Below are 54,302 nucleotides of genomic sequence, written 5' to 3'. Positions count from 1 at the left end.
TCGCCGCCCGCACCACGTGCGCCCGGTAGGCGGCGTCGAGCGGATCGATGCCCGCCCCCGCCAGCACGATCCCGGCGGGAACCACCGCGGCCGCGAGCACCACGGCCGCGGCCGCGATGCGCACCGGCTGCCGGCCGTCGGAGCGGAGCTTCCGGGGACGGCGACCGACGTACCAGACCACCGCGCCGATCCCGAGCCCGAGCAGCCCGAGCACACCGCTCGCGTACTGCGCCCACCGGAAGCCGGGGAAGGGCCCGAGCTCCTGTTGCAGCAGCGGGATCGCCGAGACGAAGAGGCCGCCCCGGTGGGTGAAGCCGTCCCACATCACGTGGCTGGCGGCTCCGATGGCGATGCCGGCGGCCGCGAAGACGAGCACGCGGATCCACGCGGCGGCCCCGCGGGGCGGCGAGCGCCGGGGACGCAGGCGCGAGCGGACCAGCGCGGGCGCGAGGTCGCGCCAGGCCGGAGCGACGACCGCGCTCCACAGCGCGAGGCCGAGCATCCCGAGCAGCAGGTCGACGGTGACGACGCCGAGGAGGGAGTGGGTGGACTCGCGGGCGACGGCGATCGGGAGGTACATGCCGATGTCCGGGACCATCGCGCCGATGGCCACGGCCGCGGCGGGGATCCGGCCGTTCGAGAACGCGAGCGCGACGACGGCGTGGCTCGGCGTGAAGGGCATGACACGCACGCTATCCCGGCGACGCGACCGGCGAGTGTCCGCGTCGCGAAGCGCGCGTCACCGATCGCGGTCCGGCTCCTGCGCTCCACTCCGGCGCTTCGGCCTCCCGGGGCCGGCGGTCAGTCCGAGGAACGTGATCCCCAGGACGAGGAACACCGGCCAGACCGGATTCCCGAGGACCGCGAAGACCGCTCCCGCCGCGAGGAACAGCGGACCAGTGACCGCGTTCCAGCGCCGGGACGCCTCCTCCGACGACATCCGACCCGAACCCTTCCCGTCCTGTGCGCGCACCATCCCTCCACGCTAGATCGCCTCCGCGGGGCCCGCCTCCCCCGTCCGGCGGAGCCGCGCGCTCGGGGAGCTCCGAGCGCGGCGACCGTAGAATCGTCCGGAAGTCCGGCCCTCCGGGCCCAGCGGCGACGGATCGGAGCGGGTGTGCGGAAGGCGTTCGCGATCCTCCGCCTGGCCCTCGCCGGGCTGGGCGCGGTCGGACTCGTCGGCGACTTCTTCTACACCCTGGGCTTCCGCGCGTTCCAGATCGACAACTTCTTCGCCTACTTCACGACGCAGTCGAACATGGCCGGGGTCGTGGTGCTGGGCCTGTCCGGCCTGGTCGCCCTTGCGCGCGAGCGGGAGCCGCGCTGGCTCAGCACGGTGCGGGCGCTCGTGCTCACCTACATGGTCGTGTCGGGGGTCGTCTTCGGGCTGATCGCGGTGGAGGCCAACAACCGCGGCGTGCGGGTCGACGTGCCCTGGTCGAGCGCGCTCCTGCACTTCGTGATCCCGACGCTCGCGATCCTCGACTGGATCCTCGGACCCGGCCGCCGCCCGGTCGCCTGGCGCGGGGCGCTGACCGTGCTCGGCTTCCCGATCGTCTGGGGCGTCATCACCCTGGTCCGCGGGGCCCTCATCGGCTGGTACCCGTACTTCTTCCTCGACCCCGGCCAGGTCGACGGACCCGTGATGTTCGTGCTCTACGACGTGATCGTGCTGAGCCTGATCTCCGGCATCGCCGCGTTCGTCCTCGCGCTCAGCCGGGTGCGGCCGCTCGGGGCGGCGCACGCGTCGGAGTGGCGGGGGCCGCTGGCGCGGCTCCGCGAGCTCGTCAGCCGGGGACGACGGCGAACGGCTCGAGCGCCGTCTGCGCGAGGGTGACCAGCTCGTCGTCGCTGAGGTCCTGCAGCGAGAGGGCCTGATCCGCTCCGACCAGCCCGACGAGCACCGCCTCGCCGGTCGACGGCTGAAGATTGAGCCACTCGGTGATGCCCGCCTCGGAGCCGACGAGCGACCAGCGCGCGGGGGCGCCGGCGTCCCAGAACGCCTCGTCGAAGCGCAGCCACAGCGTCTCGACGACGCCGGAGCCGAGGGCCGCGACGGCCGCGCGCTGCGCGAACGGGAGCGGCGGGTCGAAGGCGATCGCGTCCGTCTGGAGCACCCCGATCGGCACGGTGACCAGCACCCGGTCGGCTGTGAACGACTCGCCGGTGCCCAGGCGGATGCTGACGCCGGTCTCCGTGTAGCCGATGCCGCTCACCACGGCGCGCAGCGAGACCTCGACGTCGGCGAGCAAGGTGTCGACCAGGGGCGCGAGCCCGTCGGTCAGCAGCGCGTCGCCGGAGTCGTCGCTCAGCTCCTCCGCGGTCGTGGCGGCGGAGGCGTCTCCCAGTCCGTACCAGGAGGAGAGCTCCTCGGGAGCGGCGCCGGTGCGCAGTGCGGTCGTCCCGGCGAGGTGCGCCGCCACGCGGGCGGCGTCGCCGTCGCCGGAGCCCGGCTCGGCCTCGGCGGGGTCGGGCGCTCCGGAGCCGGCGAACGACTCGGCGAGCGCCAGGTCCTCCGGCTGCTCCGCTCCCCACTCGAGAGCACGGGTCAGGGCGTCGGCGCCCGTGGTGCCGGTGTCGAGGGCCGCGCCGCCGGCGTCGCTCGAGCGGACGTCGGCGAGGTCGACCGCGGTCGTGACGACGCCCGCGTCCGCGATGCTCTCGCGCAGGGCGGCTCCCGCGCCGGTGAGGGCCCAGGCTCCGGTCTCGATGGCGATCGGCCAGCCGTCCGGAGTCGCGGTGGCGATGCGGCCGCCGGTGCGCTCGCGCGCCTCGACCACGGTGACGTCGAAGCCCGCGTCGGACAGGCGCCGCGCGGCGACCGCTCCGGCGAGACCGGCCCCGACGATCGCGATCCGCTCGCCCTCGTCGGCGACGGCGCTGATCTCGGCGGCCGCGCGGACCCCGGAGCTCCAGGCGCCCTGGAGCGTGCCGGGCGCCTCCGTGTCGGTGGCCTCGCCCGCGAGGAAGACGCGGTCGAGGACCGCGGTGCCCAGGTCGGTGCGGTGCTGCGGCGTCGCGCCGACGGGCAGGTAGGAGACGGAGCCGAGCGCGTACGGATCCTCGGCCCAGGCGGAGCGCACGAAGGCGGCCGGCGCGGGGACGGCGGTGGTGCTCGGCGTGGGCACGGGGGCCTTCGTGACCGAGCGGGTCGGCGTCGGACGCGACGGCGTGCAGCCCGCGAGGGCCAGGAGCCCGACTCCCGTGGCGGCTCCCGAGAGGAAGAGGCGGCGTCCGATCGTCATCCCGGACATCCTACGTTCTCGGCGTTCGGCCGGGGCGGCGCGGGCGGCGTGGTGCTGACGCCACCCTGGCACGCGGCCCGCTTCGAGGTGCGGGGTGACGGCGGAACGGCGAGCGGATAGCGTCGGGGCAGCGCGGACCGGGCCGCGGCGACGGGGGACGCGGCATGGACACGATACGGACGCGGACCGCGACGACGACGACCGGGGCCCCTCCCCGCAGTCACCTCCATGCGGTGCTGCTCGGCGCACTGGGGATGATCGTGGCCCCGCTGCTCATCGTCCTCGCGACCACGGCCTGGTCCTCCCCCGGACCGGAGGAGTACGTCCGCATGGCGCTCGGCTCGGTGGTCGCGGCGTGCGTCTCGGTGGTCGGCGCCTGGTGGCTCGCCTTCGAGCGGCGCAGCGCCGGGGCACCCGGTCGCACCTGGTTCTGGGGAATCGCCTGCCTCGTCACGGTCAATGCGGTCTCGACCGTCGGAGCCGCCGCCGACCGCCTCACCGGCCTGATCACGGGCTGAGCGGGTGGACGTCCAGGCGCGGTCACCGCGCTCGCCTCACTCCTCGGCGACCGCCCCGATGGCCCCGAGTCCCGCCTCGAGCGAGCGGCAGCAGCATCGGCGCCGGTGATCGCCCCGACGAGACGACCGAGCGGCTCCGGCTGTTCCGTCCCGCCGAGAGCGATCTGGACGAGCTGTGGCGGCTGTACTCCGACGAGCGGATCGCGGCGGGCGACCCCCTCCTCCGACACGGCTCCGTCGAGCAGACCCGGGCGGTGCTCGCCCGCCGGACGGCGCAGTGGGAACGGGACGACCTCAGCAGCTGAGCCGTCCGGCTGCGGAGTCCCGAGGGCGGCGCGGACGGTGCGATCGGGATCGGCGGATGCACCCTCCTCACCGACACGGCCTGGAACGTCGCGTTCACCGTCCATCCGGACCACTGGGGCAGGGGGTACGCCCAGGAGGTCGCCTCCGCAGGGATCGCTCGGGCGCGGCGGCTCCGGCCGGAGCTCCCCGTGACCGCGGTCGTCGCGGAACGGAACGAGCGATCGCACCGCACGGTCGCTCGACTCGGTCTCGAACGGAGGTGGGCGGGCCCCGACGCGCACAGCCCTGACCCCGCGGCTCGCATCGTGCTCTACTCCGACCGCCTCCTCTCCGAGGACGAGATCGGCCGCCTCACGAGCTGAAGGCGCCGCGTGGCGCTGATCGCCGCAGGCAGCAGCGGAGCCGAGACGCCTGCGCGAGACCGGGACGTCACGTTCCGGTGCGCCTCCTGGCCCCATCTTTCTTCCCGGCGGGCGGCGCTGCGCACGAGTGGGTGGGTGGGCGGCGCGGCACTCGCGCCGACCCCTCTCGCGATCGCGCTCGGCTGGCGAGTCGGGGCAGGAAGGGCGCGGAGGTACTCGCCGGACCGGGCATCCGAAGCCGGTCGCCGCGAGGGGCATTAGCGTCGTCGGATGGCGAGCATCACGTACCCCGCACCCCTCCGCGTCGGAGGCCGGGTGGAGGTGCCCGCGCCCTCGATGGGAGTCCCCGCGCACCTGCACGACCGGCTGCAGGACGCCGCGCGCCGACTCGGCTCGGCGGGATACGACGTCCGGGTCCGGCCGCACGCCCTCCTCGGCGGACTCGCTCCGGCGTCCGCCGCGGATCGGGCGGCCGACCTGCACGACGCCTTCCGGAGCGGGGACGCGGTCCTTCCTCCGTGGGGCGGCGAGCTCGCCGTCGAGCTGCTGGAGAGGCTCGACTGGCACGCCCTCGCGGAGGCCCGGCCCTGGTTCGTCGGCTGGTCGGACGTCTCGACGCTGCTCCTGCCCCTGACGACGACGACCGGGCTCGCGACGATCCACGGCGCCAACCTGATGGACGAGCCGTGGGAGCTGCCGGTCGGGTTCCACCGCTGGACGGAGGTCGCCGGTCTCGAGCCCGGAGCCGCGTTCACGCAGCACGCCGCGCCGCGACGCCGGAGCCGTCCGTGGGGTGCGTGGGCGGACGAGCCGCTCGACCGCGATCGGGCCTACGAGGAGCCGACCCGCTGGCGCTCGCTCGACGGGGCAGCGGACGCGGCGATGTCCGGCCGCTTGATCGGCGGATGCCTCGAGACGGTGTCCCTGCTCGCGGGCACGCCCTACGGCGACGTGCCGGGCTTCGCTCGCCGGCACGCGCCGGAGGGGACTGTCGTCTACCTGGAGGCGGCCGGGTCCGACTCCGTCTCGGTGCTCCGGATGCTCACCTCCCTCCGCCTCGCGGGCTGGTTCGAGCAGGCGACCGGCGTCCTGATCGGCCGGACCGAGGGCGCGTCCCTGCCCGAGCTGAGCCAGGAGGACGCGGTGCAGCGCGCTCTCGGCGATCTCGGCGTGCCGGTGATCCTCGACGTCGACACCGGGCACCAGCCGCCGCAGATGCCCCTGGTCAACGGCGCGCTCGCCGAGATCGCGCTGAGCGGGCCGACGGCCTCGATCACGCAGCGGCTCGTGCCCTGACGGCGCGTGCGGAGAGATCCCGTCGAGCAGTGCCACCGCCTCGCGGCCCGGTCGTTGCCGCTCCCGGCCCTCCTCCGCCCGCCGAGCGCAAGGCCGAGCGGCGGGGAGGCGCCGAGTGGTAGACCTGGGGGCATGAGCAACGACATCCGCGCACTCGCCGAGGGCGAGAGCTACCTCGCCTTCTTCCAGGGTGGGCCGTTCGACGGCCAGACCGAGAACCGCGTCAGCACCGAGGGGGGCTACGAGAAGGAGGTCGACGTCTACGCCGCCGTCGACGGCCAGGAGACGCACCTCGTCTACAACGCCGTCTCCGCCAAGGAGGTCGGCGAGGCGGTCCACGTGACCTACTCGATCGACACGCCCGACTCCGACCCGATCGAGGACCCGGAGGACCGCGGCGGCGGATTCCAGTAGTCCGCACCACTCTTCGGATGCCGCTCCGGCGTCGCGCTCAGCGCGGCCGGGGCGGCATCCGCATGTGAGGACGCGCCACTCCGGGGACGACGCCTCCCGCCGCTCCTAGGATGATGGTTCCTCACTGTCTCGGCCGATTCAGGTCCGCGTTCCTCGGGAGCCGCCGTGTCCGATCCGCTGATCCGCCCGATGCCCCTCCGCGGCGACTCCGCCCGGTACTGGCTGCGGGCCCGCCACGCCGAGGCCGGGCCCGACCCCGCCTTCGCCGTCACCGGTCAGGAGGCCGCCGCCGAGGGCGTGCTCCTCCGGCGGATCTGGCACACGGCCGGCACGATCGACTTCCGCCCGAGCCCCCGCGCCGACCCGGGGTCGGTGGTGCTCCTGCTCCCGCTCGAGGGCGCGTTCACCGTCACCAGTCGGGAGGAGCGCGAGTTCGTCGGCCGCGGCACCCTCGCGGTGCTGCCCGCCCGATCGGGAGCGACGATCAGCACGAGCGCTCCCAGCTCCCGGCTCGTCCTGGTCGTGCGGCCCCCGGGCGACGCGGATCCGCCCGCCGGCCTCACCGTGGTCTCCTCCCCCGCGGCACCGGTGCTGGTCGCCGCCGCGAACGCGGTGCTCGACGCCGGGCTGCCCATGAGCCCCGGGCTGCACACCGCGCTGCGGGGCCTCGCCGCGGCCGTCGTCGCGGAGTGACAGGAGCTGTCAACCCTCCCCGCCCCGGCCATCCGCTCGCAGGGACGTCCTCGAACATCAAGTGACGCCGATCGTCGGCGCCGGAAGGAGCACTCGCCATGGCCGAGATCACCGCCCACCACGGACTCTTCAAGGACACGGACCTGCACGTCGACGACACCGGCGGATCGGGCCGCCCCGTGGTCCTCATCCACGGCTGGCCCCTCTCGGGCGAGTCGTGGAAGGAGCAGGTCCCCGCGTTCGCCGAGGCCGGCTACCGCGTCGTCACCTACGACCGCCGCGGCTTCGGGCGCAGCGACAAGCCGCTCACCGGCTACAGCTACGACACGCTCACCGAGGACCTGCACACCCTCCTCACCGAGCTCGACCTGCAGGACGTCACCCTGGTCGGCTTCTCGATGGGCGGCGGCGAGGTCGCCCGCTACTTCACGAAGTACGGCGCCGATCGCCTGCACAGCGTCGTCTTCGCCTCGGCCGTCCCGCCGTACCTGATGAAGACGGACGACAACCCGGACGGCCCGCTCGAGAAGGCGCAGGCCGCGCAGATGACCGCGGGCCTCACGAAGAGCGAGGACGACTTCTACGACCAGTTCACCACCGACTTCTTCTCGGTCGACGGCGTGCTGAAGGTGACGGAGGAGCAGCGCCAGGAGGCGATCGCTCTGGCGAAGCAGTCGGCCAAGCACGCGGCCCTCGCCTGCATGACGGCGTTCGCGACCACCGACTTCCGCGAGGACCTGCCCAACGTGTCGGTGCCCGCGCTCGTCATCCACGGCGACGGCGACGGCACGGTTCCGTTCGAGGGCTCCGGCGCCCGCACCCACGCGGCGATCCCCGGCTCCGAGCTGCACGTCGTCCACGGCGCCCCGCACGGAGTGACCGTGAGCCACCCGGAGGAGTGGAACCGCGTCGTCCTGGAGTTCCTCGCGAAGTAGCGGCGGCACTCCCGCACGCTGGTCGAGCAGCCCCGCAGGCGCGTATCGAGATCCGCTGCACACAAGCGGATCTCGATACGCGCCCTGTGCGCTGCTCGATCAGCAGGAACCGGTCACCCACGCGCGATGCTCGCTCAGCAGGAGCCGGAGCCTCCGCGTCAGCCCTTCTCCGCGCCCTCGGTCGTGTTCATGATCCGCCGCTGGAAGACGAAGAACAGGACGGCCACCGGGATCGACATCAGCACCGCGGCCGCGAGCTGCAGCGGGTACTGGTTGCCGGTGCCCAGCTGCTGCCCGCTCTGGAGGCGGCGCTGCGCTGGCTCCGCGACGACGGCGACTCCGACGGCGACGGGTTCCTCGAGTACGTCGACACCACGGGGCACGGCCTCGCCAACCAGGGCTGGAAGGACTCGGGCGACTCGATCCAGTGGCGCGACGGCACGCTCGCGGAGGGTCCGATCGCGCTCTGCGAGGTGCAGGCCTACGCCCACGAGGCCATGGCAGGCGGAGCGGCGCTGCTCGAGCATCTCGGCCGTGACGGCTCGGAGTGGCGCGAGGCGGCGTCGACGCTGAAGGCGCGCTTCGCGGAGGCGTTCTGGATCGACGACGCCGACGGCGGCTACCCGGCGATCGCGCTCGACGCGGCCGGGCGCCCGGTCGACACGATCACCAGCAACCTCGGCCACCTCCTCGGCACCGGCATCCTCTCCCCCGAGCACGCCGCCCGGGTCGCCGAGCTGCTGGTCTCCCCCGGGCTCGACTCGGGCTTCGGCCTGCGCACCCTGGACACCGGCTCGGGCGGCTACTGGCCGCTGTCGTACCACGGCGGCTCCGTCTGGGCCCACGACACCGCGATCGCCGTTACCGGGCTCGCCCGGGAGGGCTTCGGGGCGGAGGCGACGACCCTCTCGCGCGGACTGATCGCCGCGGCCGAGGGCTTCGGCTACCGGATGCCCGAGCTGCACTCGGGCGACCCCGCCGCCGAGGTGCACGCGCCGGTGCCGTACCCGGCGGCCTGCCGACCGCAGGCCTGGTCGGCGGCCGCCTCCGTCGCCGTGCTGTCGGCGGCGCTGGGGCTCGCTCCCGGAGGCGACACCCTGGTCGTCGCGCCGCTCTCGCCCGCGCTCGCCGGGCCGATCCGCGTGGACGGGATCCGCTACCGCGGCTCCGTGGTGCCGGTGGACTGGGACGGCAGGATCTGAGGCGCCGCGCCGCTCAGGGCGGACCGGCTCAGATCAGGCCGGCTCAGGGCAGGCGCGCTCAGGGCAGGCGCGCCACGACCGCGCGCGCGATGCGCCGGCCCGAGCGGTTCGCCCCGATGGTCGAGGCCGTCGGGCCGTAGCCGGCGAAGAAGACGCGCGGATCCGTCAGCGAGGCTCCGTCGGCGACCGCGATGCCGCCCTCGCGCTCGCGCAGCCCGAGCGGAGCGAGGTGGCGCAGCTCCGGCCGGAAGCCCGTCGCCCAGATGATCGCGTCGGCGCGCGTGAAGGAGCCGTCGGGCCAGCGCACGCCCTCCTCCTCGATCGACGAGAACATCCCCCGCTCGTGCAGGAGCCCGCGCTCGATCCCGGCGACCACCCGGCGGGTGCGCTGCACGCCCGTGCCGCCGACGATGCTCGGGAGGGGCAGCCCGGCGCGGGCGGCGCGGTCCTGCTCGGCCACCGCCTCCACCGCCGACTCCATCGCCAGCTGCTCGCCGTCGTGGTAGACCACCGGTCGCCGCGTCGCCCACGTCAGTGAGCGCGCCACCCGCTCGAGCTCCAGCAGGAAGCCGATCGCCGAGGTGCCGCCGCCGACCACGAGCACCTGCTTCCCGGCGAAGTCCTCGGCGCGGACGTACTCGGTCGGGTCGATCTGCACGCCGCGGAAGCGGTCGCGCCCGGGGTAGTGCGGTACGAAGGGCGATCCCCAGGTGCCGGTCGCGTTGACGAGCAGGCTCGCGCGCTCGACCGCGCGGTCGGACTCGACGACGAGCGGCGACCCCGTGTCGTGCGGCGTCGCACTCGTGACGCGCCGCACCGACTCCGGACGGCGGATCTCGAGACCGAGCTCCTCCTCGTAGCGCCCGTAGTACTCGCGGACCACGTCCCGTGCCGGTCGCCGGTGATCGGCCGTGCGGAACGAGAGCCCCATCCGCTCCATGCCCGGGAGATCGTGCACGCGGTGCGCGGAGCCGAGCCGCAGGGCCTCCCAGCGGAACTGCCAGGCCCCGCCGGGCTCCGGACCGCGGTCGAGGACGATCAGGTCGCGCCCGGGGACGAGGCCGAGACGGCGCAGGTAGTAGGCCACGGACAGACCCGCCTGGCCCGCGCCGATCACCACGACGGGACGCGGTGGGGCGACGCTGTCCACGGTGCTCCTGACGCGGTCGAGGATGGGCGGCCGTCCGGCAGATCGAGGCCCGGGGTGGCGTGTCCCCCGTCTGCTAAACTACCGCGTAGATTTCAACTTTCCCTGTCTGCTCTTTTCCCCAGCCGGCTCACTGCCCGTCTGGCCTGTCATCGTGAGGGGGTCACCCATGGGGCGCGGCCGTCAGAAGGCGAAGAACACCAAGATCGCCCGTGAGCTGAAGTCGTTCAGCCCGGCGGTCGATTACAGCGCGCTCGAGCGCGAGCTCAGCCACCCGGACGAGCCGGACTACTCGAAGTGGATCGACGCCGAGGACGACGGCGACGACACGGACCTCGTCGAGGAGCCGCACCAGAAGCGTGCGTGACTCCTCCCGTGAATCGGGGCCGCTCCCTCGGGGCGGCCCCGTTTCGCGTGCGGGCGACGATCCGGCGGGCGAGGAACCCGACCTGGAGCGCGGGTCGCTCGGCTGAGCACGTTCTCCCGCTTTCCGCCACTGAGTGCAGAATGTCGGTGCCCCCTGGGACACTGACCGGATGAGCACTTCCCCGCCCGCACGGCTGCCCGTGTGGCAGTCGGAGCGTCGCGGGAACGACCTCGACGAGGCGCGCGACTTCTACGCCGGCTCGTACAACGGCTCCGGCTTCCGGGCCGAGCGCTCGGTCGTGCCGTTCGCGTTCCGCTACACGACGACCGGGCCCGGGCCCGTGAGCCTCCACTCCGCCTCCTTCCTCGGCCGGGTGCGCGGCACGGTGGCCCCGAGCGACGTCTACGTCGCCCTCTGGCTGACCGCGGGGCGCGCCTCCCTCGACCTGGGGCGCGACGAGCACCGCCTCGTCGTCGGACGCCCGGCCATGTTCCCGAGCGGCCGGCCCTTCGGCTTCGAGGCCCTCGAGTACCGCGACGCGCTCGTGCACTTCGAGGCCGCCCACCTCGAGGCGATCGCCGCCGAGCTGCACGGCACCGAGCCCGGCCCGCTGCGGTTCGCCCCCGTGGCGCGCGACACGACCGCCTGGTGGGCCGCGATCCGGCTCCTGCGCGACACCCTCGCCTCCCCGCACACGCCCACCGTGCTGCAGCGCGACGGCGTCGCCCGCGTCGCCGCGCTCGCCGCCCTGCAGACCTTCGCGCACCGCATCGCCCCGCTGCCGGCCGTGCCGCCCTCGGTCAGCGCGCGGCGCCTCCGCAGGGCCGTGGAGTTCGTGCAGGCCAATGCCGACCTGCCCCTCGGAGTGGCCGACATCGCCGACGCGGCCGGGCTCACGGTCCGCGGCGTGCAGCTGGCGTTCCAGCGCGCCTTCGGCGAGACCCCGCGGCACTACCTGCGCGACGTCCGCCTCGAGCGCGCGCACGAGGAGCTCTCGGCCGGATCGATCGGCTCGCTGGTGGTCGGCGACGTCGCCGCACGCTGGGGGTTCATCAGCGGCGGCCGCTTCGCCCAGCACTACGCGACGCGGTTCGGCGAGCTCCCGAGCGAGACCCTCCGGCGCTAGTCCCGCCGATCCCCGACGGCGGTTCCGCCGAGGGGCGTTCGGGCGTACTGTCCGAGGACCGCCCGCTGCCCCGCGGGCCGCGTCGATGGAGCCGCGAATGTTCGAACCCGGAGGATCCGCGCGGCCTGTCGCGCGGGTCGGCTACGTCACCGCCGCCCTGCTGGTCGGCGCGATCCTGGTGGGCGGCGCGGTCGGCGCCGCCGTCGCCCTGGTCCTCTACCTGCCCGGCGTCCTCGCCGCCGACGGCCCGCCCGGGCTGGTGAGCTTCGGCCTGCTCATGGGAGCGGCCTCCGGCGCGGGCATCGGAGTCGTCGGAGGCGCGGGAGCGGTCGCCGGCATGGTCGCGGTGCGCGTCGCGAGCCGCCGCGACGGCCCGTTCGTGCTCGGCACCAGCGCGGGCGCCGGCCTCGGCGTGCTGGTCGCCTGTGCGAACCTGCTCGTCAGCCGCGACGCCCCGACCTGGGCGACCGCCCTGCTCGCCACCGCGGCCGCCTGCGCGCTCTGCGCTGCGGGCTCGTGGCTGCTGACCCGGCACGAGCACTCCTGGGAGCGCGCGCACGCCGCACCGCGCTGATCCGCGGCACCTCCGGGGATCAGCCCGCGTAGGACCCGACCAGGCGGACCGCTCCGCCGTCGACGCCCTTCGCGCCCTGCTCGAAGCCCTCGAAACCGCGCGCGGCCGTCGAGACGCGGCCCGCGACCCACGACGGGACGCCCGAGCGCTCGAGGCGCGCGATCACGCCGTCGGCCGCCTCCGCCGCGACCACGGCGAACATGCCGATGCCGAGGTTCCAGGTGCCCTCGGTGCTCTCGAGCGTCGCGCCGGACATCCCGGCGAGCGCGCGGAACACGTCGGACGGGCTCCAGCTCGCCCGCTCGACCTCGACCCAGGAGCCGCGCGGCAGCACCCGCGCGAGGTTCGCCGCGATCCCGCCGCCGGTGACGTGGCTGATGGAGTGGACGGCCGGGCCGAGCTCGGCGTCGTCGAGCAGGTCGAGGAGGGGCCGGGTGTAGAGGCGGGTCGGCTCCAGCAGCACCTCGCCGACCACTCCGCCCAGTTCCTCGGAGCGGTCGGTGAAGCCGATGCCGCGCTCGGCGAGGATGTGGCGCACGAGCGAGTAGCCGTTCGAGTGCAGTCCGGAGGAGGCCATCGCCACCACGACGTCGCCGTCGCGCACGCGGTCGGCGCCGCGCACCTGGTCGGCCTCGATCGCGCCGACCGCCGCGCCCGCCACATCGTAGTCGTCGGGTCCGAGCAGGCCCGGGTGCTCGGCCGTCTCGCCGCCGACGAGCGCGGTGCCCGTCTCGGAACAGGCGCGCGCGATGCCGGCGACGATGTCGGCGATGCGGGCCGGGACGACCTTGCCGCACGCGATGTAGTCGGTCATGAAGAAGGGGCGGGCGCCGACCACGACGATGTCGTCGACGACCATGCCGACGAGGTCCTGCCCGATGGTGTCGTGCTTGTCGATCGCCTGGGCGAGCGCGACCTTGGTGCCGACGCCGTCGGTCGAGGTCGCGAGGAGGGGGGCGCGGAAGTCGCGGAGGAAGGAGACGTCGTACAGGCCCGCGAAGCCGCCGACCCCGCCGAGGACCCGGCTGTCGTGCGTCGCCGACACCGCCGACTTCATCAGCTCGACGGCGAGGTCCCCCGCCGCCGTGTCGACTCCTGCGCGGGCGTAGCTGCTCGTCTCATCACTCACGCGACGACCCTACCGACTGCCCTCTCCCGCCGCGGCGCGGATCCGGGTCCGCCGCACCGGCGGCTCCCGCTCCGCGCCCGCGGTCACGCGTCCCAGGCCACGTAGTGCAGCTCGGCGCGGTCGCGGCTGCGGTGGAGGTCGAGGTAGGACCGGGCGATGACCTCGGCCGCCGCGTCCGGGTGGCCGCCGTCGATGAGCGCGGTGATCGCCACGTGGGCGGCGTAGACGCCCCGGGGCTCGAGCGCGGAATGGAGGTTGAGGACCCAGTTCCGCAGGCCCGCGGCGGCGATGTTGATGTTCGCCAGCGCCGCGTGCGGGGAGACGGAGCCGCCGCCGGTGGTGACGAGGATCGTCCCGCTGCCGGCGGCGATCATGTCCGGAACCACCTCGCCGACGGCGCGGAGCGCGCCGCCGAGGTAGAAGTCGATCTGCGGCTGCAGGTTCTCGGGCGTGACGTCCAGGACGCCGACCGGGGTGAGAGCGGAGTCGGCGGGGGAGAACTCGAGGACGTCGATCGGACCGAGGTCGGCACGGATCGCCCGCAGCGCGGCGGTCAGGGTCTCGGGCTGCGCGATGTCGGCGGCGAACCCCGTCGCCTCGATGCCCTCCTCGGCGAGGCGGGCGGCCAGGCCGTCCAGCTTCTCCTGGTTCCGCGAGACGAGGGCGACGGTGAAGCCGGCCCGGCCGAAGACGCGGGCGATCTCGAGGCCGAGGCCGGGGCCCGCGCCGATGACGGTGAGAAGGGGCATGGGAGGTCCTGTCGTCGTGCGCCCCGGGGCGCGATGAGCGGGGCTGCTAAGTTGAGGTCAGCCTCAACACTCATTGGACCATAACTTGAGTGGCACCTCAAGATCATCGGGAGGATCGCATGGACGAGCAGAAGGTCCTGCGCCGGGACGCGCAGCGGAACGTCGAGAAGCTGCACGCCGCCGCCCTCGAGGTCTTCGGCTCCCGTGGCCTCGCCGCCCCCCTCGAGGACATCGCCCGTCACGCCGGCGTGAGCATCGGCACCCTCTACAACCGCGTCGGCTCCCGTGAGGAGCTCATCGACGCCGTTATCCCGGCCGTCGCCGGCGAGAAGCTGAAGGGCCTGACCGAGCGCGCTCTCGCCGAGCGGTCCTCCCGCGGACGCCTGGAGCGCTTCGTCTCCGGGATGATCGACCTCCAGCTGGAGGACCCCGCCCTCAACGACGCGATGCTGCGCCGCTTCCCCGACGCAGTCGCCCTCATCGAGGCCTGCGACCGCTCGATCGAGCTCGGCCGGGATCTCGTCGAGGCCGCCCACCGCGACGGATCCCTCTCCCCCGACTTCACCCACGACGACCTAATGGCCCTGCTCTGGATGGCGGGCACGACCAGCCGCGAGTCCGCGGCTCCGCAGGGCTGGCGCCGCGTCCTGGACCGCAGCCTCGCCGGAGCCTGGACGGCTCCGAGCAGCTGAGCGGCCGCGCGGCTCCCCGACCGACCGCCCGGCCGATCCGCCGGTCGACGCCGCCCTGAGTACCCCCACGACCACGGATCCGCCCACGGCGAACCATTAGGGGATGAGTCCCCCGCGTGCCAGGATGGACCGTCAAACCCCCCTGCTATCCCCTTGGGAGCCCCTCCGGCATGTGCGGAATCGTTGGGATCGTGTCCTCCGGACCGGTCAACCAGTCCATCTACGACAGCCTCTCCCTCCTGCAGCACCGCGGCCAGGACTCGACCGGCATCGCGACCGCCGACGGCAGCACCCTGCACATCAAGAAGGCCGCGGGACAGGTCCGCGAGGCGTTCCGCACCCGCGACATGCGCTCGCTGCTCGGATCCATGGGCCTCGGCCACGTGCGCTACGCGACGAAGGGCAACGCCGAGCGCGAGGAGGAGGCCCAGCCGTTCTACGTGAACGCGCCGTACGGCATCATCCTCGTCCACAACGGCAACCTCACGAACACGCGCGAGCTCACCGAGGAGCTCTTCCGCATCGACCGCCGCCACCTCAACACCACCTCCGACACGGAGCTGCTGGTCAACGTGCTGGCGAACGAGCTGCAGGCCTCGATGTCGGGCCGCGACCTCGACGCCGACGAGGTGTTCGACGCCGTCGCCCGCGTGCACGAGCGCGTCGAGGGCTCCTACGCCACCATCGCGCTGATCGCCGGCGTCGGGCTGCTGGCGTTCCGCGACCCCTTCGGGATCCGCCCGCTCATCGTCGGCCGCCGCAGCAACACCGGGGCGCCGGACGACTGGGTCGTCGCCTCCGAGTCGCTCGTGCTCGAGGCGCAGGGCTTCGAGATCGTCCGCGACGTCGCTCCCGGCGAGGCGGTCTTCATCACCCCCGACGGCCGGATGGCCAGCCGCCAGTGCGCGAAGGATCCGCGACTCATCCCGTGCTCGTTCGAGTACGTCTACCTCGCCCGCCCCGACTCCGTGATGTCCGGCATCTCGGTCTACGAGGCGCGCCTGCGCCTGGGCGACCGGCTCGCCGGCACCATCGCGCAGTACACCCCGGGCGGAGCGATCGACGTCGTCATGCCGATCCCCGACTCCTCCCGCCCCGCCGCGATGCAGGTCGCGCAGAAGCTCGGGATCGAGTACCGCGAGGGCTTCTACAAGAACCGCTACGTCGGCCGGACGTTCATCATGCCCGGGCAGGCGGTCCGCAAGAAGTCGGTGCGTCAGAAGCTCAACGCGATGTCGAGCGAGTTCAAGGGCAAGAACGTCCTGATCGTCGACGACTCGATCGTCCGCGGCACCACCTCCAAGGAGATCGTCGACATGGCCCGCGCGGCCGGCGCGAACACGGTCACCTTCGCGTCCGCCGCGCCTCCCGTGCGCTACCCGCACGTGTACGGGATCAACATGCCCTCGCGCCAGGAGCTCGTGGCCCACAACCGCCGCATCCCCGAGATCTCGGAGGCGATCGGCGCCGACCAGCTGATCTACCAGGAGGTCGCCGACATGAAGGCGGCGATCCTCGAGGGCTCGGACGTCACCGACCTCGAGACCAGCTGCTTCACCGGCGAGTACGTCACGGGCACCGTCACCCCGGAGTACCTCGACTGGGTGGAGCGCACGCAGCTGAGCTGAGCTCTGCACAGCGCCGGGCGCGGCGCAACGGGTGCCGCGGATCCGTGCGCCGCTCCATGATCGGAGGGTGCGCGGCCCCGCGCGCATGCACCCGAGGAGTCCCCGTGATCTACCGAATCCTGCCGTTCCTGCTCACCTTCGTGGCCAAGAAGATCTCGAAGTCGCAGAAGGCCAAGCGCGCCGCCGCCAAGCGCCCGACGTCCACCCCGAGCAGCAGCCGCCGCTCCTCGTCGCGCCGGGGACGCTGACGCCCCGGTCCCGTCCGCGAGCGCGAGCCGCGGGCGGGACCTTCAGCGCAGGCGGAGTGCAGCGGCCGCAGGGCGGCTCGCCTCCGCCGGCTAGACCCGGTCGGACCCCGTCTGCGCGTCGTCCTCGTCGGACGTCGTCCGCGCGTCGGGCAGGGCCTCCTCGGCCACGGGCTCCTCGGCCGCGTCCTCGCGCTCGACGATCCGCTCGGCGGTGGTCCGGACGACCTTCCGGCCGACGACCCGGTCGAGCAGCACCACGACGAGCCCCGCGAGAGCGCCGAACAGCGTCACGAAGAGCAGCAGGCTGAAGCCGAAGACCTGCCCGCGGGAGAAGCCCTGAGTCTCGGGCAGCGCGAAGGTCAGCACGAAGGCCGCGATCGCTCCGAGCCCGACGCCGAGGGTCAGGATGCGCCAGACGCGCGGGGAGCGGCGGACGTCGACCTCTTCGCGGGTGACCTCGGGGCGGGCGGGATCGCTCATGCCTCCATTCTCCCCCGCGCGGGCGAGGGCACGGCACCGTGATCGCTCAGAGCGCGTGCACGAGCCGGCCCGCCTGCGCGCGCAGCTCGCGGACGACGGTGCGGACCGAGAGCCGCTCCGCCCGGTCCGGCCGCATCAGCGCGACGATGTGCCGCACGGAGTTCACCCCGCGGAGCGGCTTCACCACCACTCCCGCGCCGCCCGCCGTGTAGCGCGGGAGCACCGCGATGCCCAGGCCCGCCGCGACGAACGCCTCCGTCACGCGGGTCGACGCGAAGCGCTGCTCCACCCGCACCGCCTCGCCGGACGCGGTCTCGATGTCCTGCATCACGCGCTCGAACGGGAACCCGTCCGGGACGCCGATCCAGGTCTCGCCGACCAGATCCGCCGCCGACACCGTCGCCCGGTCCGCGAGGCGGTGCCCGGCCGGCAGGCCGATGTCGAGGGGCTCGATCATCAGCTCCGCCATCGCGAGGCCGCGACCGGCCCAGGCGCTTCTGCCGGTGGGCGAGTGGGCGAGCACGATGTCGAAGTCGGCGGTCAGGTCGGCGAACTCGTCGGTGCCGGGGTCCGCGTCCTCGCACTGCACGACGAGTCCCTCGACGCTGCGGAGCGCGACCAGCGCGTTCGGGAGGAGCATCTGGCCCGCGGTGGGGAAGGTCGCGATGGTGACCTCGCCGATCGGGTTGTTCTTGAACGTCTGCCAGACGGCGTCGGCCCGCTCGAGCGCGATCGCGATCTCGGTAGCGCTCCGGGCGAGCTCGCGTCCCGCCGCCGTGAGCACCACGCCGCGGCCGGAGCGCTCGATCAGCGGCACGCCGGCCTCGCGCTCGAGCACCTTGAGCTGCTGCGAGACCGCGGAGGGCGTGCGGTGCGTCGCCTCCGCCACGGCCGTGATCGAGCGGCGCATCGAGAGCTCGCGGAGCAGTTCCAGCCGTCGCACGTCCATGTAGAGAAACTACACGTCAGGGCAAGAACAGTTCGATTGTCCTACGGAACACAGGGCCGGACACTGGACGTTGTACACAGCATCCCGGCGGATGGATCAGAAGCCGCCGCAACGAAAGGCAGAACACTCATGAGCATCGCAATCCTCGTCGTCCTCAGTGGCCTCGCCGCATGGGGCACGGTGTCGACGGTGCTCGTCGCCAGCCGCGACGGCTACCGTCAGGTCCCCGCGCAGCACTGAGCCCCGCCGCTCCGCGACAGCACCTCATCGCGTTCCGACGCCGTCTCCCGACCGGGAGGCGGCGTTCTCGCGTCTCCGGGGGCTGGTGCCGCTCCTCGGGGAGCGCCTCCCCGCCGCGGCTCCCGGGGGTCGACCATCGGCTCGCCCCGCACACGACGACGGGCCCCCGACCGGAGTCGAGGGCCCGTCGTCGTGTGCGGTGCGGCTACTTCGCGGCGGTGCGGCGGCGCAGGCGCGCGACCGTCATGCCCAGACCGAGCAGCAGAGCGGCGATCCCGGCGGCGAACGCGGGGGTCGCGTCCACTCCGGTCTCGGCGAGGTGGTGCGAGCCGGCGACCGGAGCAGTGGTCGGCGTCGGCGCGGGGCCCGTGGTGGGCGGCGTGGTCGGCGCGGGCGTCGGCTCCGTGGTCGGTCCGGGAGTCGGGGTGCCCGCTCCGGCACCGGCCGCGACGGCGAAGCCGACGCTGATCTCGGTGCCGGTGGTGTCGAGCGCGAACGTCGCGGTGTGCGCGCCGCCCGCCAGACTCTCGTCGATCGGGACCGAGAACGAGGCGCGACCGGTCGAGTCGTCGGTGACGGCCCGGGTCGGATCGATCGTCGCGGTGCCGACGACGGTGCCGTCGACGCTCGCGGTCACGGTGGTGTCGGCCGCGGCTCCGGTGCTGAACAGGAGCGAGGAGAGGTCGACGGTCATGGTGTCGCCGACCGCGTACTCGCCCGAGTCCGGGACGTTGTCGGTCAGGCCGATCGTGCGCTGCACGGGGTCGGGGCTGACGGTGCCGAGGTCCTGGATGTAGCCGACGAAGGCGTCCAGGTCGATGCGGCCGGAGTCGGCCGTGCCGGTGCCCTCGGTGAAGGTGCTGAAGCCGTCGCCGCCGCTCGCGAGGAAGCTGCTGGTCACGACGGTGAAGGTCGCGGCCGGGTCGATCGGCTCGTTCTGGAAGAACACCTGCGAGATGCGCGAGCCCTCGGGCGCCGTCGCGTCGAAGACGTAGGTGAGGTCCTTCGAGGTGGAGAGGTTCAGCTGCGGGTGGCTGGAGCTGCCCACCCACTGCTCCTCGAGCAGGTCGGAGATCTGCTCGCCGGTCAGCTGCAGGGTCACCAGGGTGTTCGCGAAGGGCTGGGCGTCGGAGGCCTCGGCGTAGGTGACCACGCCGTCCGCGTCGCCGGGCTGGTCCGGAGTCGCGGTGTAGGACAGGTCGTCGCGCAGGCCGCCCGCGTTCGAGAAGGCGATCTGCGTGCCGAGCTCACGGGTGGCCCACAGCTGGGCGTCCGAGACGAGGTTGCCGAGGGTCGACTCCGAGCCGCGGTTGGTCGTGGTGCCGTCCGGGCGGTAGGCGCGCGAGATGTCCTCGGTGATGGTGCCGACCTTCACGCTGCCCTCGCGGACGGCGACGGCCTGGGCGTCGGCGACGATGGTCTCGACCTCGGGGTCGGGCTCGAAGGCGCCGACGACGATCGTCTTGGCCGGGTCGTCGGAGGTCGGGTCGTCGACGACCTTCGTCAGCGGCACGACCTCGCTGGTGAGCGAGGTGAGCTGCTTGGTCGCCGGGTCGACGGTCAGGGACATGCGGCCGATGTTCTCGGCGTAGCTGCCGGTCTGCGACACGACGGTCGGGAAGGCCCGGCCCGCGTCGATGCCCGCGTCGTACTCCTGGTGGCTGTGGCCCGAGACGATCGCGTCGACGTTCGGGGCGACCGCGTTGACGATCGCGCCGAACTTGGGGTCCGCCTCCGGAGTGTTCAGCTCGGCCGCGTCGGCGTCGGCTCCCTCGTGCAGGAGCAGGACGACCACGTCGGCCTCGTCGTTGGCGGCGTCGCCGTCCTGGAGCTGCGCGGCGACCTCGTTGACGTTCTCGGCGATCGGCTCGATGGAGAGCGTCGAGATCGTGGCGGGGCTGACGAGCTTGCCGAGGTCCTCGGTGATCGCGCCGATGAAGGCGACGGAGACGCCGTCCTGCTCGGTGATCACGTACGGGGAGTAGGCGCGCTCGCCGGTCGCGGTGTCGTAGAGGTTCGCGTTCACGTACGGGAACGCCGAGGCGTCCACGACGCGGCCGTCGACGTCGGCGCGGCCCTGGTCGAACTCGTGGTTGCCCAGGGTGCTGACGTCGAGGCCCATCGCGTTCAGCGAGTCGAGCGTGGGGATGTCGCCCTGCACCTTCGACACGAAGGTCGAGGCGCCGATGTTGTCGCCGGCCGAGACGAACAGCGTGTTCGGGTTGGCGGCGCGGTAGGAGTCGACGGCACCGGCGAGCACGGCGGCTCCGGCGACGGCGCGGTCGGCGGCGAGCCGCCCGTGGAAGTCGTTGATCGAGAGGATGTCGATGGCGACATCGCCCTCGGCCGCCGCGGCGGGCGTGGCGCCGAGGAGGGCCGCTCCGGCGACGGCGCCGACGGCGGTCGCGGAGAGGAGTCGGGTGAGGCCGCGTCGGCCCGGGGAAGTACTGCGCATCGTGAAGGGGACTCCAAGCATCGAGCGGTGGATCCGGAGAGGATTCGTGCCGCGTGAGGGGGTTATTCCCAGACAACCCGACGGCGGAGCCCAGGTCAAACGTTCTGGAGACGGCTCGCCGCCGCGTTTACGAGAAGTTAACTCGCCGACGCTCAGCCGACGCGCAGGATGGGAAGGAACGGCGTGAGGTCCGCGCGCACTCCGGAGGCGTGAATCCGCCCGCTCGCGAGACCCTCGCTCCACGGCAGCGAGCCGGTCGCGAGCGGCAGCCAGGTCGCCGCGTCCATCTCGATCACGTTCGGCGGAGTCCCGCGGGTGTGGCCCGGGCCCTCGACGCACTGGGCCGCGCCGAACGGCGGAACGCGCACCTCGACGCTGCGCCCGGGGACGTTCGTCTCGATGATCTGCAGGAGGAACCGCACCGCCGTCGCCGTCGTGTTCCGGTCCGCTCCTCCAACGAGCGCCGCCCGCACCGCGGACTGCCCGCTCGCCTCGTCGATCCTGCCCTTGGCCATCCACCCATCCTGCCGCCGCCGCTCGCTCCCGGAGGCCTCCGCGGGGCTCCGCCCGGCGTGTCGGCGTCCGCAGCGCCGCCCTGCGGAGGAGGACGTCACAGGGACCAGCCCCGGCGCGGGGCGCCCTATCCTGTCAGGGTGAAGATCCTCGTCCTCGGTTCGGGTGCCCGTGAGCACGCCATCATCACGGCTCTCCTCGCGGAGGAGGAGCACCACGAGATCATCGCGGCGCCCGGCAACGCCGGCATCGCGCGCGACGTCGAGGTCATCCACTTCGACACGAACAGCCCCCGGCTGGTCAGCGACTTCGCGGTGGAGCAGGGCATCGAGCTCGTCGTCATCGGCCCCGAGGCGCCCCTGGTCGCCGGAGTCGCCGACGCGCTCCGCAAGCGCCGCATCCCCACCTTCGGCCCCGACCGGGCCGCCGCCGCACTCGAGGGCTCGAAGACCTTCGCGAAGCGCGTGATGGACATGGCCCGCGTGCCCACCGGCCGCGCGACCCGCGTCTCCACCCTGGTCGACGCCACCCGCGCCATCGACGAGTACGGACTCCCCTCGGTCGTCAAGGCCGACGGCCTCGCCGCGGGCAAGGGCGTCCTGGTGACGGAGTCGCGCAGCGCCGCGATCGCGCACGCCGAGTTCTGGCTGCAGTCCGGCGACGTCCTCATCGAGGAGTTCCTCGCCGGCCAGGAGGTCTCCCTCTTCCTCCTCTCCGACGGCCACGACGTCGTCCCCCTCTCCCCCGCGCAGGACTTCAAGCGCCTGAGCGACGGCGACGAGGGGCCGAACACCGGCGGCATGGGCGCCTACTCCCCGCTCCCCTGGCTCGCCGACCGCTGGGAGAGCGAGCGCGCCTTCGTCGACGAGGTGATCGACACGGTCGCCATCCCGACCATCCGCCAGCTCGAGCGCGAGCGCACCCCCTTCGTCGGACTCCTCTACTGCGGCCTCATCGTGACCGACGCGGGCCTGCGCGTGATCGAGTTCAACGCCCGCTTCGGAGACCCCGAGACCCAGGTCGTCCTCCCCCGCCTCGCCTCCCCGCTCTCCGCGCTGCTGCACGCGGCGGCCACCGGCGCGCTCGCCTCCGTCCCGTGGCCCGCGTTCACGGACGAGGTCGCCGTCACCGTCGTCCTCGCGAGCGAGGGCTACCCCGAGAACGCCGTCACCGGACGGACCATCACCGGACTCGACGCGGCGGCGGACGTCCCCGGCGTCACCATCGCCCACGCGGCGACCCAGCTGGTCGACGGGAGCTTCGTCGCCACCGGCGGCCGCGTGCTCAACGTCGTCGCGCGCGGCGCCGACTTCGCCGAGGCGCGGGAGCGGGCGTACCGCGCGCTCGACCTGATCCACCTCGACGGCGGGCTGTATCGGAGCGACATCGCGGCGAAGGTCGCGCAGTAGCGCGACCTCAGCGTGATGTCGGCCACGCCGCTCCCCGCGCGGCGTGGCGCAGTCAGCTGGGAGAGTGGCCGGGTCTCGGGGAGCGATCGGCGCGTACGACACGCTCGGCACGCGTTCCGGTCGACGCCTCGAGGGTGGCCGGGGGTGGAGTGGACCCGCGCTCGGACTCGGACCTCCGCGACACGGGCTCGCGGCGGAGGTCGGTCGCCTCGCGGGGGGGCGGGTCAGGCCAGGGTGCGGAGAGCCTCGGCGAGGTGGGGGTGCGCGAAGGTGAAGCCGGCGTCCTCGAGGCGGGCGGGCACGACCCAGCGGGACTTGAGCAGGAGCTCGGACTCGGTGCGGAGCAGGAGCGTCGCGGGCTCGAGGACGAAGCGCGGAGCCGGCACGCCGATCCGGCGGCCGACGGCGGCGCGGAGCAGCCGGGAGAGCTCGGTGTTGTCGCTCGGATTCGGCGACGCGAGGTTCACCGGCCCGTCGAGGGTCGACTCCTCGAGGAAGCGGATCGACCGGTGGACGTCCTCCACGTGGATCCAGCTGAAGTGCTGACGGCCGCGGGTGCGCCGGTGCTCGTGGTGCACACCGGCCTCGCGGCGCGCGCGCGTCGAGGGCCACGGCCCGTCGAACTGCGGACCGCCGAGGCCGAGCCGCGCCAGCCGCAGCAGGATCGCCGTCGCCGGACCGTCTCCGAGCACGATGGACATCCGCAGCGCCACGCGCCGCACGCCGGGCGTCTCCCCGGCGAAGAACTCCGACTCCCACGCCCGCGCCACGTCGACCGAGAAGCCCTCGCCGAGCACGCCCTCGTCCTCGGTGTTCGCCCGCTCCTCCTCGTGCCGGTAGATCGTGGCCGTGCTCGCGTTCATCCAGACCGGCGGAGGAGTCGCGGCCGCCGCGACCGCCCGGTGCAGCTCCCCGGTGGTCGCCACGCGCGAGCGGAGGATCTCGCCGCGGTTCGCCGCGGTGTACCGGCAGTCGACGCTCTTGCCGGCCAGGTTCACCAGGAGGCGCGCACCGTCGAGCACCCGGGTGATGCCGGCGGTGTCGCCCCAGCGCGCGTCCGGCCCGGAGCGGCCGATCCTCCGCACCGTCCAGCCGTCGGCCGTGAAGCGGCGGGCGAGGTCCGTCCCGAGGAATCCGCTCGCACCGGCGAGGACGACGACGGGGTCAGCGGTGCTGCTCATCGCCCCATCGTGCCGCACGGCGCCGGAGTCACGGGGAGGACTCGTCGCAGGCGCGCTGCCGGGACGCGGAGTGGGTGGAGGCGGGCCTCGGTCAGCCGCCGAGCGACCCCGCATCGCGGAGGAGACGCGCCGCGGCGAGCGCCCCGGCCAGCCGCTCGGCGAACCCCGGCGGCACCTCGGCGGGCAGCGCGTCGACCGGCCACCAGGCCACGTCGTCGCTCTCGTCGCTGACGCTCACCGGAGCGTCAGGATCGGCGATCGCACCGTAGCCCACGTCCCAGTGGCGGGAGCAGCGGCCGAAGCCGTCGCCGAGCGCGTGCCGGTCGAGGTCGAGGGGCAGGACGCCGAGCGGCTGCAGCCGTGCCGCTCCGCTCTCCTCCCGCGCCTCGCGGAGGGCCGCGTCGGCCGTGGAGTCGTCGCCGGGCTCGACATGACCGCCGAGCTGCACCCAGAACCGGCCCTTGCGGTGGAAGCAGAGCAGCACCTGCGCCAGATTCGGCGAGAGCACGAAGCAGCTCGCCGTGACGTGCTCGGGGCCGCCGTCGCGCTCGAGCGCCGACTCGCCGCGCTGCTCGAGGAACGCCAGGTACTCGTCCCGCAGGTCCGCGAGCGCGCCCGCGTCCCACTCCCGCAGCTCGCCCGCCAGCCGCGTCCCTCGCTCCCCCGTCACGCGAAGGACCCTACCTCCCCTCCGGGAGCTGCCCCTCCGGTGCGCTGCACGGCGTGCGTGGCGTACCGGAGCGGCGTCTCGCGGAGAGAGGAGGGACGGGAGCGTCAGACGGAGAGGCCGGAGAGGCCCTCGCGGTCGACGCGGCGGTGGAAGCGCATGCCGGCGAGACCGCCGAGCACGGCGCCGACCAGCGCGACGACCAGGGCGGCGAGCGCCGTCACGACCGCCGCGGCCGTGGCGTCGCCGGCGTCCAGGGGGATCGTCGGGAAGCCGCTCACCGCGGAGAGCGCCTGGCTGCCGCCGGTGATCGCCGAGACGATGCCCACGACGATCGCGACGACGACCGCCCAGGCCCACACTCCGACGCCCTGCTTCGCTCCGCTGAAGCGGGCCATGCGGCCTGCCACGTAGCCGCCGCAGTAGTAGGCGACGAGGAGGATGACCAGCAGTGCGATCGCGCCCGCCCAGCCGAACGCGGCGGGGTCGGCCGCGAGGTCGCCGGTGACGTCCTGGGTGCCGATGACGGCGGCCCCGATCGCGGTGACGAGGGCGGTCAGGAGGACGGCGAGTCCGGTGGCGGCGAGCCAGCCGAAGAAGGCGCAGCCGATCTTGAAGCCGCCGAAGCGGTCGCGCTCGCGCTGGTGGATGTCCTTGCGCGCGGCCGCACGGGCCTGCTTCGCCTCGGCGGAGTCGGGGTCGACGGGCGCGCGGTGCTCGGGGACCGAGTGCGCGGAGTCAGAGCGGTCCGTCGAGGCGGAGCGGTCCGTCGAAGCGGAGCGGTCCGAGGAGGCGGAGCGGTCAGGAGTCGCGGAGCGGTCCGTCGCCGCAGCCGCTCCCGTGTCCCCCGCGGAGTCGATGCGCGCCGTGCCGCCCGCCGCCGAGCCCTCTGCCCGTCGCGGCAGTCCGCCGTCAGCCGGATCCCTGTCTGTCGTGCTCATGTCGAACCTCCTGGCCGAGCGCCCCGAAGAAGGGCGACACGCTCAGTCAAGACCCAGGGAGCCCTCGGTGTCGCGGGCTTGACGACACGACGGAGCGGTCCGGTCGTCAACCCCCTGCGCCCCCTCCCTCCCACCCGCTTGCATGGAGGCACCGACCGACGACACGAGAGGGAGAGTCATGACTCCGGAATCCCCCGAGCAGACACCGCCCGGCACCGAGGCCGAGCTGACGCCGAAGGCCGACCACGGCGAGACCAGCTACCGCGGCACCGGCCGCCTCAGCGGCAAGGTCGCCCTCATCACGGGCGGCGACAGCGGCATCGGCAAGGCCGTCGCGATCGCGTTCGCGCGCGAGGGCGCCGACGTGGCGATCTCGTACCTCGACGAGCACGACGACGCCGAGGACACCGCGACGTGGGTCCGGGAGGCCGGCCGCGAGGCGCTGCTCCTCCCCGGCGACCTGCAGGACCCGGCGCACTGCCGCGCCGTCGTCACCGAGACCGTCGAGCGCTTCGGCCACCTCGAGGTGCTCGTCAGCAACGCCGCCTTCCAGATGAGCCGCGAGAGCGTCACCGACATCCCGGACGAGGAGTGGGACCGCACGATCGCGACGAACATCAGCGCCTACTTCCATCTCGTGAAGTCGGCGCTGCCCCACCTGAAGGAGGGCGCGTCGATCATCGCGACGAGCTCGGTGCAGTCCGACCAGCCGTCGTACCAGCTGCTCCCCTACGCCGCCACGAAGTCGGCGATCCTCAGCCTCACCGCCTCGTTCGCGCAGGCGCTCGGCGAGAAGGGCATCCGCGCCAACTCGGTCGCGCCCGGCCCGATCTGGACGCCGCTGATCCCCTCGACCATGCCGGAGGAGGCCGTCGCCGAGTTCGGCGAGCAGGTCCCGCTGGGCCGCCCCGGGCAGCCGGCCGAGGTGGCCCCCGCCTACGTCCTCCTCGCCTCCGACGAGGCGAGCTACATCAGCGGGTCGACGATCGCCGTCACCGGCGGGAAGCCGATCCTCTGATCACGCTCCAGGGCACCGCTCACCCGCAGGATTCCGCGATAGGTTCCTGCGGGTGAGCGTCCACATCCGCAGCATCGAGACGGCGGTGCCGACCACGGTCCTGCGCCAGTCCGAGGTGCGCGACCTCTTCGCGTCCCAGCCCGCGATGACCCGTCTGGGGTCCCGCCTGATCGGCGCGGCCTTCGACGCGTCCGGGATCGACACCCGCAGCACGGTGGTCGACGAGCTCGACCGGGTCGAGCGGGAGGGTGCGAGCGTCTTCTACGACGCGGGGAGCGGCCTGGTGCTCGACCCGGGGACCGCCGCGCGCAACGCCGTCTACACCGAGCGCGCTCCCGAGCTCTTCACGGAGGCGGCCCGCCGCGCCCTCGCGTCCGCGTCGATGACCCCCGAGGACGTCACCCACGTGGTGACGGTCTCCTGCACCGGCTTCTACGCCCCGGGGCCCGACTACCAGCTGATCCGCCGCCTCGGCCTCGCGCCCTCGACGCAGCGCTTCCACCTCGGCTTCATGGGCTGCTACGGCGCCTTCCCCGGTCTGCGCGCCGCCCGCCAGTTCTGCGAGGCCGACCCGGAGGCGGTCGTCCTCGTCGTCGCGGTCGAGCTGTGCACCATCCACCTCACGAGCTCCAACGACCCGGAGCAGATCGTCGCGACCTCCGTCTTCGCCGACGGCGGTGCGGCGGCCGTCGTCACCGCCCGCGAGGCCGCGCCCGGCACCCCGGTGCTCGAGCTCGACGCGCTCGCCACGACGCTCACCGACGAGGGCGAGACCGAGATGGCGTGGACGATCGGCGACCACGGCTTCTCGATGCGGCTGAGCACCTACGTGCCCTCGATCATCGGAGCGAACATCGAGGCGGCCGTCGCCCCGCTGCTGGCCGGCGCCGAGGTCGAGCGGAGCGACGTGCAGCGCTGGGCGATCCACCCCGGCGGCCGCAGCATCCTCGACAAGGTGCAGGCCTCGCTCGCCCTCAGCGACGAGCAGCTGGCCCCGTCGCGCGAGGTGCTGCGAACCAACGGCAACATGTCGAGCGCGACCGTCCTCTTCATCCTGCGGCGCCTGCTGCACGGCGAGGCGGCCGACGGCGAGCGGATCGGCGCGATGGCGTTCGGGCCCGGACTCACCGTCGAGCTCGCGCTGCTCACCAAGCGGGGCGGGGAGTGACTCCGCGCGCCCCTCTCGCGCCGGATCTGCGCCACCGCGAGGTCTCCGAGCAGGAGCTGATGGACGACCCGGACTGCGACCGGACCCTGCTCGATGCCACCTACGCCCGCTTCGGCACCGTGAACCGGCTGGTCTCGGGGTGGCGCGGCCTCTACCGCTCGCGCCTGCGTCCGCTGCTGCGGCCCGACGAGCCGTTCCGCCTGCTCGACATCGGATCGGGAGGCGGCGACGTCGCCCGGTCCCTCGCCGGCTGGGCCCACGAGGACGGCCTCCGCCTGGCGATCACCGCCGTCGATCCGGACGAGCGCGCCTCCGCGTTCGCCACGTCCACGCCCGCGCCGCCCGGAGTCGAGTTCCGCCGCGCGAGCAGCGCCGACCTGGTCGCCGAGGGCGAGCACTTCGACCTGGTGACCTCCAACCACGTGCTGCACCACCTGTCGCCGGAGTCGCTCGCCGACCTGCTCGCCGACAGTGAGCGCCTGGCCCCGCGCGCCCTCCACAACGACATCGAGCGCTCGCGGCTGGCCTACACGGCCTACCTGCTGGCCACACGACCGATCGCGGCCGGCTCGTTCCTCCACTACGACGGGTCGCTGTCGGTGCGGCGCAGCTTCACCGCCGCCGAGCTGCGGGCTGTGGCGCCCGAGGGGTGGCGGGTCGAGCGCGCGGCGCCCTACCGGCTGCTGCTCGCGCGGGGCGAGGTGTGAGGACGCGGCGGAGGGTGAGCGCTTCCGGTCCGCTCTGGCTGCGCGCCGCCGCTGTCAGCTACTCCGCCAACTGCGCCCTCGGCACCGCCGTCGCCACCGGCGCTCTCCGCACGGGCCGCTGGCACTGGATCCATCACGCGCTCTACATCTGCACGTCGACGCTCACCGCTCTGGCCTGGGCGACGCTGCGACGGTCGGACACCCGCGCCGCGTCCGCGCTGGCTCCCGCCGCCGTCCCGCTGGCGGTGATCCCCTTCGCGGGGACGCACGGACGTCAGCACCCGGCGATCGCGCTGGCGGCGGCTCCGTTCGTGCTCGCCGCTCTCGGGCGGACGCGGCGGCCGGCGCGGCGCCGAGGAGTGCTCCAGCGTCTCAGAGCCGGGTCAGCCCTGCGCTGACGCGCCCCGGCTTCTAGCGCGGGGGCTCGACGTCGCGGTCGGGGTCGGAGCGGTACGAGCGCAGCGCCTGCCAGCCGGCGATCGCGAGGATCAGCGCGCCGCAGAGCATCGTCAGCAGGTTCGGCACCGAGAAGCCGCTGCCCACGACCGAGTTGATGCCCGCGCCGAGCACGAACACACCTCCGAGAAGGTAGAAGATGACCCTCGTCTTCACCGTTCCACCGCTTCCCTCGAGCCTGCACAGGACCCTCGATGCTACCGCGCGCGCCCCGGGCCGCCGCCGCTCCCCCCTCTGCGCGATCGATCGGGGCAGGATCGAGGCATGGAGTTCCTCGATGTCGTCCGGCGCCGGAAGACCACCAACGGCGCGTTCCTGCCCGACCCCGTCTCCGAGGAGCACCAGCGGCTCCTGATGGAGGTGGCCGGCCGGGCGCCCTCGCAGCTCAACAGCCAGCCGTGGCGGTTCGTGCTCGTCGAGGAGCGCGAGACGATCGACCGGATCGCCGCGATCAGCGGCGAGAGCATGACCACCGCGATGTCGAACGGCACGTTCTTCGAGCGCTACAAGCCCTACTTCCGCTTCAGCAGCGAGGAGATGGAGCAGCGGCGCGACGGGATGCTGTTCGACAAGCTGCCGGCTCCGCTCCGCCCCTTCACGAAGCAGGTCTTCACGAAGCGCGGGCAGTTCCTGATGAACTCCCTCCGCGTCCCGCAGACGCTCGGCGAGGAGAACCGCCGGCTCGTCGCGGGATCGCCGCTGCTGCTCGGGGTGATGCTCGACCGCTCCGAGTACCGGCCGGGCGAGCTCTCCTCCTTCTACTCGGTGTTCAGCATGGGCGCCGCGATGGAGAACGTCTGGCTGAGCACGGTCGAGCTGGGGATGGGGATCCAGTTCGTGTCGTTCCCGATGGAGGTGCCGGGAGCGTGGGCGCGGATCGAGTCGCTGCTCGCCGTGCCCGACGAGCTGGAGCTGATGGCGGTGTACCGGCTCGGCTACCTGCCTCCGGAGCAGCGGCGGCCGGCGATCGACTGGTCCTCGCACCAGCGGAAGCTTCCGTCGCAGTACGTCTTCCGCGGCACCTGCGCGACTCCGCAGGAGGGGTGGGACGCGCCGGCCGGGCCGTGACGGGATCCTGAGCGGCGCGGCCGGCACCCGGAGGTGCCCGCGCTCGCTCCCGGGCCGGCCCCGGCCGACGGGAGATCCGCGACGGAGCATCGACTCTCGCTACATGCGTCGGCTAACGTGGCGCCCAGCACGCCCGGCAGTGCTACGTCCCGTCCGCGGGACTGTCAATGGGGGTCCGGCGTGTCTCCCGCCCGATTCCCCGCACCGGGGTCCGAGCGGATACCGTCCCCCGAGGAGCCGTCCGCCAGGGCCGGCCCGATGAACGAAGGGGGCCCGTGGCCACGCTCATCTACGGACCGCAGAACCTCGAGATCGAATTCGAGGAGCGCGTCCTCGCGCACCTGAAGGTCGCCGTCCTCTCGAAGCTGCGCCGCAACGAAGCCTTCTCGCTCTCGTGGATGGAGGACGCCTCCACCGGACACGGCCGGAGCTCCGTCTGGCTGCACCCGTCGGTGCCGCTGCACTTCCGCTTCACCGAGGCGCACCAGCCCAAGCTCAACCGCGCGTGGATCGAGCAGATGCTCAGCGTCGCCAGCATGCACGGCGAGCTCTCGGTCCTGCCGGAGCCCGAGGAGCAGCGCCAGGGCTCCTGAGCTCCGCCGCTCCTGGGCCCCGCTGCCCCCTGATCGCACGGCCGTCAACCCCGTCCCCTCTGCGGGGGACGCGAAGTACCGTCGAGAAGACGTCCCCGGAACCATCGGCGGACGTCGACGGACGGAGACGACCATGACGGACACCGCGCGAGCGACCGGCCTGCCCACCCTCACCCCGGTGCGGACGCTCCGCAAGGAGCAGCCGATCGAGCCGCGCCGCGTGCCGGACTCCGTCTCCGTCGGCTCCCAGCCGGTCATCGGCTGCCGGATCGACGTGAGCGGCCGCTCCTTCGTCGTCGAACTCGACATGGCCGGCATCTTCCTGCGCCAGGTGCGCCGGAGCCTGCGCGAGGGTGAGGGCGGCCTCGTGCTGCTGCGCCACGTCGACGGGATCGAGATGATCCCGTTCTCGCGCGCAACGCCGTTCGACGTCTCGGACATCGTCTGCCCCGAGGGCGTCGAGCCCGCGGACGCCCGCTCGGCCCTGGGGCTCCGCGACCGCTGATCCGCGACGGGTGGCGTGCTCCGCCCCGCGCCCGCCCTTGAGCGGGATCAGTTGGGGAGCGACGCCTCGATCAGGTCGACGATCCGCGGGTCGTCGGGCTCGACCGTCGGGCGGAACCGGTGGACCGTGCCGTCGGCCGTGATCAGGAACTTCTCGAAGTTCCACTTCACCCGGCCGGCCTTGCCGTTCTCGTCCTCCGCCTTGGTGAGCTCCGCGTAGAGCGGATGCGCCGAGCGGCCGTTGACGCGGACCTTCTCGAACATCGGGAAGGTGACCCCCCAGGTCGTCGAGCAGTACGCCTTGATCTTGTCCTCGTCGCTCAGCTCCTGGAGGAACTGGTTGCTCGGGAAGCCGAGGACCGTGAATCCGCGCTCCCCGTAGCTCTTCTGCAGGGCCTCGAGCTTCTCGTACTGCGGGGCGAGGCCGCAGCGGGAGGCGACGTTGACGATCAGCCGCACGGGCGGGTAGTCGGCGAGGGTCGACGTGGTGCCGTCGATCGTGGTGAGGGGGATGTCGGCGATCGTGTCGGGCACGGAGGGCTCCTTCGGACGTGGTGCGTCGACGCTACTCCCCGCCGCCGAGGGAACCCCGAGTCGTGGAGGCGGCTCGCTGCGGGTTCCCGCGACGGTCCGGGGTTCCCTCGGCGCGCACCTGCCTCCACCATGGGGGGATGGCCGCCTCGCAGCAGATCGTCTCGGTCGGCGGGCGGAGGCTGCGGCTGACGAACCTCGACAAGGTCGTCTACCCGGAGACGGGCTTCACCAAGGCCGACGTGCTCTCCTACTACGCCTCCGTCGCCTCCGCGATGCTTCCCCATCTCGCGCGCCGCCCGGTCACCCGGAAGCGCTGGGTCGACGGAGTGGGCACCGCCGAGCATCCGGGCGAGGTCTTCTTCGAGAAGAACCTCCCCTCCTCCGCCCCCTACTGGCTGAGCCGGACCCGGCTCGCGCACTCGTCGCGCGACGTCGAGTACCCGCTGGTCGACGACGTCGCCGGGCTCACCTGGCTGGCGCAGCAGGCGGCGCTCGAGCTGCACGTCCCGCAGTGGCGGGTGGGCTCCGACGGCGAGCGCCGTCCGCCCGACCGCCTCGTGCTCGACCTCGACCCGGGCGAGGGTGCCGGACTCGCCGAGTGCGCCGAGGTCGCGTTCCTCGCCCGCGACCTCCTGGAGGGGATGGGGCTGGCTCCGCTGCCGGTGACCAGTGGGAGCAAGGGGATCCACCTCTACTGCCCACTGGACGCCTCCGCCTCCAGCGACCAGATCTCGGCGGTCGCGCACGAGCTGGCGCGCGTGCTCGAGTCGGACCACCGCGACCTCGTCGTCTCGGACATGAAGAAGACCCTGCGCGAGGGCAAGGTCCTCGTCGACTGGAGCCAGAACAGCGCGGCGAAGACCACCATCGCCCCCTACTCCCTCCGGGGGCGCCTCCGGCCGGCCGCCGCCGCGCCCCGCACGTGGGAGGAGCTGGGTGCCGACAACCTGCGCCACCTGTCGCCCGACGAGGTGGTGGAGCGGCTGCGGAGCGACGGCGACCTCCTCCGCCCGCTGCTCGCCGCCCGGGGTGCCGGGCTCGAGCCGACCCCGGAGCGGATGGCGGGCTTCGCCGCGACGGACGCCTCCTCCGACCGCCTGGCGACCTACCGCAGCATGCGCGACGCGTCGAGGACGCCGGAGCCGGTGCCCGAGGCGGGGTCCGCGGGCTCCTCCTCGGGCGACTCCTTCGTCATCCAGGAGCACCACGCGCGGCGCCTGCACTACGACTTCCGGCTCGAGCACGACGGCGTCCTGGTCAGCTGGGCGGTGCCGAAGGGCCCGCCGCTGGAGGGCGACCCGAACCGGCTCGCGGTGCAGACCGAGGACCACCCCCTCGAGTACGCGACCTTCGAGGGCACGATCCCGGCCGGCGAGTACGGCGGCGGCGAGGTGCGCATCTGGGACGAGGGCACCTACGCGCTCGAGAAGTGGCGCGAGGGGAAGGAGGTGATCGCGGTGCTGACCGGCCGCCCCGACGGCGGGCTCGGCGGCGAGCCCCGTCGCTACGCCCTGCTGCACACGGGCTCGAGGGAGGGCGCCGAGAAGAACTGGCTCCTGCACCTGATGGCGCCGGGTCCCGCTCACGGGCACGGGACGCAGCGACGGGGCCGGGCGGCCGCGTCCGCCGCGTCGCCCGCTCCCCGCCCCGCACCCTCCGCCGACCGCCCGGCCGAGGACTCCGCTCCGCGCCGCCACCGCCCCATGCTCGCCACGGCCGGACGCCGCGGCGACGTGGACCCCGGGGCCGCGATCGAGATGAAGTGGGACGGCTACCGCGCTCTCGTGCGGGTGCAGGGCGGCACCGCGACCCTCACGAGCCGCAACGGCAACGACCTGACCGCGGCGTTCCCCGACCTGCTCGCCCCGCTCGCCGAGGCCGCCGCCGACGCCGTGCTCGACGGCGAGATCGTCGCCCTCGACGCTCGCGGGCGCCCCGACTTCGGCGCCCTGCAGACCCGCGGCGGGCTGACGAAGCCGCGCGAGATCGAGGCGGCCGCCCGGTCCACTCCGGTGCACCTGATGGTCTTCGACCTGCTCGAGCGCGCAGGAGAGGACCTGACCGGGTGCGATTACGACACCCGTCGCTCGGCACTGGTCGAGCTCGTCGCCGAGAACGAGCGCGTGCACGTCCCGTCCGTGTTCGACGGCGACCTGGAGGAGGCGATGGCCACCAGCCGCACCCTCGGCCTCGAGGGCGTGGTCGCCAAGCGCCGCGACTCGCGCTACCAGGAGGGCAGCCGCTCGCGCGACTGGATCAAGCTCACCCACCACCGGCTGCAGGAGGTCGTGATCGTGGGCTGGCGCGAGGGCGAGGGCGGCCTCCAGGGGTCGGTCGGGGCGCTGCTGACCGCGATCCCCGGCGAGGACGGGCTCGCGTACTCGGGCCGTGTGGGCACCGGCTTCAGCGACCGCGAGCGCCGCGGACTGGTCGACCGCCTGGCCGAGCACGCCACCGAGGAGCCCGCCGTCTCCGTCCCTCCGCTCGAGTCGCGCGGCGTGCACTGGGTGTCGCCCGTCCTGGTCGGCGAGGTCCGCTACCGCGAGCGCACCGCCTCCGGCACCCTCCGCCAGCCGGTCTGGCGCGGCTGGCGCGCCGACAAGGCCGCCGAGGACGTCCGCGTGGTGGAGCCGGGCAGCTGACCCTCCGGTCTTCCGACTGCGAGGCCCGGCATCGCCGCTCGCGCCGCCGATCCGCTGCGGCCCCGGGCACCTCAGTCCAGGCGCACCCCGCGCAGCAGGAGGAGGGTCGCGCCGACCGCGGCACCGGTGCCGATGAGGACGCCGCCCGCTCCAGCCGCCGCCGCGAGGACGCCGAGGAGACTGGGCAGGGCGATCAGCCCGAGGCGGTTCCCGGCCAGGCGCAGCGCGAGGGCGCGGCCGTGGCGGTCGGCGGGGGTGCGCTCGATCAGCCAGGACATCGTGATGGGCTGGCCGATCCCGAGGCCCAGGCCGAGGGCGGCGACCGCGACGAAGAGGAGCACGGTCGGCGCGGGCAGGGCGACCAGCACCAGGCAGAGCGCCGAGATCAGGATGCCGCCCACCATCACCCGGGTGCGCCCGAGCCGGGCGGTGGCCGCGCCGAGGAGGAGCCGCGAGGCCATCGACGCGAGCGCGCGCACGGTGAGCAGGGCTCCGACGACGCCGGCCGGGAGCCCGCGCTCGGCGCCGAGGGCGGGGAGGTAGACGACGGTCAGGTCGACGGCGGCGACGACGGTCGCGCTGGTCAGCAGGGCGCGCGCGAGGCCCGGCACCCGGAGGAGACCGAGCGTCGAGCCCGGAGCCGCCGCCCCTTCCGCCGCGGGTCCGCGCGGGGACGGGCTGCGGATCCCCGCCGTCGAGACGAGCAGCAGCACCGCGAGGATCCCGCCCACGAGGAACAGCGGCGCCGGGTCGGGCCGCACCGAGCCGCCCGCGAGCACCGGGATGAACGCGGGCCCGATCGCCTGCCCGAGCGACGCGGCGAACGTGTAGTAGCCGAAGCGGCTGTCGAGCCGCGTCCCTCCGGTGCCGCCCGCGACGACGGTCTGCTGCCCGACCACGCAGCCCAGGTGCCCCGCGCCGAGCAGGGCGATGCCGAGGAGCAGCCCCGCGACGCTCCCGCCCGCCAGGAGCAGCACCGCGGCCGCTCCCACCGCGACGAGCGAGCCGACGGCCATCACCGCCCGGGCGCCGACCCGGTCGACCAGCCCGCCCACCGGCAGCGCGATCAGCAGCGGCACCAGCGCGAACGAGGCGCCGAGCGCCCCGAGCGCCCAGGCCGGCACGTCGAGCCGGATCGCCTGGTAGACGGCGGCCGGCCGGAGCAGGAACGCGACGGCCTGGATGAGCACGGCGTGCGCGAGCAGGGACGGAGTCGCCAGGCGGTTCCGCACGCACGCTCCTTCCCGCGGCGCTCGGCCGAGCACCCGCTCCCCCATCCTCCTCCCGGTGCCGCCGCCGAGTCGCCCGGGAAGGATCGTCCTGCCCCCTCGAGAACGGGCCTTCTCGTGCGACTCAGCCCTGCGGCGGCGGCGAGGGGAGCGCGTGCGCGGGCAGGGTGCCGAGGCGGTGCCGGCCGCGGAGGAGGAACCAGGCCAGGCCGATCCCGACGACCGCGGCGATCACGACGACCGCGCTCCAGCGCAGCTCCTCCCCGTAGACCTCGACGCGCGGCCACGCGAGGTCGACCGTCATCGCCGCGCCCCAGAGCACCGCGACGATGTTCACCGGCAGGCCCGCGCGGCCGAGCGAGAAGCGCCCGGGCGCGGCTGCGGGCCACCGGCCGCGGAGCCGGGCGATCAGCAGCGGCACCGTCACCAGCAGGTAGGCGAGGTAGATCAGGATGACCGCCACGCTCGTCACGGCCGTGAAGATCGCCGGCGTCCCGATGTTCACGACCAGGATCAGCACCGCGAGCACCCCCACGACCAGCGCCGGCGCCACCGGTGTCCCGCGCCGCGGGTCGACGCGGGCGAGCACGCGGCTGCCGGGCAGGGCGTTGTCGCGGGCCATCGCGAAGATCAGTCGGATGGCCGCCGTGTGCACCGCCAGCGCGCACACCGTGATCGCGACGACAACGCAGAGCAGGAGGACCGATCCGAGGGGGCCGCCGAGCACCTGCAGCACGATCCGCTGCAGCCCGCCCGACGCCTGCCCGAGCGCCGGGTCGGCGAGGTCGGGCGCCGAGAGGATGCCCAGCAGCAGGATGAGGCCGCCGAGGACGAAGGAGGCGGTCACCGCCCGCAGGATCGCCGTCGGCGCGGTCCGGCGCGGATCGACCGTCTCCTCGCCGAGCGAGCCCGCGGTGTCGAACCCGTACATCACGTACGCCGACGCGATCGCGGCGATGAGGAACGCGCCGGCGTACCCGCCCGGCGTGCTCCCGCCGTAGCCGCTGGTGTCGAGCAGCACGGTCGGCGGATGCACCACGTTCACCGCGAGCACCGCCACCAGCAGCACCGCCGCGACGAGCTCGATCAGCACGCCGACGCTGTTGATCCGGGCCATCAGCTGCACGCCGCGCGCGTTGACCGCGGTGGTGAACGCGATCAGCAGTCCTCCCCAGACCACCGCGCTCACCCCCGCGGAGCCGCCGAGCTGGAACCCGCTCCAGATCTGCGGGAGCGTCGCCTGGTACGCCAGCACGACGGCCGCGAGCGTGACCACGGACGCGGTGGCCATCAGCCAGCCCGCCATCCAGCTCACCGTCGGCCCGGCGAGGCGCTTGCTCCAGTTGTAGACGGAGCCGGCGACCGGGTAGCGGGCGGCGAGCTCGGCGAAGCACAGCGCGACCATGAGCTGCCCGGTGAACACGATCGGCCAGGACCACCAGTAGGCGGGACCGCCGAGCGCGAAGCCGAAGGAGAAGAGCTGGAACGTGCCGGTCAGGATCGAGATGTAGCTCACGCCCGCGGCGAAGCTGCCGAAGCGGCCGATGCCGCGGGTGAGCGAAGGGCGGTACCCGAACTCGGCGGTCCCGTCGTCAACGTCCTCGGCGGTGCTCATCGGGCTCCCCCTCGCGGGCACGCTCGTCGCACCGAGGTCAGGATGCCAGCCGCCGCCCGGCCGCACGACTCCCCCGTCCCGGGCGTCCGTCAGCGGGTGCTCAGCGCTCGCCCCGCTCCCGGTGCACAGGACTCGGGCGGCCCCCGCGGACGGGAGCGGCGTCAGCCGTGCGCCGCGAGCCGGGTGCGCTGGGGCACCAGGAGCTCGAGCAGCTCCTCGACCCCGTCGACCCGCTGCGGCTCGACCGGGTGCCCGGGTCCGCACGGCTTGTAGGCGGGCGGATCCACGTTCAGGACGTGCCCGACGGGCCGCCCCTTCTCCCAGACCGTGAGGAGGAAGGCGCCGTCCCGCTCGTCGGGGGCGCCGATCTCGAAGACCCGGCCGCGCACGATGGCGCACTGCGGCTCCTTGCGCGCGAGGCGCACCCAGAAGGGATGGTCTCCGGTCATCGTGCCCGTCCTCCCCGGCCGACCCGCGGCCGTGCCCGTAGCGGTCGACCGGTGATCGTGTCGTCGGCGACCCGCAGGGCCACGGTACGTCCGCCTCCCCTCAGCCGATCAGGGGGTTCACTGCGGAGCCTCGCAGTGGTAGCGGACGCCGGTCGCGCCCGGACGCGCACGACGGGGAACCACTCACTGCTCGTAGGAGTCCTCGTAGTCGGCACCACTGGTCAGCTCGCCGTCGCCGGGTTGCACGGGATGCTCGCCGGTGAGCGCGTCGATCCGCGCGCGCAGCCGTGCCACCTCCGCCGCGTTGTCCGGTTCGGGCAGGTCGCTCGGCGTGGTCTCGACGATGAGGGCGGCCGCGGCGTTCACGAGGAAGGTGGCGTCGACCGTCCCGCCGTCGGCGCCGATCCCCGTGTACTCGACGGTGTCGGCCGCGCCCTTCGAGGCGAGGGCGACGGCGTATTCGACGAGTGCGTCGGCCGCCTCGTCCCCCACCAGGATCGTCTTGTCGGCGAAGAGGATGTGCTTCATGCCGCCCATGCTCGGCAACGCCGGCTGCGTGGAGGGAGGAGGTTGACAGAGGACCGCCGCTGACGGAAGACCTGGACAGATCGAGCAGAGAATGGCAGACCCGGGTTGTCGGATCCGTCCGGTCTGCGGAAGGGTGGAGGCAACGGCGGGCGTCTGCCTGCCGGAGATCAGGGGCTGGAGACGCCGATGGGGAAGCTGCACTACGACGGGACCGTCGAGATCGACTTCGAGGACCGCGTGCTCGCGCACCTGCAGATCGTCATCACCGCGAAGCTGCGCCGCAACGAGTCGTTCCTGCTCAGCTGGCGCGACGACCACAGCATGGGCGACGGCCGCAGCGCGATCTGGATCCACCCCTCCCACGCGCTCCGCTACAAGTACTTCGGCGGCCGGATGCCCCGCATCAACCCCGCCTGGATCTCCGCGCTCACCGACCTCGCGAACTCCGCGGGCGGGCTGTACGTGATCTCGGAGCCCGCCGAACCGGTGCGTCCTCCGGCGAAGGGCGACCAGCTGTGAAGCGCATCGACCTGATCTACAACGGCACCGCCTACACGGTCAACAACAGGAGCCTCGAGGAGTTCCGCGCCGAGGTCGAGGCCGCCCTCGCCTCCCCGACCCCGCAGTGGCTGACCGTCAACTACGGCGAGGGACGCGCGAACCCGGCGCTCCTCCTCATCACGCCGTACACCCCGCTGTCGATCATCACGAACGACTTCGACGAGCTCAACGCAGAGCACGAGTAGCGGCGGACCTCGGGGAGGTCAACCACGTCGTCCGGTCGATCCGCGCCCCGTACCGTCGGGCAGGACCTCGTCGACGTCGTGCGCGGACCCCGCACGGCGACACCCGATCGACACCGCCCGCGCCCCGGCGCGCAGAACAACGGCCGCGGACACCCGGCCAGGAGCCGTGATGACAGATCCCGCCTTCGCCGTCCTCGACGACCTCATCGCCGCCCTCGAGCGTCCCGGCTCGATCGACTCCGGCCTGAGCCGCTCCGTCGCCGTGCAGGCCGCCGTCCTCCGGCTCCCGTCGCCCCGCACCGCGCACCGTCCGCGCCCGACGAGCCGCTTCACGGGCCGTCGCCTCGTGCGCCCGGGCAGCGCAGCCAGGCGGGCTCCCGCGCGTCACCGCGTCGTGGTCCCCGCCGGTCCGGCGGAGCGTCGCTCCGAGCGGAGCCGACGGCTAAAATGGGCGCGGTGACCGACTCCGACGCTCTCTGCGACCCGTATCTGCGCGGGTATCCGATCGACGGCGTCGCGATCTCCACGCTCGGCAGCCCCTTCGGCGGCGAGACCGTCGCCGCGAGCGACAGCACCGCGAGCCGGCTGGACGAGATCCAGATCGACCTCGGCGAGGGCCCGTGCTGGGAGGCGATCCGCGCTGCCGGCCCCGTCTCGGTGCCGGACACCGGCGCGGAGGAGCGCTGGCCGCTCTTCACCGAGGCGATCGGCCCCACGGCGGTGCGCGCGGTCTTCGCCTTCCCGCTCTCGATCGCGGGGCTCTCGATCGGCGCGGTCGACCTCTACTCCCGCCGCCCCACGTCGCTCAGCGACTCCCTCCTCGGCCGGATCAGCGCCTCGACCACCGCGACGGCGCTGCTGGTGCTTGCCGCGGTGCTGCGCGACAACGAGGTCGAGGAGAGCACGAATCCGCGCTCGCGACGCGTGGTGCACCAGGCGACCGGCATGATCATCGCGCGCTACGGCAGCACGGCCGAGGAGGCGCAGCTGCTGCTGCGCGCCCACGCCTTCGCCCAGCAGCGCTCCGTCGTCGATGTCGCCTCCGGCATCGTGGCCCGGCACGACGGGTTCCCCGACCGCCCTCTCACCGCCCAGGACGACACATGGTGACGAACTCCCGCGAGCGCAGCGTCATCCAGACGTTCGTCGCCCTCTCCGACACACTGGTCGACGACTACGACGTCGTCGACTTCACCCAGACCCTCGTGGAGAGCAGCGCGACCCTCTTCGACGCCGTCTCGGCGGGGCTCGTCCTCGCCGACTCCACCGGCTCCCTCGAGGTGCTCGCCTCCACGGACGAGGACACCCGGCTGATCGAGCTGCTCCAGCTCGACAGCGGGTCGGGCCCGTGCATCCAGTGCTTCGAGACCGGGCGGCCGGTGATCGTCGAGGACGCCCGCGCCGTGGGCGAGGAGTGGGCGGAGTTCCGGACGCTGGCGGTCGAGCTCGACGTGCTCTCGGCGCACTGCGTGCCGATGCGCTCGGCGGGGACGACGATCGGCTCCCTCAACCTCTTCCAGGCCCGGCCGGGGCGGCTCGATCCTGACGACATCGCGGTCGTGCAGGCGTTCGCCGACGTCGCGACGATCGGGATCCTGCACCAGCGCGCGCTCCAGCAGAGCACGGTCACTCAGGAGCAGCTGCAGCACGCCCTCGACAGCCGGGTGCTGATCGAGCAGGCGAAGGGGATCCTCGCCTACGCCCACCGCACCACGGTCGAGCAGGCCTTCGAGGTGCTGCGGGTCCGCGCGCGAGCGACGTCGACCCCGATCACGACGCTCGCCCAGGAGATCATCCGCGACTACCGGCGCTGACGCTCCGCGCCCGCGGAGCAGGAGCGGGGCGCATCCGCGCCGGCGGCGCCGCGGCTCGGAGCTCAGTACTCGTTCTCGAGCTCCCACGTCGCGCGGGGGTCGACGTCCGAGGCGGGCACCGGACCGCCCGCGCCGTCGAGCGCGTCGAGGCGCTCGAGGATCTCGGCGCTCGACTCCGCCGCTGCGCTACCGGTCCCTGCGACCACCAGGGGGACGCCGAGCCCGACGGTGAGCGTCACGACGGAGGAGGGGGCCGAGTCGTCGGCGACGCTGACCGTGCTCATCCGGTGCTGCTGCGCGAGCGCGAGCGAGTAGCGGACGACGGCGTCGGCGGTCGCGTCGTCGAGGGAGAGGGAGCCTCCGGTGTGGAAGAGCGTCGTCATGGTCAAGTCCTCGCAGGGCAGGCGGATGGGCATGGTTCCGTCACCGGGGGCCAGGATGCGGTGCGTTCACGCTACGCCCCGGGCGCTCGCGGGTGCAGGTCTTGCGCCGAGGCGTGCCCCTGGCGCATGGTTCGCTCCCGACGCCCGAGCAATTCCCCCATGGCTCTGAGGCGGCCCACATGTTAACGTGAACAGACGCGTCGGTCCCCTCGGCTCGACGCATCCCTCCCCTGAAGGAAAGGTCTCGACGATGAGACGACGCTCCCCGGAGCCCCCTGCCGCCGCGCCTCGGCGCCGCGTGCGATCCCTCTTCCTCTCCGCTCTCGCCTGCACGAGCGTCGCCCTCACCGGCGCTCTCGTCCCCGTCTCGGCGCAGGCCGTCGACGTCCCGGCGCCCACCGCGCACTACGACATGTCCCACGCCGGCTCGGCCCTGCTCGACATCTCGGGCAACGGACGCAACGCCACCCTGACCGGCCTCACCGACGCGTCCTTCGCGAACGCCGGCGGCGACCAGGTCGCCCGGTTCAAGAACGACGGCTACGCGAGCCTCCCCCAGGGCCTGGTCACCGGAGCCGACAACGCGTTCGCCGTCGAGTACACGGTGAAGACGCAGACCACCGCCAACCAGTTCGGCTGGGTCATCGGCGACGGCGTCGGCCCGTGGAACACCACGCAGCTCGGCAACCACGTCTTCGTGAACCCGCGCAACCCGGACGGCTCGCCCAGCGGACAGGTCCTCGCGGGCATCCGCGTCAAGGAGCCCACCAGCAACGGCGAGACCCGCATGCCGTTCGGCGGCACGCTGAACCCCGGGTTCACGACCCTCACGCTCGTCGGCACCGGCACGGGGTCGAGCACCGTGCTGACCCTCTACCGCGACGGCACGCAGATCTCGACCGCGAACACCACGAAGTCGATGGCGAGCATCGTCCCGTCCGGGTCCACGCTCGGCTACCTCGGCCGCTCGCTCTACTCCGGCGACGCGCTCGTGACCGCCGACGTCACCGACGTGAAGTTCTGGGACACCTCCCTCACCGCCGAGCAGGTCGCCTCGAGCATGCCGACCGCCGCGGCGAAGGCGTCCGCGACCTCCGCCCTGCTGCGCTCGGACATCCAGCCCGTCCTGCTGGCCGGCAACCCGTCGCTGGCCCAGGTCTCCTCGAACCTGACGCTGCCCGCCTCCAGCAGCGGCGTCCCGCTCACCTGGACCTCCTCGAACAGCGCGGTCGTCTCGACCACCGGCGTCGTCTCGCGCTCGATCGCGCAGAACACCCCGGTCACCCTGACGGCGACCACCGCCCAGGGCGCGACGATCGCCTTCGAGGTGGTCGTGCTCGCCCCGAGCATCAACGACGACCTCGACGCGCTGAAGCTCGCCACGCGCACCACCGAGAACCTCCCCCTCGCGGTGAAGGGCGCCCGGAACGGCACCGACATCACCTGGACCTCCTCGGACCCGGCCCTCGTCACGCCGACGAACACCTCCTACGCGGCTCCGGCGGTCGGCGCGGCCGACCCCTACCGCGGCGGCGGCGTCGTCACCCGGCCGGCCTACGGCTCCGGAGACAGGACCGTCACCCTCACCGCGACGGCCACCCTCAACGGCGTCACCGAGACGCGCGCCTTCACGCTGACGGTCGCCGAGCTCGGCCGCACCGCTCCCGACGCGGGCTACGCCTCGGCGTACTTCAAGTCGGACGGCGACGAGAAGATCTACCAGGCCGCGACCTCGGGCAACGACTTCTTCACCTTCTCGCCGGTCAACGGCGGGAAGGCGGTCATCACCTCGACGACCGACACGAAGGGCCTGCGCGACCCGTTCATCCTCCGCTCGCACAACGGCGACAAGTACTACATGGTCGCCACCGACCTCTGCATCTCCTGCGGCACCGGCTGGGGCGACGCCCAGTCCAAGGGCAGCCTGAAGATCGAGGTCTGGGAGTCGACCGACCTGGTGCAGTGGACCCGCACCAACGGCGCCGACACCGGCATCACGGTGAACCAGCCGGCCGCCGGAATGACCTGGGCGCCCGAGGCGTACTGGGACGACGCCCTGCAGTCCTACGTCGTGTTCTTCTCCTCGCGCCTCTACTCCGACGCGACGAAGACCAACAGCGACAAGCTCTACGCCCGCGTCTTCTCCGTGATCACCCGCGACTTCCGCACCTTCACCGCTCCTCCCGCCACCTGGCAGGACACCGGCTACGCGCGGATCGACTCGACGATCACGAAGATCGGCGACTACTACTACCGCTTCACCAAGAACGAGGAGGGCGGCGCCGCCGGCACCCTCGAGGCCGGAAAGGACATCTTCCTCGAGAAGTCGAAGGTCCTGACCGCCGGGACGACCTCCTCGAACTGGAGTGCCGACCCGAACACCACCTGGCAGCTCACCGACACCCGGATGACCTCGCTCGAGACCGGCCAGGCCGGTGAGGGACCCGAGATCATCAAGCTGAACGCGGGCGACCCGAACGACACCACCGGCACGGGCGACGGCTACGCGTTCCTCGTCGACAACTACGGCGACGGCGGCTACAAGGCCTTCCTCACCTCCGGAGCGGCCATCGCCGGCAGCTCGCAGACGAACCGCCTCTCGCAGTCGGCCGACTGGAACGTCTCGCCCAAGAGCCGCGCCGGCCTCCCGGCCAGCCCGCGGCACGGTGCGTTCGTGAGCGTCCCGCAGACGGTCCTCACCGCCATGAAGAACTGGACCGGCGTCACCGCCGTCGACTCCACCACGACCCTCACCGCCGACGGCCGCACGGTCACGGCGACGGTCGCGGCGGCCGACAAGGGCGACGTCGTCGGCTCGGTCACCTTCACCGGCGGCTCGTGGACCTCGACCGTCCCGCTCTCCGGCGGCTCGGCGAGCGTCTCGGTCCCGGCGGACGTGACCGGCGTCACGGCCTCCTACACCGGGTACGCGGACAAGCTGGTGCGCACGTCGGTCTCGGCCGTCGTCCCGCTGGACACCCTCGAGCTCGTCCCCGCGGTCGCCACGCGCTGCGTCGCCGGCAAGATCGTGCTCACCGCGACCGTGAAGAACACCGATACCGCTGCCGCGGACGTCACGATCACCTCGGCCTACGGCTCGAAGTCGGTCACCGCGGTCGCTCCCGGCTCGTCCGCCTCCGCCGCCTTCACCACCCGCCTGGCCTCGATGCCGGCCGGCACGGTGACGGTGACCGGATCGGCGACCGGCCAGCCCGCGTTCACCGCGACGGTCCCCGTGGCCGCCGCGCGCTGCTGACGCACTGACGACGAAGGGCCCCCTCCTGCGCTCGCGCGGAAGGGGGCCCTTCGTCGTTCCCGGGTCAGACGGTGGGAGCGAGCAGGTCCGCGTGGTGGGCGGCCGCCACGTTCGGGTGGGCCCGGAGCCGGTAGCGCAGCGCGTTCTCGCCGTAGGTCTCGAGGATCGGCGCGTTCGTCGGGTCGACCGAGAGGCCGGACTTGAGCTCCTCGGGCAGCGGGAGCGAGGGCATGGTGGCCGAGAGCGCGGGATTGAAAAAGAACGGGATCGAGATCCGGTCCGTTCCGATCAGCGGCGAGATCACGCGGTGCAGCGTGGCCTTGAGGTAGCCGCCCGTGGCGAGCTCCAGCATCTCGCCGATGTTGACGACGAACGCGCCCTCCATCGCGGGTGCCTCGATCCACGAGCCGTCGTGCTCGACCTGCAGGCCGCCCTTGCCGGGCTCGACCAGCAGCAGCGTCAGCACGCCGCCGTCGCGGTGCGCGCCCACGCCCTGCTTGGGCTCCGGGTCGGAGGTGCCCGGGTAGCGGACGACCTTCACCAGCGAGAACGGCCGCTCGGCGAACGCCTCGTCGAACACGTCCTCCGGGGCGTCGAGTGCGACGGCCCAGGTGCGCAGCAGCCGGATCGCGACCGCCGCGAGCTCCGCGTGCCAGCGCTCGAAGACCTCGCGGAACTCCGGCAGCGCCTCGGGCCAGAGGTTCGGCCCCTCGAGGCGCTCGTAGTCGGCGACGCCGGGCCCGGCGGGAACGGCCGGTCGGTCGATGCCGATGTCGACCTGCTCGCGGTAGTCGACGTCGCCGTTGGTGAGCTCGGCGCCGAAGCGAGTGTAGCCGCGGAACTGCGGGCTGAGGGTGTTCTCGATCGCGAGCTTCTCCTCCTCCGGCAGGTCGAAGAAGCGGCGGGAGACGGCGACGACGTCATCGAGGAGGTCCTGGGGCACGCCGTGGCCGACGAGGTAGAAGAATCCCACGTCGTGCGTGGTCTCCCGGAGGTCGCGGCGGAAGGCGGCGGCCTCCGCCTCCCCCCGGTCGAGGCGGGACAGGTCGAGGATCGGCAGGGAATCGGTCATGCACTGACTCTCGCGCACGAACCTGCACAGCAGTCGATTGTTACGACAACCAAAACGGCGGGCCCAGCCACGGCGCGGAAGAGGTTCCTCCGCTCCGCGACCGGGCCCGCCGTGAGCGCCGAGTGTTACGGCGTGGGCATGCCGCCGTTGACGTGCAGCGTCTCGCCGACGACGTAGCTCGACTCCGGGGAGGCGAGGAACACATAGGCGGGAGCGAGCTCGGCCGGCTGACCCCAGCGTCCGAGCGGCGTCTGCGAGCCGACCTCGGGCAGCTTGTCGGACGGCTGGCCGCCCGCGGTCTGCAGCGGCGTCCAGATCGGGCCCGGGGCGACGACGTTCACGCGGATCCCCTTGGGCGCGAGCTGCTGCGCGAGCGCCTTCGAGAACGTGTTGATCGTGGCCTTCGTGCTGGCGTAGTCGACCAGCATCGGCGACGGCTGGTAGGCCTGGATCGACGAGGTGCTGATGATCGCGGAGCCCGGGGCGAGGTGCGGCACGGCCGCCTTCGTCATCCAGAACATCGCGTAGACGTTGGTCTTGAAGGTCTCGTCGAACTGCTCGTCCGAGAGCTCGAGGAAGTCCTCGACGTGCTGCTGCTTGCCCGCGTTGTTGACGAGGATGTCGAGTCCGCCCAGGCCCTCGACGGCCTTCGCGACGGCGCCCACCGCGAAGTCGTGGTCGGTGATGTCACCGGGGATGGCGACGGCGGTGCGTCCGGCCTCCTCGATCAGCGCGACGACCTTCTTCGCGTCCGACTCCTCCTCGGGGAGGTAGACGATCGCGACGTCGGCGCCCTCGCGGGCGTAGGCGATGGCGACGGCCGCGCCGATGCCCGAGTCGCCTCCGGTGACGAGCGCCTTGCGCCCGGTCAGGCGGCCGGAGCCGCGGTAGGTCGACTCGCCGCGGTCGGCGGGGTCGTCCATCTTCGAGTCGAGGCCGGAGCCCTCCTGGTACTGGGCCTCCGTGTCGATGTCGGCGAACATCGCGGTCGGGTCTTGGAACGTGTACTGGTCGTTCTGCGGAGTCTGGTCGTTCTGCGAAGTCATGTCTCGACGCTAGGCGCGCGGGATCGGCGACCGCGCGTGCTTGACAGCCCCGATCCGCCAGGACACAGGAGGTCTTCAGGAGCCGCGGAGCCCCCCGGATCGGGGAGAATGGTGCGGTGACCCGCGACGACTCCCTGTCCTTCGACACCACGGCGCCGCTGCCCGGCTGGCAGCACGCCTACTCCGGCAAGGTGCGCGACCTCTACACCCCCGACGACGCCGACCCCGTGCTCGGCGCCGACCGCATGCTCGTCGTCGCCAGCGACCGGGTCAGCGCGTACGACGCGGTCCTCGAGCCAGGGATCCCCGGCAAGGGCGAGCTGCTGACCACGCTCTCCCTCTGGTGGTTCGCGCAGCTCTCCGACGTCCCCAACCACCTGATCCCGGGCGCGATCCCCGAGGCGGTCCGCGGCCGGTCGATGCTGGTGAAGACGCTCGACATGTTCCCGATCGAGTGCGTCGTGCGCGGCTACCTCTCCGGCAGCGGCTGGAAGGAGTACCGGGAGACGGGCTCCGTCTGCGGCGTCCCGCTCCCCGAGGGCCTCCAGGACGGCGACGCGCTCCCCGAGCCGATCTACACCCCGGCCTGGAAGGCCCCGCAGGGCGAGCACGACGAGAACATCACCTTCGAGCGCACGGTCGAGATCGTCGGGGAGGAGGCCGCGGAGGCGCTGCGCACCCTCTCGCTCGCCGTCTTCCGCGAGGCGTCCACCATCGCCCTGGCCCGCGGCGTGCTGCTGGCCGACACGAAGTTCGAGTTCGGGGTCGACCGCGGGACCGGAGTCGTCACCCTCGGCGACGAGGTCCTCACGAGCGACTCCTCCCGCTACTGGGACGCCGACGACTACGACGCCGGCATCCGCGGCCGCTCGTTCGACAAGCAGATCGTGCGCGACTGGCTCTCCGACAACTGGGACGGCCAGGGCCTCCCGCCGACCCTCCCGTCCGAGATCGTCGAGCGCACGGCCGCGCGCTACCGCGAGCTCATCGAGCGCCTCACGCGCTGAGGCACCGGAACGACCTGTGGACGATCACCACCCTCGCGTCCGGCTGGAGGCCCGCGGCGAGGATCCGGACGAGGCGCGGCACAGCCTCGCGCGGCTCTACAACGGCGACGAGTGGCGCGCCGCCACCACCGCGGCCGACTTCAGCTACCGCTACGCCGCCATCGGCGACGGCGGGATGACCCTCCGCACCTCGCAGATGTCCGGGCGCCTCGCGGGCGGCGTGGGCGACTCGGACGACGTCGTCGTGCAGTGGATCGTGGGCGGCTCCGGCCGGATCGACGTCGGCCGCGCCTCGATCGCGATGGAGGAGAACCGTCCCGTCCTCTTCCCCGTCGGCCGGCCGTTCGCCTTCGACTACGTCGACTTCGACCAGCGCCTGGTGCACCTCGACCGGGGAGTGGTCGACCGGATCGCCGCCGAGCGCGGCCTCGTCGGCTCCCTCGTCTTCGACTCCGAGCACCGCCCTGACGCCGCGGCGATCCGCCGCTGGCGCACGGCCGTCGCCGACTCCGCCCGCGCGCTGCGCAGCGAGCGCGTCGAGCCGCTGCTCTGGGACGAGCTCACCCGCGCCACGGCCTCCGCGCTGCTCGACCTCTACCCTCCGGAGTCCGCTCCGGTCCCGCCCGAGCTCCTCGCCCCCCGGAACGCACGGATCCGCACGGCCGTCGAGTACGTGCACGCCCACTGCAGCGAGCCGATCGGCCCCGCCGAGATGGCGGCGGCGTCGGGCCTGACCGTCCGGGGCCTGCAGTCCGCGTTCCAGCGGGTGCTCGGGATGCGCCCGATCGCCTACCTGCGCCTGGTGCGGCTCGACCGCGCCCGGGTGGAGCTCGCCGTGAGTCCGCCCCTCGGGACGACGGTCGCCGCCGTCGCCCGGCACTGGGGCTTCGGGAACGCGGGCCGCTTCAGCGCGGCCTACGCGGAGCGATTCGGCGAGTCGCCGAGCGCCACGCTGCAGCGCTGATCAGTCGACGAGCTCGGGCGGCGGCTGCCCCTCAAGGATGCGGCTGAGGCCGTCGAGCAGCACCGCGACGGTCGCGGCCTCCGACTCGGGCACCTTCGCGACCATCGCGCGGATCTGCTCGTAGGTCGGGTCGTCGGTGCCGACGATGGCCTTCTGCGCGCGCTCCGTCAAGCAGAGGATGCGGCCGCGGCCGTCGGACGGGTCGGGAGTGCGGTCCACGTAACCGGCGCGGGCGAGGCGGTCGACGAGGAGGGAGACGGCCGCCGTCGTGATCGACAGGGCCGCGGACAGGTCGACGGCGCGGACGATCTCGTCGCGCCGCTCCCCGACCCCGATCAGCCGCAGGGCCGCGAGATCCGTGGCGCCGATGCCCAGGCGCCGCTCCACACGGCCGTCGTAGTCGCGCTCCGCCGTGCGCAATCGCGCGAGCAGAGCGAACAGGTCTGGCCGAGCGTCCATCGAGGTGCACCTTCCGAGCGGCAGGCGCCCCGGACGGGAACTCGCTGCCCCCATCGAACCACTTCTCCGGCGATCGGACGGCGTGTGTCCCGAAAGCGCAGTCGGCGCCGAGACTGTTAGTCAACCGACTTAGCAATACCTAGTGTCGACGGTGCGGCACGCCTTCCGTGCGCCGCCGACGGTGAGGAGGTGCGCGCGATGGGACGACTGCTCTACGGCGCACCCGCCAGCTCGCACTCCTTCGAGGACCGCGCCCTGGCCCACCTCCAGACCGTGATCACCTCGCGGTTCCGCCGCGGCGAGGGCTTCCTCCTGACGATCGAGGACGCCGAGGGCCGCCGGTCCGAACTGTGGCTCCACCCCGGCATCCCCACCCGCTACGAGTACGACGGCACCGCCGCGATCGAGCTGAACCCGCACTGGCTGCGCGAGCTCTCGAACGCCTCGAACGGCCGCCTCGGCCTCCACCTCCTCCCCGAAACCTCGTCGCCCGACGACCTCTCCGTGAAGAAGATCCCCGCATGAGCGACCACAACGGCACACTGTTCCGGCGCGGAGGCACCGTCCGCTTCGTCCGCTGGATCTCCTCCCGCGACGGCGGCTGGGCCCCCGAGATCGTGCAGGGGCGCTACCTCGAGCGCGACGACCGCGGCTGGCTGGTCGAGATCGAGGGCACCCCGACGGTGCTCGCGAAGGACGACTGGGCCGTCTACCGCTGACCGGCCGTGCGCTCGGCGTACTGTTGAGCAGGTGCGTTCTCGTGATCGCCGCGGCATCACCTCGGCTCCCCTCCTCCTGACGACCATCGGAACGACGAGCCTCGTCTTCCTCTGCGCGTTCGAGTCGCTCGCCGTGACGACGATCATGCCGATCGTCAGCGCCGATCTCGACGGCCGCGCCCTCTACCCTCTGGCCTTCGCGGCGACGCTCGCCGCCGCCGTGGTCGGGATGGTCGCGGCCGGATCCTCCGCCGACCGCCGCGGCCCGACGCCGTCGCTCGTGGTCGCGATCCTGCTCTTCACCTTGGGCCTCGTGGCCGCGGGCGCCGCGCAGGCGATGCCGGTCTTCGTGGCGGCCCGCCTGCTGCAGGGGCTGGGCAGCGGAGGGATCACCGTCACCCTCTACGTGCTCGTCGCGCGGGTCTACCCGAGCGAGCTGCATCCGAGGATCTTCGGCGCCTTCGCCGCGGCCTGGGTCGTACCGTCGCTGGTGGGGCCGCTGGTGGCCGGAGTCGTCGCCGAGCTCGCGAGCTGGCACTGGGTCTTCTTCGGAGTCGTCGCCCTGGTGGCCCTCGCGAGCGCCGCGATCGCGCCGACGCTCCGCTCGCTCGAGCCGCGCGAGCGCCTCCCCTTCGATCGCCGGGCAGTGGGCCGCATCGCCCGCGCCGTGGTCGTCTCGGCCGGAGTCGTCGTGCTGAGCACGAGCGCCGAGCTCGCGCCCGATCTCGCCGGGCTCCTGGCCGCGGCCGCCGTGGTGGTCGTGGTCGTGGCGGTTCGCGCGCTCCTGCCCGCGGGCACGCTTCGCGCCCGGGGCGTCCTGCCGTCGGTGATCCTCCTCCGCGCCCTCGTCGCCGCCGCGTTCTTCGGCACCGAGGTCTACCTGCCGCTGCTGCTCTCGGAGCAGTACGGCCTGCCGCCCTGGCTCTCGGGCGCCATGCTCACCGCGGGCGCCGTCTCCTGGGCTCTCGGCTCGAACATCCAGGGACGCCCGGGTACCCGCCTCAGCCACGGCGGAGCGATGCGGCTCGGCACGTCGCTCGTGCTCGCCGGCATCGGAGTCGTGCTGCTCGTCACGGTGCTCGCCCTCAGCCCGATCGTCGCGGGCGTGGGCTGGTTCCTGGCCGGCGGCGGCATGGGCACGATGTTCCCGCGGATGGGGACGATGACGCTCGCGCTCTCCGCTCCGGGCCGGGAGGGCTTCAACAGCTCGGCCCTGCAGATCGCCGACTCGACCGGCGCCTCGGTCTCCCTCGCGCTGACGGGCCTCCTCGCGGCGGCGGTCACCGGCCTGATCGGGGCCGGGACCGGGGTCTTCGCCGCGACCTTCTCGTACGCCGCGCTGATCGCGGTCGTCGCGGTCGGTCTGGCCGGCCGGCTCGACGGGCTCCTGCGCCGCGAGGGACGCCGGGAGCCCGCCGAGCAGGCTCAGCTGTAGAGCGACTCCGGCACGTCGAGGCCGTAGATCGCGCGGCCGGACGACCAGATCACCGAGCAGGCGGCCCGGAGCAGATCGGTCGCGTCGTCGCCGGCGTCCAGGATCACCACGGAGTCGCCGTCGAGGCGGACCTTGGCGCCGCGGACGGCGTGCGTGCCGTTCCGCGAGACCGTCGTCGCCGGGTAGGGCAGGTGCAGCTCGCGCAGGTCGCCGAGGATGTACGTCGGCCGGAGCTTGGGCTCCGCGGCGAGGAGCTGCTTGGCCCGGTCGATCCCGGTGAGCACATGGGCGCTCTCCATGTCGGCGCCGTTCGCGCCGGCGATGTCGGTGTCGAGCCGGTCGCCGAGGAACAGCGGGTTCGTCGAGCCGAAGCGCGCGGTCGCCGCGTCGAAGATGGCCCGCTCGGGCTTGCCCGCGACGACCGGGAGCCGACCGACCGCGGTGTGCACGGCCGAGACGAGGGTCCCGTTGCCCGGGGCGATGCCGCGGGCGACGGGGATCGTCCAGTCGGTGTTCGTCGCGACCCACGGGATCCCCGTGTGGAGCGCGAACGAGGCCTCGGCCAGCTGCTCCCAGCCGACCGTGGGCGCGAAGCCCTGGATGACCGCCGCCGGCGAGTCCTCCGCGCTGCGCGACACGGTGAACCCGGCGCGCTCGACCTCGGAGGTGAGGCCCTCCGCCCCGACGACGAGGATCGTCGAGCCGGCCGGCACCAGGTCGGCGAGCAGCACGACCGCCGCCTGCGGGGAGGTGACGACGTCCTCGGGCCGGACGCTCAGCCCCAGCTCGGAGAGGTGCCCGGCGACGGAGGCGTCCGTGCGGGAGGCGTTGTTGGTGATGTAGCCGACCCGCAGCGTCTCGGCCGCTCGGTTGAGGCTCTCCACCGCGAAGGGGATCGCGTCGGCACCCTTGTAGACGACCCCGTCGAGGTCGGCCAGGACGGAGTCGCGGCCGTCGAGCGGAGTGGGCTCAGTCCTGCTGCTGCGGAACATCGCCGTCCTCCTCGGTGGTGCCGGCGGATTCGACCGACTCGTCGGCGGTCGGCTCCGCCGAGTCGAGAGCCTCATCCGGGTCCGTCTCGGCGAGATCGTCGGACTCGAGGGACTCGTCCGCGAAGGTCGGCTCGTCCGTGTCGACGAGGTCGGCCTCGGCGCCAGCGGTCGCATCGGCGTCGTCCGCGTCCGCGTCGTCACCGTCGGCGATCTCCTCGGAGACGGTCCGCCGGGCGTCGTCCTCGTCCGCGTCGTCGACGGCGGTCGGGTCGTCCTCGTCCTCGTCGTCCAGGTAGTCGTCCGCGTCGTCGACCGCGGTCCCTTCCTCGGTTCGATCGGGAGCGGACGCGGCGCCGGCCGCCTCGTGCTCCTCCTCGATCACCTCGATCGTCTCGTCGTCACCGCCGCCCTCGGCCGCGAAGACGGCCTGCGCCGCGATGTCGGCGCGACGCTGCCACTCGGCCGCCTCCTCGGAGCGGCCGACCTCCTCGAGGACGAGCGAGTAGGCGGCGAAGAGATCCGGGCTGTACGAGAACGCGCGGTCCGGGTCCAGCTGCGGGATCTCGAGCTCCATGAGAGCGAGCTCCGCCTGCCCGAGGTCGAGGCGGGCGCCGGACATGGCGATGGCCAGCGACACCTGCGCGCCGGGGCTCAGCGTGGTGCGGTCGATCGACCGTCCCAGCTCGAGCGCCTTGTCGGGCCGGCCCACGCCGCGCTCGGAGTCGACCATCAGCGGCACCTGCTCGTCCGAGCCGGAGATCCTGCGGAACGTGCGCAGCTCGCGCAGCGCCAGAGCGAAGTCGCCCGTCGCGTACGCCGAGATGGCGAGCGACTCGCGGACCACGGCGATGCGTCCCGCGCGACGGGCCGCCGAGAGCACATGGCGGTGCGCGAGCTCGGGATCCTCCTCGAGGAGGCGGCCGGCCATCACCAGGTGACGGGCGACCCATTCGGCGTTGTCCTTCGAGAGCGTGCGCAGCTCGTTGCGGGCGACCTTGTCGAGGTCCTTGGCCTGCACGTCGTCCGGAAGGTCCGGGTCGTCGTGGCGCGGGCGCACCGACTGGAGGGAGCGCCGCTCGCGCTCCTCCTCGGTGAGCTCCGGCTCCTCGCGGGGGCCGCCGCGTCCGCCGCCGAAGCCCTCGCGTCCGCGTCCGCCGCCCTGGCGGTCTCCGCCGCCCCGACGATCGTCCGACCACGGCCGGCTTCCCCCGTCGCGCGATCCACCGCGGAACGGAGGGCGCGAGTCACCGTCACGCTGCGGACGGGAGTCGCCGCCACCACGGTACGAAGGGCGGGAGTCACCATCCCGCTGCGGACGCGAGTCGCCACCGCGATAGGGAGGACGCGAGTCACCGTCCCGCTGCGGACGGGAGTCCCCACCTCCACGGAAAGGAGGACGGGAGTCACCATCACGCTGCGGACGAGAGTCGCCACCGCGATAAGGAGGACGAGAGTCCCCATCGCGCTGCGGACGGGAATCCCCACCGCCACGGTAAGGAGGACGGGAGTCCCCATCACGCTGCGGACGCGAATCCCCACCGCCACGGTAAGGAGGACGGGAGTCCCCGTCGCGCTGCGGACGGGAATCGCCACCACCACGGTACGGAGGACGCGAGTCCCCATCACGCTGCGGACGGGAATCGCCACCACCGCGGTACGGAGGACGCGAGTCACCATCACGCTGCGGACGCGAATCCCCACCGCCACGGTAAGGAGGACGGGAGTCCCCATCACGCTGCGGACGAGAGTCCCCACCACCACGGTATGGAGGACGAGAGTCCCCGTCGCGCTGCGGACGGGAATCGCCACCACCGCGGTACGGAGGACGCGAGTCACCATCACGCTGCGGACGGGAGTCGCCACCGCCACGATAGGGAGGACGAGCATCACCGTCGCGGCGGGGGCGGGAGTCGCCCGAGCCGCCGCGATCGTTCGAGGAGCGGCCGGGGCCGCCGGCGCGAGGCGGCCGCTCGTCACGACGTCCGGAGTCCCGGTCGTTGCGGTCGGATCCTGAGTCGTCCATGCGTTCCTCGCCTGTCGTGGTGATGCTCTGTGGAGTTGACCCGCCCGAGGGCGGGGAGGACGGCCGTAACCGTCGCACCACCCTAACCCGCACCGCGCTCCAGTGAGCAGCGGGGATCCGAGGTGGTGGTTAAACAGCGATGGCCACCCATTTCTGGGTGGCCATCGTGAATGGTGTCCGGCGGTGTCCTACTCTCCCACAGGGTCCCCCCTGCAGTACCATCGGCGCTGAGAGTCTTAGCTTCCGGGTTCGGAATGTGACCGGGCGTTTCCCTCTCGCTATGGCCGCCGTAACCCTGGCGACACACGCGCCCGAGGGCACATGGTCAAATCTGGGTTACACGCCGTGCGTGTATTCAATTGTTCCGCTCCTCCCGAAGGAGGATGCGGGGTGCCCGTCTTCTGGGAAC

58 protein-coding genes, 1 rRNA gene and 2 pseudogenes (1 of these 61 running past the window's edge) are annotated in these 54,302 nt (G+C 73.1%); 34 read left to right on the top strand and 27 right to left on the bottom strand.

What is annotated here, in order from left to right:
* On the bottom strand, nt 1–682 hold the 5' portion of the coding sequence (locus C5C50_RS07660; RefSeq protein WP_104223752.1) for a DUF4184 family protein. It extends 92 nt beyond the left edge of the window; 682 of the gene's 774 nt are visible here — the first part of the coding sequence; its start codon is at nt 680–682; its stop codon lies beyond the left edge, outside the window.
* 57 nt (nt 683–739) lie between these two features.
* Entirely contained in the window at nt 740–976 is a 237-nt protein-coding gene (locus tag C5C50_RS07655) for a hypothetical protein (RefSeq protein ID WP_146085875.1), read from the bottom strand.
* Nucleotides 977–1,117: 141 nt separating this feature from the next.
* Between C5C50_RS07655 and C5C50_RS07650 the strand changes: the two genes are divergently transcribed.
* Nucleotides 1,118–1,837 (top strand): Pr6Pr family membrane protein, encoded by a 720-nt coding sequence (locus C5C50_RS07650; protein ID WP_104273206.1) that lies wholly within the window; start codon nt 1,118–1,120, stop codon nt 1,835–1,837.
* Here the strand turns inward: C5C50_RS07650 and C5C50_RS07645 are convergent.
* Nucleotides 1,788–3,245: an NAD(P)/FAD-dependent oxidoreductase gene (locus tag C5C50_RS07645; protein ID WP_181133900.1), complete on the bottom strand. Its 1,458-nt coding sequence runs from the start codon at nt 3,243–3,245 to the stop codon at nt 1,788–1,790. The two genes, C5C50_RS07650 and C5C50_RS07645, sit on opposite strands and share 50 nt — an antisense overlap.
* A 164-nt stretch (nt 3,246–3,409) precedes the next feature.
* Here C5C50_RS07645 and C5C50_RS07640 point away from each other — a divergent pair, with 164 nt between their 5' ends.
* The 6 genes from C5C50_RS07640 to C5C50_RS07615 all read left to right on the top strand — a co-directional run bounded on the left by C5C50_RS07640 (nt 3,410) and on the right by C5C50_RS07615 (nt 7,769).
* Complete coding sequence (locus tag C5C50_RS07640) at nt 3,410–3,763, top strand: hypothetical protein (RefSeq protein WP_146085874.1); 354 nt, start codon at nt 3,410–3,412, stop codon at nt 3,761–3,763.
* Between the two features lie 314 nt (nt 3,764–4,077).
* Nucleotides 4,078–4,431 (top strand): GNAT family N-acetyltransferase, encoded by a 354-nt coding sequence (locus tag C5C50_RS17470; protein WP_104273204.1) that lies wholly within the window; start codon nt 4,078–4,080, stop codon nt 4,429–4,431.
* A gap of 270 nt (nt 4,432–4,701) precedes the next feature.
* Nucleotides 4,702–5,727, top strand: coding sequence for a S66 peptidase family protein (locus tag C5C50_RS07630; protein WP_104273203.1), 1,026 nt, complete (start codon nt 4,702–4,704; stop codon nt 5,725–5,727).
* 132 nt (nt 5,728–5,859) lie between these two features.
* Complete coding sequence (locus C5C50_RS07625; RefSeq protein ID WP_104223758.1) at nt 5,860–6,141, top strand: oligoribonuclease; 282 nt, start codon at nt 5,860–5,862, stop codon at nt 6,139–6,141.
* A 165-nt stretch (nt 6,142–6,306) separates the two neighbouring features.
* Entirely contained in the window at nt 6,307–6,834 is a 528-nt protein-coding gene (locus C5C50_RS07620) for a hypothetical protein (protein ID WP_104269326.1), read from the top strand.
* A gap of 98 nt (nt 6,835–6,932) precedes the next feature.
* Nucleotides 6,933–7,769: an alpha/beta fold hydrolase gene (locus C5C50_RS07615; RefSeq protein ID WP_104223760.1), complete on the top strand. Its 837-nt coding sequence runs from the start codon at nt 6,933–6,935 to the stop codon at nt 7,767–7,769.
* 158 nt (nt 7,770–7,927) lie between these two features.
* Here C5C50_RS07615 and C5C50_RS07610 read toward each other — a convergent pair.
* Nucleotides 7,928–8,074, bottom strand: a pseudogene (locus C5C50_RS07610) (carbohydrate ABC transporter permease); the annotation flags it as partial.
* Here C5C50_RS07610 and C5C50_RS07605 point away from each other — a divergent pair.
* Nucleotides 8,057–8,821: pseudogene (locus C5C50_RS07605) on the top strand (amylo-alpha-1,6-glucosidase); the annotation flags it as partial. The pseudogenes C5C50_RS07610 and C5C50_RS07605 sit on opposite strands and share 18 nt — an antisense overlap.
* A gap of 208 nt (nt 8,822–9,029) precedes the next feature.
* Here C5C50_RS07605 and C5C50_RS07600 read toward each other — a convergent pair.
* The gene (locus C5C50_RS07600; RefSeq protein ID WP_104226818.1) at nt 9,030–10,121 is read right to left on the bottom strand and encodes an FAD-dependent oxidoreductase; all 1,092 of its coding nucleotides are present in this window, start codon (nt 10,119–10,121) and stop codon (nt 9,030–9,032) included.
* Between the two features lie 166 nt (nt 10,122–10,287).
* Between C5C50_RS07600 and C5C50_RS07595 the strand changes: the two genes are divergently transcribed.
* The 3 genes from C5C50_RS07595 (at nt 10,288) to C5C50_RS07585 (ending at nt 12,185) form a co-directional block, all read left to right on the top strand.
* On the top strand, nt 10,288–10,485 hold the full coding sequence (locus C5C50_RS07595) for a DUF3073 domain-containing protein (protein WP_097167615.1): 198 nt from the start codon (nt 10,288–10,290) through the stop codon (nt 10,483–10,485).
* Nucleotides 10,486–10,654: 169 nt separating this feature from the next.
* Nucleotides 10,655–11,611, top strand: coding sequence for a helix-turn-helix transcriptional regulator (locus C5C50_RS07590; RefSeq protein WP_146085873.1), 957 nt, complete (start codon nt 10,655–10,657; stop codon nt 11,609–11,611).
* A 97-nt stretch (nt 11,612–11,708) separates the two neighbouring features.
* Nucleotides 11,709–12,185: a hypothetical protein gene (locus C5C50_RS07585; RefSeq protein WP_104256048.1), complete on the top strand. Its 477-nt coding sequence runs from the start codon at nt 11,709–11,711 to the stop codon at nt 12,183–12,185.
* Between the two features lie 19 nt (nt 12,186–12,204).
* On the opposite strand, the gene purM is transcribed toward C5C50_RS07585, so the two are convergent.
* Both purM and C5C50_RS07575 read right to left on the bottom strand, forming a co-directional pair.
* On the bottom strand, nt 12,205–13,314 hold the full coding sequence (gene purM / locus C5C50_RS07580) for a phosphoribosylformylglycinamidine cyclo-ligase (protein WP_104223764.1): 1,110 nt from the start codon (nt 13,312–13,314) through the stop codon (nt 12,205–12,207).
* Nucleotides 13,315–13,397: 83 nt separating this feature from the next.
* Nucleotides 13,398–14,063 carry an SDR family NAD(P)-dependent oxidoreductase gene (locus C5C50_RS07575; protein ID WP_104256047.1) on the bottom strand — a complete coding sequence of 222 codons (666 nt, stop codon included), beginning with the start codon at nt 14,061–14,063 and terminating at the stop codon, nt 13,398–13,400.
* Nucleotides 14,064–14,182: 119 nt separating this feature from the next.
* Between C5C50_RS07575 and C5C50_RS07570 the strand changes: the two genes are divergently transcribed.
* The 3 genes from C5C50_RS07570 to C5C50_RS16920 all read left to right on the top strand — a co-directional run bounded on the left by C5C50_RS07570 (nt 14,183) and on the right by C5C50_RS16920 (nt 16,631).
* Nucleotides 14,183–14,755, top strand: a complete 573-nt coding sequence (locus C5C50_RS07570) for a TetR/AcrR family transcriptional regulator (RefSeq protein ID WP_104256046.1) — start codon at nt 14,183–14,185, stop codon at nt 14,753–14,755.
* 170 nt (nt 14,756–14,925) lie between these two features.
* Nucleotides 14,926–16,383 (top strand): amidophosphoribosyltransferase, encoded by a 1,458-nt coding sequence (purF, locus tag C5C50_RS07565; RefSeq protein ID WP_104247384.1) that lies wholly within the window; start codon nt 14,926–14,928, stop codon nt 16,381–16,383.
* Between the two features lie 104 nt (nt 16,384–16,487).
* Complete coding sequence (locus C5C50_RS16920; RefSeq protein ID WP_159940146.1) at nt 16,488–16,631, top strand: hypothetical protein; 144 nt, start codon at nt 16,488–16,490, stop codon at nt 16,629–16,631.
* Nucleotides 16,632–16,721: 90 nt separating this feature from the next.
* On the opposite strand, the gene C5C50_RS07560 is transcribed toward C5C50_RS16920, so the two are convergent.
* From C5C50_RS07560 to C5C50_RS07545, 4 genes are all read right to left on the bottom strand, one after another.
* A complete protein-coding gene (locus tag C5C50_RS07560) occupies nt 16,722–17,111 on the bottom strand; it encodes a hypothetical protein (protein WP_104273201.1) in 390 nt (129 codons plus the stop codon).
* 46 nt (nt 17,112–17,157) lie between these two features.
* Entirely contained in the window at nt 17,158–18,060 is a 903-nt protein-coding gene (locus C5C50_RS07555) for a LysR family transcriptional regulator (protein ID WP_104223768.1), read from the bottom strand.
* Nucleotides 18,061–18,505: 445 nt separating this feature from the next.
* Nucleotides 18,506–20,776 carry a bifunctional UDP-sugar hydrolase/5'-nucleotidase gene (locus tag C5C50_RS07550; protein WP_104250787.1) on the bottom strand — a complete coding sequence of 757 codons (2,271 nt, stop codon included), beginning with the start codon at nt 20,774–20,776 and terminating at the stop codon, nt 18,506–18,508.
* A gap of 131 nt (nt 20,777–20,907) precedes the next feature.
* On the bottom strand, nt 20,908–21,270 hold the full coding sequence (locus C5C50_RS07545) for a sterol carrier family protein (RefSeq protein WP_104273200.1): 363 nt from the start codon (nt 21,268–21,270) through the stop codon (nt 20,908–20,910).
* A gap of 138 nt (nt 21,271–21,408) precedes the next feature.
* On the opposite strand from C5C50_RS07545, the gene purD reads away from it, so the two are divergent.
* Nucleotides 21,409–22,677, top strand: a complete 1,269-nt coding sequence (purD, locus tag C5C50_RS07540; RefSeq protein ID WP_104223771.1) for a phosphoribosylamine--glycine ligase — start codon at nt 21,409–21,411, stop codon at nt 22,675–22,677.
* Nucleotides 22,678–22,901: 224 nt separating this feature from the next.
* Here purD and C5C50_RS07535 read toward each other — a convergent pair whose 3' ends face one another.
* The 3 genes from C5C50_RS07535 to C5C50_RS07525 form a co-directional block, all read right to left on the bottom strand.
* The gene (locus C5C50_RS07535) at nt 22,902–23,858 is read right to left on the bottom strand and encodes an epimerase (protein WP_104273199.1); all 957 of its coding nucleotides are present in this window, start codon (nt 23,856–23,858) and stop codon (nt 22,902–22,904) included.
* A gap of 91 nt (nt 23,859–23,949) precedes the next feature.
* On the bottom strand, nt 23,950–24,528 hold the full coding sequence (locus C5C50_RS07530; RefSeq protein ID WP_258066408.1) for an NUDIX hydrolase: 579 nt from the start codon (nt 24,526–24,528) through the stop codon (nt 23,950–23,952).
* 104 nt (nt 24,529–24,632) lie between these two features.
* Nucleotides 24,633–25,466 carry a hypothetical protein gene (locus tag C5C50_RS07525; RefSeq protein ID WP_258066724.1) on the bottom strand — a complete coding sequence of 278 codons (834 nt, stop codon included), beginning with the start codon at nt 25,464–25,466 and terminating at the stop codon, nt 24,633–24,635.
* A gap of 178 nt (nt 25,467–25,644) precedes the next feature.
* Here C5C50_RS07525 and C5C50_RS07520 point away from each other — a divergent pair, with 178 nt between their 5' ends.
* From C5C50_RS07520 to C5C50_RS07505, 4 genes are read left to right on the top strand one after another with little or no spacing between them, the layout of a single operon-like run.
* Complete coding sequence (locus C5C50_RS07520; protein ID WP_104247379.1) at nt 25,645–26,484, top strand: SDR family oxidoreductase; 840 nt, start codon at nt 25,645–25,647, stop codon at nt 26,482–26,484.
* Nucleotides 26,485–26,536: 52 nt separating this feature from the next.
* The gene (locus tag C5C50_RS07515; protein ID WP_104273198.1) at nt 26,537–27,652 is read left to right on the top strand and encodes a type III polyketide synthase; all 1,116 of its coding nucleotides are present in this window, start codon (nt 26,537–26,539) and stop codon (nt 27,650–27,652) included.
* Nucleotides 27,649–28,359 carry a class I SAM-dependent methyltransferase gene (locus tag C5C50_RS07510; protein WP_258067701.1) on the top strand — a complete coding sequence of 237 codons (711 nt, stop codon included), beginning with the start codon at nt 27,649–27,651 and terminating at the stop codon, nt 28,357–28,359. The genes C5C50_RS07515 and C5C50_RS07510 overlap by 4 nt, the downstream gene beginning before the upstream one ends.
* A gap of 14 nt (nt 28,360–28,373) precedes the next feature.
* Entirely contained in the window at nt 28,374–28,757 is a 384-nt protein-coding gene (locus C5C50_RS07505) for a hypothetical protein (RefSeq protein ID WP_104273197.1), read from the top strand.
* Between the two features lie 13 nt (nt 28,758–28,770).
* Here the strand turns inward: C5C50_RS07505 and C5C50_RS07500 are convergent, their stop codons facing one another.
* A complete protein-coding gene (locus tag C5C50_RS07500; protein ID WP_104223776.1) occupies nt 28,771–28,971 on the bottom strand; it encodes a hypothetical protein in 201 nt (66 codons plus the stop codon).
* Nucleotides 28,972–29,079: 108 nt separating this feature from the next.
* Between C5C50_RS07500 and C5C50_RS07495 the strand changes: the two genes are divergently transcribed.
* From C5C50_RS07495 to C5C50_RS07485, 3 genes are all read left to right on the top strand, one after another.
* On the top strand, nt 29,080–29,883 hold the full coding sequence (locus tag C5C50_RS07495) for a nitroreductase family protein (protein WP_104256039.1): 804 nt from the start codon (nt 29,080–29,082) through the stop codon (nt 29,881–29,883).
* Between the two features lie 275 nt (nt 29,884–30,158).
* Nucleotides 30,159–30,476 carry a hypothetical protein gene (locus C5C50_RS07490; protein ID WP_244229547.1) on the top strand — a complete coding sequence of 106 codons (318 nt, stop codon included), beginning with the start codon at nt 30,159–30,161 and terminating at the stop codon, nt 30,474–30,476.
* Nucleotides 30,477–30,609: 133 nt separating this feature from the next.
* Nucleotides 30,610–30,981, top strand: a complete 372-nt coding sequence (locus tag C5C50_RS07485; RefSeq protein WP_104223778.1) for a hypothetical protein — start codon at nt 30,610–30,612, stop codon at nt 30,979–30,981.
* A 47-nt stretch (nt 30,982–31,028) separates the two neighbouring features.
* On the opposite strand, the gene C5C50_RS07480 is transcribed toward C5C50_RS07485, so the two are convergent.
* Nucleotides 31,029–31,514, bottom strand: coding sequence for a glutathione peroxidase (locus C5C50_RS07480; protein ID WP_258059459.1), 486 nt, complete (start codon nt 31,512–31,514; stop codon nt 31,029–31,031).
* A 137-nt stretch (nt 31,515–31,651) separates the two neighbouring features.
* Here C5C50_RS07480 and C5C50_RS07475 point away from each other — a divergent pair, with 137 nt between their 5' ends.
* Complete coding sequence (locus tag C5C50_RS07475; RefSeq protein WP_104273196.1) at nt 31,652–34,156, top strand: ATP-dependent DNA ligase; 2,505 nt, start codon at nt 31,652–31,654, stop codon at nt 34,154–34,156.
* A 71-nt stretch (nt 34,157–34,227) separates the two neighbouring features.
* On the opposite strand, the gene C5C50_RS07470 is transcribed toward C5C50_RS07475, so the two are convergent.
* From C5C50_RS07470 to C5C50_RS07455, 4 genes are all read right to left on the bottom strand, one after another.
* Nucleotides 34,228–35,388 carry an MFS transporter gene (locus C5C50_RS07470; RefSeq protein WP_159940156.1) on the bottom strand — a complete coding sequence of 387 codons (1,161 nt, stop codon included), beginning with the start codon at nt 35,386–35,388 and terminating at the stop codon, nt 34,228–34,230.
* Between the two features lie 121 nt (nt 35,389–35,509).
* A complete protein-coding gene (locus tag C5C50_RS07465; RefSeq protein WP_104273195.1) occupies nt 35,510–37,000 on the bottom strand; it encodes an APC family permease in 1,491 nt (496 codons plus the stop codon).
* Nucleotides 37,001–37,161: 161 nt separating this feature from the next.
* Nucleotides 37,162–37,449 (bottom strand): hypothetical protein, encoded by a 288-nt coding sequence (locus C5C50_RS07460; protein WP_104223782.1) that lies wholly within the window; start codon nt 37,447–37,449, stop codon nt 37,162–37,164.
* 183 nt (nt 37,450–37,632) lie between these two features.
* On the bottom strand, nt 37,633–37,977 hold the full coding sequence (locus tag C5C50_RS07455; protein WP_104260837.1) for a hypothetical protein: 345 nt from the start codon (nt 37,975–37,977) through the stop codon (nt 37,633–37,635).
* A gap of 186 nt (nt 37,978–38,163) precedes the next feature.
* On the opposite strand from C5C50_RS07455, the gene C5C50_RS07450 reads away from it, so the two are divergent.
* The 5 genes from C5C50_RS07450 (at nt 38,164) to C5C50_RS07435 (ending at nt 40,537) form a co-directional block, all read left to right on the top strand.
* Nucleotides 38,164–38,496 carry an ATP-dependent DNA ligase gene (locus tag C5C50_RS07450; protein WP_104223784.1) on the top strand — a complete coding sequence of 111 codons (333 nt, stop codon included), beginning with the start codon at nt 38,164–38,166 and terminating at the stop codon, nt 38,494–38,496.
* Nucleotides 38,493–38,723, top strand: coding sequence for a hypothetical protein (locus C5C50_RS16680; protein WP_104226801.1), 231 nt, complete (start codon nt 38,493–38,495; stop codon nt 38,721–38,723). Before C5C50_RS07450 ends, C5C50_RS16680 begins: the two co-directional genes overlap by 4 nt.
* Before the next feature lie 169 nt (nt 38,724–38,892).
* Nucleotides 38,893–39,183, top strand: a complete 291-nt coding sequence (locus C5C50_RS07445; protein WP_104273194.1) for a hypothetical protein — start codon at nt 38,893–38,895, stop codon at nt 39,181–39,183.
* Nucleotides 39,180–39,833 carry a GAF and ANTAR domain-containing protein gene (locus C5C50_RS07440; RefSeq protein ID WP_104351715.1) on the top strand — a complete coding sequence of 218 codons (654 nt, stop codon included), beginning with the start codon at nt 39,180–39,182 and terminating at the stop codon, nt 39,831–39,833. The genes C5C50_RS07445 and C5C50_RS07440 overlap by 4 nt, the downstream gene beginning before the upstream one ends.
* Complete coding sequence (locus tag C5C50_RS07435; RefSeq protein ID WP_104239019.1) at nt 39,827–40,537, top strand: GAF and ANTAR domain-containing protein; 711 nt, start codon at nt 39,827–39,829, stop codon at nt 40,535–40,537. The genes C5C50_RS07440 and C5C50_RS07435 overlap by 7 nt, the downstream gene beginning before the upstream one ends.
* A 62-nt stretch (nt 40,538–40,599) precedes the next feature.
* Here the strand turns inward: C5C50_RS07435 and C5C50_RS07430 are convergent, their stop codons facing one another.
* Complete coding sequence (locus C5C50_RS07430; protein ID WP_104273193.1) at nt 40,600–40,920, bottom strand: hypothetical protein; 321 nt, start codon at nt 40,918–40,920, stop codon at nt 40,600–40,602.
* 298 nt (nt 40,921–41,218) lie between these two features.
* On the opposite strand from C5C50_RS07430, the gene C5C50_RS07425 reads away from it, so the two are divergent.
* On the top strand, nt 41,219–44,176 hold the full coding sequence (locus tag C5C50_RS07425; protein WP_258067700.1) for a glycoside hydrolase family 43 protein: 2,958 nt from the start codon (nt 41,219–41,221) through the stop codon (nt 44,174–44,176).
* Between the two features lie 64 nt (nt 44,177–44,240).
* Here the strand turns inward: C5C50_RS07425 and C5C50_RS07420 are convergent, their stop codons facing one another.
* Nucleotides 44,241–45,248 carry an isopenicillin N synthase family oxygenase gene (locus C5C50_RS07420; RefSeq protein WP_104233812.1) on the bottom strand — a complete coding sequence of 336 codons (1,008 nt, stop codon included), beginning with the start codon at nt 45,246–45,248 and terminating at the stop codon, nt 44,241–44,243.
* Between the two features lie 125 nt (nt 45,249–45,373).
* Nucleotides 45,374–46,294 (bottom strand): glucose 1-dehydrogenase, encoded by a 921-nt coding sequence (locus C5C50_RS07415; RefSeq protein WP_104223791.1) that lies wholly within the window; start codon nt 46,292–46,294, stop codon nt 45,374–45,376.
* A 116-nt stretch (nt 46,295–46,410) separates the two neighbouring features.
* On the opposite strand from C5C50_RS07415, the gene C5C50_RS07410 reads away from it, so the two are divergent.
* Both C5C50_RS07410 and C5C50_RS07405 read left to right on the top strand, forming a co-directional pair.
* Nucleotides 46,411–47,301, top strand: coding sequence for a phosphoribosylaminoimidazolesuccinocarboxamide synthase (locus tag C5C50_RS07410; protein WP_258059453.1), 891 nt, complete (start codon nt 46,411–46,413; stop codon nt 47,299–47,301).
* Between the two features lie 16 nt (nt 47,302–47,317).
* On the top strand, nt 47,318–48,265 hold the full coding sequence (locus tag C5C50_RS07405) for a helix-turn-helix domain-containing protein (RefSeq protein ID WP_104273192.1): 948 nt from the start codon (nt 47,318–47,320) through the stop codon (nt 48,263–48,265).
* On the opposite strand, the gene C5C50_RS07400 is transcribed toward C5C50_RS07405, so the two are convergent.
* On the bottom strand, nt 48,266–48,724 hold the full coding sequence (locus tag C5C50_RS07400) for a MarR family winged helix-turn-helix transcriptional regulator (RefSeq protein ID WP_104326055.1): 459 nt from the start codon (nt 48,722–48,724) through the stop codon (nt 48,266–48,268).
* 198 nt (nt 48,725–48,922) lie between these two features.
* On the opposite strand from C5C50_RS07400, the gene C5C50_RS07395 reads away from it, so the two are divergent.
* The 3 genes from C5C50_RS07395 to C5C50_RS07385 are packed head-to-tail and all read left to right on the top strand — an operon-like array spanning nt 48,923 to nt 50,878.
* On the top strand, nt 48,923–49,249 hold the full coding sequence (locus C5C50_RS07395) for a hypothetical protein (protein ID WP_104223794.1): 327 nt from the start codon (nt 48,923–48,925) through the stop codon (nt 49,247–49,249).
* On the top strand, nt 49,246–49,443 hold the full coding sequence (locus tag C5C50_RS07390; protein WP_068256013.1) for a hypothetical protein: 198 nt from the start codon (nt 49,246–49,248) through the stop codon (nt 49,441–49,443). The genes C5C50_RS07395 and C5C50_RS07390 overlap by 4 nt, the downstream gene beginning before the upstream one ends.
* A 31-nt stretch (nt 49,444–49,474) precedes the next feature.
* Complete coding sequence (locus tag C5C50_RS07385) at nt 49,475–50,878, top strand: MFS transporter (protein WP_258067699.1); 1,404 nt, start codon at nt 49,475–49,477, stop codon at nt 50,876–50,878.
* Here C5C50_RS07385 and C5C50_RS07380 read toward each other — a convergent pair.
* The 3 genes from C5C50_RS07380 to rrf form a co-directional block, all read right to left on the bottom strand.
* The gene (locus C5C50_RS07380; protein WP_104273191.1) at nt 50,869–51,870 is read right to left on the bottom strand and encodes an HAD-IIA family hydrolase; all 1,002 of its coding nucleotides are present in this window, start codon (nt 51,868–51,870) and stop codon (nt 50,869–50,871) included. The genes C5C50_RS07385 and C5C50_RS07380 overlap by 10 nt on opposite strands.
* Nucleotides 51,848–52,927 (bottom strand): hypothetical protein, encoded by a 1,080-nt coding sequence (locus C5C50_RS17265; RefSeq protein WP_258067697.1) that lies wholly within the window; start codon nt 52,925–52,927, stop codon nt 51,848–51,850. The genes C5C50_RS07380 and C5C50_RS17265 overlap by 23 nt, the downstream gene beginning before the upstream one ends.
* Nucleotides 52,928–54,068: 1,141 nt before the next feature.
* Nucleotides 54,069–54,185, bottom strand: a 5S ribosomal RNA gene (rrf, locus tag C5C50_RS07370).
* Nucleotides 54,186–54,302 lie beyond the last annotated feature (117 nt).

The sequence above is a fragment of the Rathayibacter sp. AY1D9 genome, from assembly GCF_002932395.1.
Lineage (GTDB): Bacteria > Actinomycetota > Actinomycetes > Actinomycetales > Microbacteriaceae > Rathayibacter.
The sequence above is the reverse complement of the archived record's forward strand: the minus strand, read 5'-3'. Positions and strand labels throughout refer to the sequence as shown.

What these genes read in the sequence shown, in the direction of transcription:
- C5C50_RS07645 (WP_181133900.1), bottom strand. Translation starts at nt 3,245, where the DNA reads ATGACGATCGGACGCCGCCTCTTCCTCTCGGGAGCCGCCACGGGAGTC.
- C5C50_RS07630 (WP_104273203.1), top strand. Translation starts at nt 4,702, where the DNA reads ATGGCGAGCATCACGTACCCCGCACCCCTCCGCGTCGGAGGCCGGGTG.
- C5C50_RS07615 (WP_104223760.1), top strand. Translation starts at nt 6,933, where the DNA reads ATGGCCGAGATCACCGCCCACCACGGACTCTTCAAGGACACGGACCTG.
- C5C50_RS07420 (WP_104233812.1), bottom strand. Translation starts at nt 45,248, where the DNA reads ATGACCGATTCCCTGCCGATCCTCGACCTGTCCCGCCTCGACCGGGGG.
- C5C50_RS07555 (WP_104223768.1), bottom strand. Translation starts at nt 18,060, where the DNA reads ATGGACGTGCGACGGCTGGAACTGCTCCGCGAGCTCTCGATGCGCCGC.
- C5C50_RS07535 (WP_104273199.1), bottom strand. Translation starts at nt 23,858, where the DNA reads ATGAGCAGCACCGCTGACCCCGTCGTCGTCCTCGCCGGTGCGAGCGGA.
- C5C50_RS07640 (WP_146085874.1), top strand. Translation starts at nt 3,410, where the DNA reads ATGGACACGATACGGACGCGGACCGCGACGACGACGACCGGGGCCCCT.
- C5C50_RS07380 (WP_104273191.1), bottom strand. Translation starts at nt 51,870, where the DNA reads ATGTTCCGCAGCAGCAGGACTGAGCCCACTCCGCTCGACGGCCGCGAC.
- C5C50_RS07415 (WP_104223791.1), bottom strand. Translation starts at nt 46,294, where the DNA reads ATGACTTCGCAGAACGACCAGACTCCGCAGAACGACCAGTACACGTTC.
- C5C50_RS07395 (WP_104223794.1), top strand. Translation starts at nt 48,923, where the DNA reads ATGGGACGACTGCTCTACGGCGCACCCGCCAGCTCGCACTCCTTCGAG.
- C5C50_RS07590 (WP_146085873.1), top strand. Translation starts at nt 10,655, where the DNA reads ATGAGCACTTCCCCGCCCGCACGGCTGCCCGTGTGGCAGTCGGAGCGT.
- C5C50_RS07445 (WP_104273194.1), top strand. Translation starts at nt 38,893, where the DNA reads ATGACAGATCCCGCCTTCGCCGTCCTCGACGACCTCATCGCCGCCCTC.
- C5C50_RS07495 (WP_104256039.1), top strand. Translation starts at nt 29,080, where the DNA reads ATGGAGTTCCTCGATGTCGTCCGGCGCCGGAAGACCACCAACGGCGCG.
- C5C50_RS07525 (WP_258066724.1), bottom strand. Translation starts at nt 25,466, where the DNA reads ATGAGCACGACAGACAGGGATCCGGCTGACGGCGGACTGCCGCGACGG.
- C5C50_RS07585 (WP_104256048.1), top strand. Translation starts at nt 11,709, where the DNA reads ATGTTCGAACCCGGAGGATCCGCGCGGCCTGTCGCGCGGGTCGGCTAC.
- C5C50_RS07475 (WP_104273196.1), top strand. Translation starts at nt 31,652, where the DNA reads ATGGCCGCCTCGCAGCAGATCGTCTCGGTCGGCGGGCGGAGGCTGCGG.
- C5C50_RS07390 (WP_068256013.1), top strand. Translation starts at nt 49,246, where the DNA reads ATGAGCGACCACAACGGCACACTGTTCCGGCGCGGAGGCACCGTCCGC.
- C5C50_RS07520 (WP_104247379.1), top strand. Translation starts at nt 25,645, where the DNA reads ATGACTCCGGAATCCCCCGAGCAGACACCGCCCGGCACCGAGGCCGAG.
- C5C50_RS07655 (WP_146085875.1), bottom strand. Translation starts at nt 976, where the DNA reads ATGGTGCGCGCACAGGACGGGAAGGGTTCGGGTCGGATGTCGTCGGAG.
- C5C50_RS07595 (WP_097167615.1), top strand. Translation starts at nt 10,288, where the DNA reads ATGGGGCGCGGCCGTCAGAAGGCGAAGAACACCAAGATCGCCCGTGAG.
- C5C50_RS07570 (WP_104256046.1), top strand. Translation starts at nt 14,183, where the DNA reads ATGGACGAGCAGAAGGTCCTGCGCCGGGACGCGCAGCGGAACGTCGAG.
- C5C50_RS07430 (WP_104273193.1), bottom strand. Translation starts at nt 40,920, where the DNA reads ATGACGACGCTCTTCCACACCGGAGGCTCCCTCTCCCTCGACGACGCG.
- C5C50_RS07465 (WP_104273195.1), bottom strand. Translation starts at nt 37,000, where the DNA reads ATGAGCACCGCCGAGGACGTTGACGACGGGACCGCCGAGTTCGGGTAC.
- C5C50_RS07450 (WP_104223784.1), top strand. Translation starts at nt 38,164, where the DNA reads ATGGGGAAGCTGCACTACGACGGGACCGTCGAGATCGACTTCGAGGAC.
- C5C50_RS07625 (WP_104223758.1), top strand. Translation starts at nt 5,860, where the DNA reads ATGAGCAACGACATCCGCGCACTCGCCGAGGGCGAGAGCTACCTCGCC.
- C5C50_RS07560 (WP_104273201.1), bottom strand. Translation starts at nt 17,111, where the DNA reads ATGAGCGATCCCGCCCGCCCCGAGGTCACCCGCGAAGAGGTCGACGTC.
- C5C50_RS07550 (WP_104250787.1), bottom strand. Translation starts at nt 20,776, where the DNA reads ATGCTTGGAGTCCCCTTCACGATGCGCAGTACTTCCCCGGGCCGACGC.
- C5C50_RS07575 (WP_104256047.1), bottom strand. Translation starts at nt 14,063, where the DNA reads ATGCCCCTTCTCACCGTCATCGGCGCGGGCCCCGGCCTCGGCCTCGAG.
- C5C50_RS07435 (WP_104239019.1), top strand. Translation starts at nt 39,827, where the DNA reads ATGGTGACGAACTCCCGCGAGCGCAGCGTCATCCAGACGTTCGTCGCC.
- purF (WP_104247384.1), top strand. Translation starts at nt 14,926, where the DNA reads ATGTGCGGAATCGTTGGGATCGTGTCCTCCGGACCGGTCAACCAGTCC.
- C5C50_RS07455 (WP_104260837.1), bottom strand. Translation starts at nt 37,977, where the DNA reads ATGAAGCACATCCTCTTCGCCGACAAGACGATCCTGGTGGGGGACGAG.
- C5C50_RS07460 (WP_104223782.1), bottom strand. Translation starts at nt 37,449, where the DNA reads ATGACCGGAGACCATCCCTTCTGGGTGCGCCTCGCGCGCAAGGAGCCG.
- C5C50_RS07400 (WP_104326055.1), bottom strand. Translation starts at nt 48,724, where the DNA reads ATGGACGCTCGGCCAGACCTGTTCGCTCTGCTCGCGCGATTGCGCACG.
- C5C50_RS07485 (WP_104223778.1), top strand. Translation starts at nt 30,610, where the DNA reads ATGACGGACACCGCGCGAGCGACCGGCCTGCCCACCCTCACCCCGGTG.
- C5C50_RS07545 (WP_104273200.1), bottom strand. Translation starts at nt 21,270, where the DNA reads ATGGCCAAGGGCAGGATCGACGAGGCGAGCGGGCAGTCCGCGGTGCGG.